The organism is Shewanella halifaxensis HAW-EB4 (genome assembly GCF_000019185.1).
Classification (GTDB): Bacteria; Pseudomonadota; Gammaproteobacteria; order Enterobacterales; family Shewanellaceae; genus Shewanella; species Shewanella halifaxensis.
Genome location: NC_010334.1, coordinates 1,557,128 through 1,613,709, shown reverse-complemented (window position 1 = coordinate 1,613,709; position 56,582 = coordinate 1,557,128). Strand labels below are relative to the sequence as shown.

Here is a 56,582-nt window from a genome sequence, read left to right as displayed (position 1 = left end):
GTTTCCTTATCTCTTACTAATGAGCTGTTTTTGAACGGTCATTTTGTTGGTAACCGTAAAATGTGATTCGTTATCCATTAGCGCTAATCCAAGCGCTGGGCGCATGTCATCGCTTAGGCTGGCAATTCCGGTTAAGCTGTCTAAAGAAAAGTCTGACGGTGGCGCCACAAGCGGCATGCTAGCAATGGTGTCAAACTGGTAACGTCTTGTTGTGCGGCCATACTGGCGACAAATGTTGTCAATTAAACCTGCTCTTTCTGCTAAGTCACTGTCGAGTAGCTGCAAACTCACCACATCCCAATCGGTATCACTCACTCGTTCATCAATGGTGATCCATGGCGTGCCCAGCTTTTCAAACATGTAATACCAGCCCTCTTTGCTCCCTGCGCCTTTGGCAAATTTAAGGGCGAACTTTACTCGCGTTCTATAAAGCTGCTCGGTTTCACCTGGTATTTGTTCAATGTCTCGTTCCCACGCTAACAAATGCACTAAGGCTAATTCGGCGGTCATGGGGTCGAGTTGCTTAGACGGGAACGCCAGCAAGTCGGCAAAGCGTTGCCAAAACAACACCGCACCTTGGCGTAGTTTGTCTATCTCGCTGGCTGGCCGCGCCAACCAGTACGGCATTTTGGTTAGGCTGTGCCAATTGATTTTGTCTAGTCGCATCATTTACGCATTACCGTTATCAATGGTTAACTCGCCAATACGAGGCACATCGTTACCGCTGGTAATATCCATTTGGTGCCAGTTCAATGACTCAAGCCCTGCAAATTCTTTATGCAATTCTTGGCCTAAGCGGCTAAAGCTAAAGCGGCTAGCGGGCTCGGTTCGCGTGGCGTTGTAGTTGCTGTTTTCACGAAATGCGCAGCGAATAAAGTCTTCAACACCTGCCAGCAATGCGCTAACTTCATCGGCTAGCAACGCTGATTGTGGGTACACGGTTACGCCAATGTTGGTGATCACCGCTGGCATGGCCATAACCTGCAGATCATCGCCATGGCCATGAAAGCCCTTTTGCATCACGTACTCGTTTAAGTCATTAATCAGTGCGCTTGATGGCTCGCTCGTATCAAGCAAAATAAAGGCATTCGCGGTACCTGGACCTCGCGGCGCATCATGTTCAAAAAACAAGTTGTCTGCGTTAAGGCCTGCGCGTTCGGTTAGCATGGCGCGGTAAACCGCATCGATATGCCAAGGCGCTGCTGCGGTAAAGGCGTTGCGGGTACGTAACTTTAAATCTTCGTTGCTTTCAGCATCGGCGCCGAGTACATCAATCCAATCAGCTTCATTGGTAACACTGCCAATGCCGGTGACTGACTCAGGCAAAATATGGTAATAGCCTGCGCCAAGGTTATAGGCCGCACCTGCATGTTCAGCCGTAACGAGTACCAACACACTGGCGGCGTTCTCGGCTAAGATCACATCGTCAATGGTTAACACGCGATACACCACGCCGTTAATGGCATCGGTTTGTATTACGGTACCAGCGCTAATCAATAGGCTTGGGCCACTACTGGCCGCACGTAGAAATTTGATTTTGCCCTTGGTAAATTCGGTCTGCTTACGGGTTAAATCATGCTCCCACGCTTTAGCCTCAATAAAGGCATCGTCGGTGGCGGTTTGTAAAAACAAGTTAGGTAAGATTTTTTCAACCAATACCTTGTTTACAATCCACGTGGCAGGCTTTGCCACTATGGCAGTGAGCAACCGCCAAAATGGCGAGAACGGCGCATCGTTAGCAACAATACAACCCGCCTCTTCAACGTCTTGCTTAAATAACGCTTTCCAGCCGTCTTCCGTGGTTGGAATGCCTGCATCTTCAACTATTTTTTTAAAGTTAATGTCAGACACTGTTTTTTCAGCCATGGTTATCTCCGTCTGTGCCAGTAGTAATCGCCGTACTTAACGGACCAAAATTAATCGTGTCGGCAAACACCCACCATTGACCGGCTTTTACTTGTTCCACTTTTACCGTGCCCGGCATAATGCGTAAGTCATCTTCAACCAATAACGTAATGCGGGTTTGGGTGTCGGCCGTTACGCCTGTGCCTCTGTCGCTCACTAATAAATTGGCAAGACCAGACTCAATAATCGCGTGCACAATGTCTTGGGCGATAACCGCACGTTCAGTTAAATAAGTTGGGTTTAATCCGGCATCTAACACCAGATCACCATGCTGAATATGCAAATCACGAAACAGGCAATCACTCATCCGTGCATCTCCACATAGTTCATAAAGTTCTCGTCGCCCTTAGCTGGGTACACGTTAACCGTGCCCACACTGGTTGATTTACTTTGGTTAGCCGTTGACAAGTTTTGAGTAATACCGCCGCGCTCAACACGGGCTTGAACGGGGGCCATTGCAGCCACGCTTGGCATGCTTGAACTCGACATTGATGCATCAATATCAACACCTGGTATTAAATTCAGCTTGTCGATAATCCAATCCATCGAGTCATTGAAGATGGATTTAACCCCGCCCCATACGGAGGCGAAAATGCCAGTAATAGCTTTAAGCCAGCCCCAATCACTAAAGGCTGATGTAAGATCATCCCAGTAATAAATCAGCGCACCCACGGCAACTATTGCCCCAGCGATTCCGGCAACAATCCATCCCAATGGCGTGGTCATCATCAACATGTTTACAGCAAACAAGGTTGTTCTAAGTGCCGTTAATCCAGATATCAACAGGGTATTAATACCAGCCCAAGCCATCGCGCTTACACCATAGGCCGTCATTGCCATTTTTGCGGCGCCCATCATCACAGTAAAGGCACCACCTGCAATCACTAATCCCGTAAAGGCGATAGCGGTATAGCCAATATATTTAGTTAAATTAGGGAATGTTTCGGTAAACCAGATCACGTCGTGGCCCATATCGGCAATCCAGCCAACAAAGCTATTAAATGCAGGCAGTACGGCGCTTCCTAGCGCTGCGCGGATAACGTACCAGCTCTGGCTTAAGCGTTCGCTTTGGTCGGTCATGGCTGCGGCCATCTCTTCGGCCTTGCCCATGCCTTTAACTTTGCCAAGGGTATTGATTGAGTCGCCAAGGCCGTTAATGTCGGCCATTAATAACTTAACTGTGGCAACCGCTTCTTGTGAGCCAAAGGCTTTGGCTAATGCATCTCCCTCGGCCACATCTAAGGTGTCGCCATACTTGCCTTTAATTTGGTTGAGAATATCGACCATCGGCAACATGGCGCCTTGGGAATCGGTAAAGCTTAGGTTTAGCGCATCTTGTGCTTTACCCACACCCGCTAAAAATGATTTATATTTGGTGCCCGCTTCACTGCCCGACATGGTTGATTGCAATGTGCCTAAAATCGCCATCTGCTCATGCATGCCAATGCCTGCACTGGTCGCTTCTGCGCCTATGCTGGTAAAGGCGCTCGACATCTCCGAACCTGTGGTTTTAAATGCCTGCACTGCTGTGGCGGTCATGCCTGTCACTTGGGCAACCCACTCGCTTTTGCCCATGTCATTGGCTTGATTTTTGAAGATACCAAACATGGTGCCCATGTAATTGGTAATGGTGGCGGCATCGGCTTTGGTGGCCGTTGCCAACACGTTACTTGATAACGTAAACGCAGACAGATCGGCATCACTTAGCCCTGCAATAGCTGACTGAATATCGTAGCTAGAGCTCACAAATTCGGTAGCAGATTTACCGTATTTAAGTGCGTATTCGTAAGAGGTATTCGAAAGCTGTTTAAGTGCAGAGTCTCGTACGCCAAGTGATTTAACCTCACCTAAAACGCGGTCCATTTCAATGGCTGGCATAAGGACACTTTGCAACGCCATACCTGCCGCCGCCATGCCACCCACGCCCGTAGCCATTTGCATGGTGCCAGCTTGGTAGTTAGCTGCTAGACCATTAAATTGCTGGCTAATCTTAGCGATCGGCTTAGTGATTTGGTCTATCAGTCCAACGGTGAACATTAACGGCTTAGGTAAGCTCATGCTGCCTCTTTTAAAGAACCGCTGATGGCTCTTTCTCTCTATTTCTACTTACCACCGAACGCCTTGCAAACGGCGTTGGTGACGATGGCTTCTAAATCTTCGCGCTGACGAGTTAACAACCAAGCCGCGCGGGCAATACTGATTTCGCTGTCATCTTCGTGCGGTAGCAAATGCCGCCGCACAATGAGCAATTGCTCAAGCTGGTTGTTGCCTATGGCGTCAACCAGCGCATTTATTTTTTTACGGCAATTTCAATCGCTGGTGCAAACTGCTGAGTGAGTAAACCCGCAATTTGCATCGATGCACCTGGCGAGTTATCCAGAACGCCACGCAGCTGCTCTTTGTGGTCAGTGTCGACGGTACGCATCACCAAGTTATGGGCTGGCGCGACTTTGTTATCTGGCATAATTTCATTCAGATAAGCGTTATAGTCGTCTGTGGTCACGGTAAAGCTAATGTCACTGCCTGCGATGGTTAATACGATTGGCTTTTTCATGCTGAATCCTTGTTTTTTCTGTTATTAAAAAAGTCTTTTAAGTTAGTGAAACCGTCTTTCATTTGGCGCTCGATACGGTCGCCCAAATCTTTTACGTCATCTTTGGTGGCATAGTTTTCGGCCACATGGGTTTTATGGTCGCTTAGCTCTTTGGCGGTATTCTTTTGGCTGTTAAATATGCTGGCTAACAGCGGCACTAAGATTGTGAGCACAATGCCGCAAATCGCTAAGAACACACGGATCCAATCTAGGCTGTCATTCACTTCGCTACTCCCTTAATCTTTTCGACCGTGCGTAGGCCTGCAAGACCTAGCATGGCGAGGGTTAACTCCATCATTACCTCTAGCGGCAACTCTGGTGTGCCGGCATCAGGCCAAATCCATTGCAAAATAGGGTTAATTAAAAATGCGAATAAAAAGCCAAAGCCACACACCCACATTAAAAATGGTCTTGCTCCTGCAACAAATACTGAGCGATGTTGCGCGGCCATAGTGTTAGCCAATGCCTGCATCAACATCGGCTTTTGTTTAATTTCGGTGAGGTCGTTATCTAACTGCTTGCGCTCTTCGTCAGAGGTAAACAGCGCATCACCCGCTTTCCCAATGGCTTCAATTGGGTTGGTACCTAAGATTGTTGAAAACCAGCTCATGATTAGCTCCTATAAATGCACTACACGTTGCAGCCAGCCAAACTGATATTTCTCTTGGCTTTCGTCTTTCACTGCAATGTTGATACAAAAACTAATTCGCATACCACGCACTGCTTCAATCAATACCTTTAAGCCGTTTTGCTTACGATGCTCTACATACTTATTTAGCGCGTATAACGAACGACTACCGACAATGCCATCGGCCACTAAGTCGGGGTAAAGTGTTTGGCGGTTATTCAGTACGTTAAGCACTTGCTGCAAACACTTGCCTGCGCGGTTCACGCCTGAGTTAACCCCAAAATCAAACAACTGCTCGGTAAGTGTTTCGCTAATGCGGCAAATGTCATCAAGCTTTAAGCGTGTCCAGTAGCGGCCTTGATAAATCTTGAACGCTAACTCATAAGGCAAGTCGCGCATTGCCCCCTGATAACCATTTTCACGAGCAACACTTAATGTGATGCCATACATGGTTTCACCACCGCGATCTGTTGGGTCGTTAACGTACCCGCCCTCGCGGTCGATCAACTCTTCAATCAATCTGTTTTTTAAGTTGTTCATTGCTTTCGCTCACTTAACGTTTGGCAGTCAATACACAACTGCACACCTTTTACCGCTTGGCGGCGTGGCTCGGGAATATCCTCGCCACACCGGGCACAATAGCTAGCACTGGCTTTTGCTACGAGAAGCTTCGTGGCGCGGCCTGCTAAGTATTGGTTTAGGGCTCGCGCTTGCACTCTTACTGACTCGTCGCCTTCGTCCATGCTAATTCACTGCCTATTGGTTAATGTTTTCGATTTCATCTGGGCGCAAATACGGCACGCCATCGATGTGCACAAAATCAGGGTCGGTGACATCAAATGGGATTTTAAACAAGGATGCTTGACCACCTTTTTTGTCGATATCCAAGATATCGCTGAGCTTGATACGGCATCCAAAGGCTTCGACTTTTGTCTCGTCTTTTGCCGTTTTGGCATAGAACATAATGTCGAATGGCTTCATACCACGCCACGAACCCGCACTTTTAGCAGCGTTCGATATCAACTTAAAGTTGCTAGCATTTACCGATAGTTCACCACTGGCCGACACGTCACCATCGACATAGCCATCGGGTACACCGCTGGTTTGGCTTACGCCGCTATTGTCGGTAATGGCAAGGCTTGCCGTGTCAACTTGGATCATGGTGTCGCCTAAGTTGACGTTAAAATTCATTCCAGATAAACGCATGTCTTTCTCCTGCTGCTCTGGTTATTAAAGGTTGCTTAGATCAAGCATGATGTTGACGGTGATCTCTTTTGGGCTGTTGTAAGGGCGCACGACCATGTAGATCACCACACTCTTGTTCGTTGGCCACTCGATAGTAATATCGCCATCTTTTGGCGGTTGAATATCACCTGGGAACTGAATGCCTAAAATGGTGTAGCTCTTACTCATGATGCGCAGTGGCTTGGTAAAGTAAGCCTTGTTCATTTCGATGCTGTTAGGTGTGGAGTTAAGTACCCGATCAGCAATGCGGCGAATCGCTAAAATACGCACTTCGCGACTGGCTTTGTGCACTACACGAAGTTGCTCAATGTATTGATAGTCACCGCCTGCAGCGTCAAGGGTTGAGCCATCGCCCCAATAAATGCCCTCAAAGTCTGGGTACCACTGCGGCACACTTAAGCGCGCATTGGCTAAGGTTTCTAACGTGGCAAGTTGCAGTGGCTCGGCGCTGCTATCCACTGGTGACTCACTCCCAAGCGTACCTAAGCCCATTACGCTACCCGTTGCCACACGCATTGGGCTGTCGGCAATACTCACGGCGGCATTACATAAGCGGCCAGCGAGTACACCCGCGTTATTGCCATGCAGCTGCGGCACTGGAATTACTAAGTGATTGGCAAGGCCTGTGACTAACGCCACGCTGGCGGCTTCAAATTCGGACCACGTTTGGCTAGCTGCATCGATACCCGCTAGCGCAACAATGCCCGATACAAAACGGCCTAGCTTGGCTTGCAAGCCAAATAGGTAATCGTGTTTGTCGCTGATCTCTTTTGCGGTTTTGCTTGGGTCACAGAACACCACGGTTTCAAAGCTTTGCACTTCGTTGGCGCGGTCAATGGCAGCAAATACGTCTTCGTCAACGGCAAGTGGATAAACGGCTGCTGTCCAGTTTTGGCCAGCGTTTAACTGCGCGGCGATCACTTGGGCGCGCAATGGACTATCAGCAAGAACGGTTTCAAGATCCGTTTGTGCACCAACGCTAAACAGCTGGCTTTCTTCATCAACATGACCTGAGCGACCAACAAAGAGAAAATGGCATTCGATGGCGTTAACGTCACCTTGTCCCAAATTCAAATTGTTGACTTGTACTTTACCTAGTGACATGGGGTATTCCTCTTTATCTTTGATTAACTTTATCTATGATGATGGCTAATTGGCGCTGTACGTTTTCAGTGCTATCGCCTAAGAATGACCTTGCTTTTACTGGAATAGACCAATTTTGCTTGGGCTTCTTATTTCTTAATGCTTCGAGCGCCATTTCTGCCTGACCGACAGTCATACTTGCTACCAATTCTTTAATGGTCGCCTTGCGATAACCTTTGCCTTTGGATTTTCTGGCCTTAGCGCCTAACTTTACTAACGCCTTGGCCTGCCCTCTGGTAATTGGTGCATCGTAATCAGGTTTGCCATGGATGCGCTTCATTCTGGCTGCACCCATTTTTTCGGTGGCGCCCTCTTGATGAAAAGCAGCAATTCGGCCGGTTAATTTGTTTTTGTGTTTAAGCTCCAGTCGGTTGCCACCCGTGACGTATGGCTTTAATCCTTTAGCAAGCCGTTTTAATGACTTAGATTCGCTATTTTTTTTGCGGGGAGCAAAGCTCTTCCCATCAATATCTTCTTGCTTGCGGATCCGTTCTCTAGCAAGCTTTCGCTCATACCTGCCTAACGTCCCCAATATAAGATTTCGCTTTTTTTCTGGCAGAGATATCAACAACAACTGTTGCTTAAGGCTCAGCGCCTGCTTTTTATTTGGCGTAATGACGAGGCTCATTCATCCCCCCTTTGCTGCAGATCAACGCTTTCGGCAATATTGATAGGCACTAGCGATACCCGATAGCGCCCACCGTTAAATTGCACAGGGCCGTTGTCGTCGGGAATAAGCTCTATGTCATCCATCAGCTGCAGTTCGATTAATATCGTGGCGTTGTCTTTGCTCACTACATCGATGTCGATTTCTGGATCATCTAAGCCGTAAACATCGCGTGGCCATTCGCTGTCAATGAGGTAAGCCGATACTATGGCAAGCAGGTTGTATGAGTTAATGCGGCGGTGCGGAAACTGCTCGAATGCAATAACAGCGTTGTACTTCCACTTGGCCACTTGGTAACCGTCAATGCCTTTATCTTCACCGCTTAAAATCAGGGTACCGCGTTCTTGCCAGGCATCGATGTTGTTGGCCTTGATCACCGGCTGCAAACTGGTAAGTAAGAACTCGCATAATTGCTGCAGTTGGGTTTTAGTCTGATATTGGGTATTGGCTTGGCTCATAGCGAATGCACTCCCGCACGGCCAAGGCCTAACAATAAGCGCACGCTGCGGTTAGATTGGCCAAGCAAGGCATTTTGCTGGTCTTCATCTTGGGCTTTATTGTTGCCCGCTTCTTTTTGGTCGACGGCAGAAAAATAGCCCAGCAAGTCGGCATGGGAACGGGCATAGACTGCCGCGCGGTAAATGCTGACCTGCTGCTCACTGAAATCAGGAACTAGACTGGCGTCTAAGGCGAATGGCACATCCGTGTTTTCTGTGTAATTCAGTATTTGTTGTTGCACTTCGGCAACGCTGCGATTGAGAGAGTCAGCAATGGCTTGCTCTTCAAAGGTTTCAGGTATGCGGCGATGGCGGCGAAACTCGCCCGTTGACAACGCAGGCCAGCCGCTAGCTTTGTCGATATCGATGCTTGCTTGTGCTGCTGCCTCAAATCCAAAACTACTCATAGCATGTTCTCATTCGCGTTTAATTAGGTTCAGTGCGGTTAGCGTCGACGTGGTTATTAACAGTCACCCGTTAAACACTCGGCTAGCGCACTGGAGGGTTGGGAGTCGGTCCTTTGCACTTTTAACTAGGCTCTTGCGAACCGCTCTCTTGTGAGCCATAGGCTTCAAGTGCACGTATTCTCATTTCAATCTTGTTGCGTATGGTTTTTACCTGGGCATGCTTATGCAGGCTGGCGGCTTTTTCCAATAACGCATCTGCTTGCTGTAAGCGGTCAATGTCGCCCACTTGCGTTGGCTTAACCTCGCCGTTCGTTGTGCGCAGTAACGCCAAACCAGCGAATTTGTAATACTTGGCGGTAACCACTTCCGGTAATTTCCAACTATTCGCAACATGCTTAAACACCTGGCTGAAATACGGCTCAATGCTGTGGCCGTTATCTGCTTGAATCTCACACCAGTCGAATACAGCATCGCTAATAAACCCTGCCCATTGGCGGCGAATAGTGCGCACCATAGGTTGGTTAAGCTCAATGGCTTTGAGGCCGAGTTCAATGCCTTGGCCGAGATCGTCAACGTCGAATAGCCAAACCACGCAATAAGCAAAAATAGGATTGTCAGAAATAGCATTTTTGTCGTTCTCCTTGACGCTTTGTAGCGTTGCTACTGTTTCTAAGTACTCGGTGACAATGGGTAACCACTTAGGCAGTAACACGTCACGTTTATGGGCAACTTTGTCTGCCCGCCTTACCAAGCCCTTGAGGCGTTTTAAGTCGTCCTCAAGTTCGATAAGTTGCAAGTGCAGGCTTGGCGCATATTGCGCGTCACCTGTCAGACCTACTTTTTCGAGCTGCTTTTGGCTTTGGCGTCTTTCTCGCCAGGCGAGGATGCTAGCTCCGCCGACGGCTTTTTTATTTCGCTTGCCGCCTCTTTAATGTCACTAGCAGCTTCACTAATGGTTTCTGCGTTGTAGGCCAGATCACTAGATGCTTCGCTTACGTCATTGGCAGCGGTTTCGACTTTTCCAGCGGCTTGTTCCACTGTGTGGGCGGCATCGGCGACAGTGTCGGCGCTGTGCTCTAATTCGGTTTGAATGTCAGTGGCTATGACCTGTGAAATACGGCCATCTTCATCGGTAGTCACTTCTGCAGTAACCGACTTGTCATCACCAGTTGCAGGGTCAACGTGAATTTGCATATCTACAAAGCGAGCTTTTTGGGCAACTGCTTCATGGGCTTTTTCGATGGCTTGCTCTTCTTCACAACCAAGCAAGTAAGCCAGTAGCGCTAACGCTTCATTTGCGGGTTTAGCTGTCACGGCTTTATGCTCGGCACAATCATGTGCTTGCTTGGCTTTTTCAGCGTCACAACGTTTTTTAAAATCGGCTATAGCACTCATGGCAATATCCTGTTTAGTCGTTCTAGTAATGAGTTAATAAGGGGTTGATTAGGCACTCGTTGAGTGCCTAATTGGTTTACTTAAGCCACTGGCGCTGGTGCAGGGCCAATATTCATATTGGCTTCATCGATAGCCGCATAGCCCTCGAACTCTTCAACTGCATAGCCTTCCATGCGCCAGTACTTATCTTCATGCTGTTTGCGGTCTTCAATATTTTCAGACTTACGCGAACGAGTGCCCACTTGGGTGTAAATATGCAGATTAGAAAGTAAGGTCACGACGATGCGTTTACCTGGGAAGAACGGCGGCGTATAAGCACGTAAACCACCAATGGATTTATCCATCTGCTGCGCAGCCACTTTCTCGCTTGGCTTGTCAGCTTGGTTCATCATCTTGGTTTGGGCTGTGGCGGTTAAGTCACTACCCACTAACACGACTAAGCGAGGATCATTACGCAGTGATGGATGGATAAGCGTGTTTTTCAGTTCGGTAACAATGGCGTCAAGCGTCTTGTATTCACCGGGTTTTAAATCTGCCGTTACCGCATCAGGATTGAAGTAGATTGGGTCGGTAACAATTTGGCCTGCGGCTTTTTCTTTAACGATTTGGTGCCAGCCTTTGTTAACGTCTTCGCCCATAGGGTTGTTAACAGGATCTGAGTTTTCGGCAACCGAGGTACCATTAAAACCAACACGGAGTAAATCCAGCGCAAAACGACGTGTAGCGTTTTGACTCATCAGCTTTACAAACTCGTTTTGCCTGCCAGCATTTGCCCATACTGCCAGTGTTGACCACTTAACCGATGCACATGAATCAGTTTCAGTCAGCTCGTAATTGTGACCACCGACGCCGTTGACAGTGTTGAATCGACCGTCTTTTTTACGGCCTGTGGCAATACCATAATCACCGACTTTAACCACTTGGCCTTTAATCTGGTCAACGTCCATCATTGAGATCAGTGATAGAAACTCAACCTGCTCAAGCAGCGCTGCTTTTAGTTTGGTTTCCATTGGGCCAGTAACGCTGAATTGATGTTGCACATCATCAACGCCGTAAGCCGTTGCCATGTTGCTGGTATATGCCAGCAAACAGGCTTTTGCGACTGGTGTTAAAAAATTCATTTTGCTCTCTCTTGTTTAGTGATGAATGTCAGCTATCAATTGCAGCGAGTTATACAACCGAGAATTGTTCACCAAGACCAGCAGGATCAGGCTCTTGGCCGCCCGTTTCTTGGCTTAGCGTTTTAAACTGAGTTTCCATACCATCAACTTTGGCGGTTAGGCTCGTTAGCGTTTCATTAAGCGTGCTGAACTGCTCTGCCGTGATACCATTTTGCGGCTCACCTGCAGGCGCTTGCTCTTCTTCGGTTTCTGGCGGCTTTACACTGAAAGCTTCTGTTTTTGCTTCAAGGCTTTCTAATCGAGTGCCGATAGATGCAAATTGGCCCATCAAGGCTTCATGCTGTTCTTTAGTCATGGGTTCTTCCTCAGAAGTGTTGCTTACATGCTCAGTGCTGTTTATCTGATGCGGCGTAAGGGATTTAAAAAACTTGCCTACAATGCTGAAAAACGCCTTTTGGTTTTCAGGGGTGATCAGCTCTTCACTGTCTACTGCTGGGTAGCTAATAACTAGCTGCTCTGGCGCGCCGTATTGGTGCGTTTCAAGACGCTCTTTAGCACCAAATTTAAGGCGGTCAGTGCCAAGGCTTGCAGGCTCATCGGTAACACCAAGGCCTGTTAGGTAGGCTTTGCCTGTGGCGGCAAAATTCGGGTCAAGCTCAATCGAGGTGTAGACCTTTTGGTCATTCTCGTTAGCCATAATAAATTGGGAGTTAGGGTTCAACTTACCAAACAGCACTAACTTGCCGTCATGCTCTTCGGTTTTCACTTCTATCACGTCACCCCACGCGCCATACCAACGGCGGTGATCAGGCCAAATGCGCGCACCATAAGTTTTAGGATCATAGGTTTCAGCAATATCGACTAGCCATTGACGTTCAATTGGGACATTACGAAACGTTGCGCCCTCAGTTGCGATGCGTACCCAGTCTGTTTTCAATTGGCTCATTACATAGTCCGGTTAGTGGTTTGAATGCGATAAGTTGAGATATTGCAGGCAGCATAGCCAGCTGCAACGGCGCTGGCACTCGGTTTGGTTCGGAGGAATTCGGATATAGGGCTATATCCGAAACAGGCCGAACATTAGTCCGTTATTGCCTTGTAACTTATGAATACACTGCAGGTCAGTTGGTTTATTTGTTCACTACTTACGGAGTCGAATCACTCACGCATGGCCTACTCTCCTGAAATTCGCGAAGCGGTAAAGCGGCTCTATTTAAGGCGCTGGACACCGGACGAGATCCGTCTCGAACTCGACCTGCCTAATACGCGGGTGATTTACTTTTGGGCTGACAAATACAGTTGGCGCGATCTGCTGCGCGAGGAAGAAGTCGACGAGGCCATTGCTCGGCGCATTGTGATGCTGACCGATATCGCTGATAAATCTGGCGGGCAACTTAAAGAGCTCGACATGCTGATTGAAAAGCATGTGAAGCTGAAAAAGCAGCGCTTAATCAGTGAAGGCCATTCGTTCGGTGCTAATGGCAGTACTAAGAACAGTGGCAAAAATAGCAAAGGCAGCGATCAGCAAAATAATGCAGCGCCAAGCAAGCGTAAAGGTCGTAAACGTAAGAATGACGTTAGCCATTTAACCGAGGAAGATTTTAAAGCCTGGTACGCTTCATTATTTGAATATCAAAAGGTGATGCATGAAAACCTGCATCGGCGTATTCGTAATATTCTTAAGTCGCGCCAGATTGGTGCCACCTATTACTTTGCCGGTGAAGCATTCGAGCAAGCGGTACTTACCGGGGATCCGCAAATATTCCTCTCGGCTTCACGTTCGCAGGCCGAAGTATTCCGCACCTATATTGTGCAAATTGCGCAGCAGTTCTTTGAAATAGAATTAACCGGTAACCCGATTGTATTGCACACCGCACACGGTGATGCCGAGCTAAGGTTTCTGTCGACGAATAGCAAAACCGCGCAGAGTTACCACGGCCATGTGTATGTGGATGAATACTTTTGGATAGGCAAGTTTGATGTACTCAACAAACTAGCCTCTGCTATGGCCACCCATAAAAACTGGCGCAAAACCTACTTTTCTACCCCATCAACCAAAGCGCACCCCGCTTACAGCTTTTGGACGGGGGATCACTGGCGCCGCGGTATGAGTGATCGCGAAGAGGTGGAGTTTCCCACCTTTGATGCCATGCGTGACCGTGGCCGGTTTTGCCCCGACAAGCAATGGCGCTATGTGGTCACCATTGAAGATGCCCTTGCTGGCGGTTGTGGACTGTTCGACATTGAGGAGCTGCGCGACGAATACAACGACGATGACTTTAAAAACCTGTTTATGTGCATTTTTGTTGATGATGCCGATAGCGTATTTAAGTTCAGCGACCTTGAAAAATGCATGGTCGAGTCGGCTCGCTGGCAAGATCACAAACCCAAAGAGCAACGGCCATTTGGCAATCGCGAGGTTTGGCTCGGTTATGACCCATCACGAACGCGCGACAATGCCACCTTAGTAGTGATTGCACCAGGTGAAAAGAAAGGCGAGAAATTCAGAGTACTTGAAAAACACTATTGGCGCGGCTTGAACTTTTCCCATCACGTAAGCGAAATACAAAAAGTCTATGCCCGTTATCGAGTCACTTACATTGGCGTTGATACCACAGGCATTGGCGCGGGCGTGTTCGACTCGATTAGCACCTTATTTCCGCGCGAGGCCACGGCGATTCATTACAGCGTTTCAAGCAAAACTCGCTTAGTACTGAAAATGATTGATGTGGTTGAAAGTGGCCGCATCGAGTGGGACGCCTCCCACAAAGACATTGCCATGAGCTGCTTATCAATACGCAAGACCACCACCGACACAGGCGGGGCTATCACTTTTAAAGCCAGCCGCGATAACGTAACCGGCCACGCCGATGTGTTTTTTGCCATCGCCCACGCCGTTATTAACGAACCACTGAACTTTGCACATAAGAGAACATCATCATGGACAATGCAGCATTAGCCGCCACCGAAGAGTTAGCAACCGAAACAGAAACGGCTAACGCGCCAGTGGTGTTTAGTTTACCCGAGCAAGTGATGCCTAACATGTGGCTCACCGATTATGATTCACTGTATTACAACGACGGTGAACAATATTGGGAACCGCCCGTTGATAGACATTTGCTGGCTAACTTAACCCGTCGCAATGCCCAACATGGCGGCATAGTGCAAAGCCGCGCCAATATGGCGACTAGTCGTTTTGTCTCTGGCAGCATGACTGCCCAGCATGTTGAGGCTACATTTTTAAACTTAGTGCAATTTGGTGATGTGGCACTGCTTAAAGTGCGCAATGGTTTTAGGCAGGTGGTGCGCCTGTTCCCATTACCTAGCTACCGAACCCGCGTGGGTAGTGATGGCGGCGCGGTAGTGCTTGAGCGTAATAACCAAGTAAAGCGCTATAAAGCCAAAGACATTATTTGGGTGCGCCAGTACGACCCAGTGCAGCAAGTCTATGGTTGCCCTGATTATCTCGGAGGGTTGCAAGCGGCACTGCTCAATGAAGATGCCACACTGTTTCGCCGTAAGTACTACATCAACGGCGCGCACATGGGCTTTATTATGTATGCCACCGACCCAAACTTAGATGCTGATGTCGAGAAAGACATTAAAGAGAAGATCCAAGATTCTAAAGGCGTGGGTAATTTTAAGTCGCTATTTGTCAATATTCCCAACGGTAAAGAGAAAGGTTTGCAGATCATCCCCGTGGGTAATTTTGAATCGAAAGACGAGTTTATGAACGTGAAGAACGTCAGCTCCCAAGACGTACTAAACGCCCATCGTTTCCCTCCTGGCTTAGCGGGCATTATCCCATCTAACACCGCAGGCCTTGGCGACCCGTCAAAGTATGATGAGGTTTACTATAAAAATGAGACTAAGCCACTGATCAGAAAATTAGTCGATGCTGTGGCGCAAGATAGCGAAGTCGGGGGCAGGCTGTCACTAGTGTTTGATTTGGGATAAAGGCTGTAGTGTAGCTACACAGCTACACTACTCGGTGCGTTTGCGTTACACCCGCTTAACAGGCAAATAGTGGTTAGCTATGATTGCGAAGTGATGGCCAACTATTAATTTCCGTTTAAGCAACTTGCTATGTAACTACTTAGGTGATGGGTAAAGGGTTTCATAACGAATAGAAATACAGTTACCACCAAGTTCTTCTAATACAGCTTTTGTTGTGCCGCTTTCATAAACAGATTTACCAGCAAGTTCAGAGTTGTATTTATAATCTTTATATATAGTTTCTCTGACTTCGTTGCATGATTTTCCAGGGAAAGTTACCATTTGCATTAAGGTGCTGTCACAATTACCGTCTACTCCTGGAGCGATAGACAAAGTAGCATACCCCCATGTGCCATCGTTATATTTCCTAATATTTAGCGATGAGAATATTCTATCTGATGGACTGTTTTTTGGGGCTGAAGACCATGCTCCACTAGCCCCACCTTTACCATTTAAAAAACTATCCATTTTTTGAATTTCTTGAATGCATTGGTTAACACCCCATTCTTCAGCATGTTTTGTAATAACACCATCAAACTTTTCCGTTGCATAAGCTTGGCTAGAAAATAAAACCAAGAATGACCCAATTAATATTTTTTTCATTTTATAATCCATTTTTATTTATATATTCTAATTATATAACGCCGTATTAAGGGGTGAGCGATGCTAAATACCACTGCTTCGACAAACAACTTAAAACGCAAAAGCTGAATTAAAACTAAAACTGCCAAGCGTTGCGAATCCAGCTTAAATGCCTCGTTATGTACGTTTTACCGTGTGCACTGGTACCCACCCGATTTCATCCGTTGACCTTGATACTCGATACCAAGAATTTAGTTCGAAAAGCACTGATAGTTTTTCACCTATAACTGTATTGAACTCCAAATTATCGTAATCTTGAAGCAAGATGCCCGTAGAACTCCCCACGACATTATCGATGTATTGGATTGGAGCCCAAGCTTGATCACCCGCGTCATTGGTTATAAAAATCCAATTGTGAAACTCATCATCCATTTCACCAAGGGTGACTATATCGCCTCGCTTCAAATAAACCGGATTTGGGTATTCTGATAGATGCCCCTCAATTACAACTACTTTCACACACCCCCCAAAAAGCACGTAACATCCTTTATACGACCTAGCAAGAAAATAACCTACTATAACCAGTGAAATGGCTAAGGATGTTGATCTATATCGATTTTATAAAAAAAATATCTCACATGACAAACATTACCATTACTGACTTACAATACTGTTCAAAAACACAGTATAGTGACGTAAACTAAGCTGATTAAATCAATTGGGAGATTGTGATGCGAGTGCTTTGTACTAGCTGTGGTGAAACAGCCATTATCGGTAAAACAAATCGGCTGAGTTTGGCCCATGCCGATTTGTATTGTTCTTGTTCTAACCCAGAGTGTGGCCACACTTTTGTAGCAAACCTAAGTTTTAGCCACACTCTGAGCCCAAGCGCTCAAGCAGCGAGTGCTATTGTGTCGGAACTTGCTCGAGCCCTCTCCCCAACTCAGCGTCAACAGCTGCAGCAGGAACTAAACCTTCTGTGATATGGTCACGTTCATATATTGCTAAAACATCGGAGATTATCGCATTACAGACATCTTTTTCATCCTCTGTATCTAAGTTAGAAAATAGGCCATTTAGCATGTCCACTTTCTGGTACAACATAGATTCAATAGTCATTTTATGTAATTCCATCATTGGCACACCAACTGCGGTGCCTCACCTATTATTCACATTTTTCGTAAATTCTATGATTGCCAAATTTGAATTCTAGTTTTCATTGAAAACTTGACTAAAGAAACAATCCTTAACCTCTACTACCAGGCCCTTTGCGAGTAGGCCCTTTTCTTACAGGTGATTGGGGTTCTGGTTCTGGTTCTGGTTCCACCTCAAGTGCTTGACTCAATTGTTCCAGCTGTATTGCTAACTCAAAGCTCTTCCGCAACGCCTCATACTCAGCTTTAGCCCATTGAACAGCGTCACCTAATGATTTAAACCCCTTTTTAACAACTTTTCCTGAGCCATCAATTACGATATAGCCCTTAATGACTTTCTCACCATCGATTATTTCATAGACATAACCAGCGCTAAACCCACCAAATTTACTTTCACATTTAAATTTTGTCATTTCAGTTTCTTCTACATAGAGTTTAATTTGTACGACTAGAGTTTCACACCAACTGCGGTGCCTCACCTATTATTCATATAGATAAAATCGTGCAACCACCTACTGCGCTATTTGAAAAAATGCCACAAACACACTTTGAAAAACGCGCAACTAACAGCTTTCATTGAAAACGACCCAGAGCAAGATTAATACGAATATAAACGCTGACAATGCTGCCCGTCAACAAAAATTAAAACAAAATCGTTGTAAATCAGCAATTTGCACTAACTTGGATACAAGTATTTTGTATCCTATCAGCTATCAGAAATACTCAAACTCGCTACTCTCTTCATCAAGCAAGCGCTCGAACTGCAACTGGCCGTTGCTCACCCACCAAATTCGTCCCGAATCAGTAAAAACCCTTAAACTTTTGGCAAGCTGCTCAAGCGAATAAGGATCGACTACACCATGAGAAGCAAGATAACGGCGCGACTCCTCTGAAAATCCAGCTGTTTGCTGCAACAAAACCGACTCTGTACAGTTATTCCCACAAGTCCGAGTATCGCCGCTGCCGCGACTCTTAGAGCAAGAGCAACTGCCAAGAGCAACAGCTTTAGGCTGCTTCCACTTTGGCATAGGCAGTTTGTCTTCTTTGTTCTCAATACTGGTGTTGGTTTTAAAAATGGCAGCACGCTCGGCTTTGAGCTTCTTATAACTACCCTTCTCGTTTTCATCCATGGTTCTAAGCGTCCACTTTTCACCACGGGTAATGAGTGACCTCACTTTGGTAATGCCATCATTGGTGGCCAAGGCGCAAAGCCCAAGCACGCGCTTGGTCATTTCGCCAAACTCGTTGCCGCACTCGGTTTCTTCATATTCGAGTTTGATAGGGTTAACCGCTAAAGCCTGTTCAAAGGCTTTCCAGTTTGAGCTTTCAGCTGCAGCCCTGGCATGTTCGATTTCGGCAGGTTGCGGGCACTCTTTTAAGCGCCTAAGTTCACGCCATACTTGAACTGATGAAGAGCCGAAAAATTGAAACTGTCGCAAACGATAACGGCTAGCCCAAGCCGCCGCATTTGCTGCACCGTCATTTGCCGACAAGCCAGATTCAAAATCTAACTCGCCTTGCATGTGCTCACCTTTAATGTTCTTTGAAAGGTACTTAACGATGTAGCCCACTGCCGAACCTTTGGCTTTATCTATAGGTTCAATCTCTAACCGGTGTTCTGCGGCGCCCTCTTCATCGCCATCAACCTCAAAGGCATACTTTTCGAGTAAGTCTTTGAGTACATCGCTATGGTCTGGATGGACGAAGATCAGCATATGCCAATGCGGTGTGCCGTCTTTATGAGGCTCGCTAACACGTAAGCCTTGAATCTTGATTTTGCGGTATGACAAAGCAGAGCGTATTTTGCTCCATTGGCCTGACAGGTAGGCTTGAGTAAATTGGGCGTTTTCGCAGTTCCACTTATCTGAATTGAAGTGATATTTACTCGGGGCCGTTAAGGTCACCATAAAGCCCACTTTGCCGCTTTCTTCTGCCACCTCTTCTAAGCCACGCGCTCTAACAATGAGTTCGACAAATCGATTCGATGGATTAGCAGTGCCTGCCATAGCCGCATCAATCAGTGGCAAAATCACCCCTGATTCAGATTCAATCATGGTGTTCTCTAACCACTCACGACCACTTCTTTGCTGCTCGCACCACTCGTTAAAACTCTCACGGCTTAAATAAGGGCTGTCTTCACCCACTAGGCCTGCTGCTACATTCAAGTGCTCACAGCATAAATCACGTAATGAGCGCAGTTGATTAAGCCACCATTTAGGGCTCGTCATGCGCAAAATGGCGCACTCTGCCGCCTCAATAATCTGGTTTCGTTTTACGTCTGAGTAATAAGGCGGCTTAACTTGCCATTGCTTACATACTGCAGCTGCAGCGTCATAAGCCTTTAAAAAAGCCACATCACCGCTGTAATGGTTGGCGGTGTCTTTCACTTCATCTAAAACAATCAGAGCCAGCCGATTAGCAACATCTTTGAGGCGCTTGCTTTTGCGGTATTTAATTAAATCAAACCCACCTAAATGCGTGGTTCTTCTGCCGTTGCTTTCGTTAACGTGCTTTGAAGTGGTACTTAAAAAGCTGCCCACGTTATGGAATGGGTACTTGAGCCACACCTTATTAATAAAGTCGGTAGTCTTGCGCAGATAGATATTGGCACTGCGTAATCGCTTACCTGAGTTACCACCCGTTAAGCTAAGGCGGCGCTGATACTCTGTACTGATTTTAAGACGGATGTTATTAGGCAGGTGGCTCAAACGCGCATTGGCAAAACTGCGATTACTATTTAGCACCGTATGGTTTGGCGAAACCTGCTCGAGTAGTTCGTTAACCTCTTTCAGTGCCTGGCGAGCATTGCTGTTCTTTGGCAATTCAGCGGTTTTATAGCCATCAAGAAAGGTTAGCTGTTGGTATTGCTCAAGCGTTTTGGGCTCAACTTTTTCAATATGTTGATAGTTAGCCGCAAACAAACACGTGCGCCCTTGCGGCGGTGTTTTAACTAATCCACAAAAAACAGCCGAGGGCAATGCCTCGGACTGTGGTGATAATGTAGGCCTATACATTACAAGCCCTCAAACCCATGATGTACCCGCGCTTTTGCCAACGTGCGCCGAATGCCTTTGGCTAGGTTGGTAAGCTCATTACCCAGCGCTTGCCAATACAGGCAATCAAGTGCACCTGAATATTTAGCGATGGCAATCAAGTTGCTGTTATCAATTAAACCGTCGTTATCGATAAGTGTTTGGATCTCTCTAACGAGTGACTGCTTATTGCTACGAAAGTGTTTTAGTAAGTGCTGGAATGCTGCGTTGCTCATACTAACCGCTCCGCTTCATCTTGCTTTGCATTGGCGATGCACTTAGGGCAGGCCGTTGAACAGACCTCATCGATAGTTTCGTAACCGTGCCAACCTACAGCGGCCGCTTTATCTACTGCCTCCTCGACGGTGCTAGCTGTGGTCACGTAAAATTTCTCATCACACATAAAGCAGGTGATGGCAAACAGGGTTAACTTCTCAACTTCGCTTATCTCAACATTAAGGAGTCTCATACCGCCTCCAACTCATTCAAACTCACGCCTAACTCACGTGCCATTTGGAAATCCTCAATGCGACGGCGACACGCTTTGGCACGTCGGTCTTCTGCGGTCACTTTTGGTGGACGGCTGGCATTGCCTAAGGTGCGATTTAAAAATGCAGTGCGAATATTGAAGTTTTGGTTATTGATAGATTCAGTTAATGCGCTCATGCTGCAGCCCTCGCTTGAATTTGATTAAGTTCTTCAAACGCTTCTAGCGCGGATTCCAACTCAAAGCACAACCAAAATAGCGACTCGTCATGCAACACGTACAACGCGACCTTTTTTAGCCCGATTACCATTCCGCGATACTTCGCAGCAGTAGTTAACAAATTCTCAGCCAATGCCTGCACATGATGGATATGAATATCCGCCATCAATTTGCGCATGGCTAAATGCTGTGGATTGCTAAGATCAAAAGCGGGGGTGTTGGCTGCTGGCACTGAATGAGCCACGTTATTTGAATGAGTCATATCAAGCCGCCTGTTGAATTTGGTTAACGTGAATATTGTTGCGAATGGCAACCAAACGAACGCGGAGTGTTTTGGCGATAGCGAGGTCAAGCTTTTCGGCGATGGCCACCAAAGATTCGATCACTGACTCGGCCACTATCGGCTCAATGGGGTAGTTGGAATGGTTTAAAGCGGTAATGACTCTATTTGCTTCATTGCGAATAGCATCATCTGTTGTTAAACTCTGTTTTGTCGGTTTCATAATGTAAATCCTTGAAAATCTATTGATTGAGTCGACACGGCCACATCCGCTGTAACGGAAGTGGCTTTTTTTGTGCCTGTTAATAGCTAACTTGAGCCATTGCGGCCTGATTACTTGCCAGCTCACCTGCCAGATCTGAAAAACTGTCTTCTGTTGGAGTCTCAACTTTTGCGGTAATGAATTTCTCTCGTCCCAGCCCAACCGAGCTGATCTCTTTTACTAATTCACGAATGGCTAGCATCGACATTCGCACCGCCTCTTGTTCATCAAACGTCATGTTTTCAAGCGGAATATGAATGTGGGTACTAGGTTTTAGGCGGGCGCCAAATAAAATGATGGCTTTTTTTTGCTTTGAAAGGCCGCTGTATAGACTGGCCGCGCGGTTGCGCCCAAGCATTGAACGCACAGCGGCAATACTCTGCTGACTAGACGGGGATGCAATATCGTTAGCGGCAGATTTTTCAATATGTAAGTCGGCTTCTATTCTGGGCACAGATTCATGCGCTGTTTGCTTTAGAGCATTCATATAATTCCCCTTCTACATCAGCCCTGGCATGGGCATGGCTTGCATTGCATCGCTCGCAACAGTGAGTACCGGAATGGCTTGAAACTTCTGCTCTACGTCATGCACAAAAATAGCAAGTTCGGCCATCACGTAAGATGCACGCCTTACTGTTTCATGGCGCATCCGTTCGGTTACGCGCTTAGTCGCTTTAACATCTAAAGCCAGCGCACCTAACTGTGCGGTGTTGGCATTAATGTCCAGCGCTCTATCGGTTAACGTGGTTTTGCTTGCATTGGCTAAGTCACCCAGCGATACCGATGTAACGCAGTTAAGCTCCAACAACACCCCATCAACAATGCAACGATTGCCGCTGGCCTTGGTGATTTTCACCAACTCACTCACGGTCAACTGATGCGGTTGCTCGGGTAGCAACTTATTGCGCAGCATCTGTGGGCGTTTCATTCCAGCAGACTTGGCGACATCACTAACTACTTCGTCATTTGCAAACTGACGCAGTGCACCGATTAGGTGAGCTTGCTCATTTGAATACTGTGTGTTGCTCGAATTGGCATACATAGACGCAAAACTCCATTTTGCTAATCTTCAATTGAAGATAAAAACACTCAAATGACGACGTTAATGTTTTAGCTCACTAAGCAAAGCTCAGAGGCTTCTTTCATTAACGCCAACATATTGATATATGGGCGTTCTTGGGGTCTGCATTTAGGGCGAATAGGTAGGCGTCCTTCACGGACGAGATAGCGGACGTTATCAACTGTCGTCCCGGTGCGGCGGGCATACTCTTCAAATGACAAGAAAGGTGCGTCAATGTGTAGTGATAGATTGCTCATTTGATGATATCCTCGAATTTATGTGTCTTTCTGTAATGTGGAGTTACAGAGCGTTAAACTTCATCTGCGAGGATTATTGATCATATGCAAACATTTAGCAAGGTCAACAATGCGAAATTTCGAATTCCTTTGTCTACAATTCCGACTTATGACGGTGGCCGAACCCTTGTAGATCGATTGGTCAGACTTTTCGGGGTAAAAAACCGACTTGAATTGGCCACCCTACTAGGTATTACTTCTGGAACAATTGCGACATGGCAAACCCGTAACTCAACCCCATATGAGTTATTGATTCGCATACATTTAGCTACAGGCGTACCAATGGAATACTTATGCTTTAGCAGTGAAGATGATATTCCAGACGTTATGAAATTTGCGAAAAGCAAAGTGCCAGAATATAAAGATGGGTCAGTAACTGTTGCCGCCGAAAATCATTTACTTCCGGCAGTAAAAATATTCGCAATTGAAAATGGTGTTCTTGCATTTGAAAGTAAATTTTCAGTCGACAATTCATTTATAAAATACTTTGGTATCTCACTAGAGAACGATTTTGCTGTTCGTGATAGTGGCCACATTAAGTTCATTAACTCTAATGAGAAAGTAGTAACAAAAGGAAGCTATCTGTTCAGCGTTAATAATAACTACCAGATAGGTGAACTTCGCCAGCTGCCGGACGGCCAAACCTACTTCTATGATGAAGGTGAGAAATACCAGATCAACGAAGAAACGACCAAAATCCACGGCAAGGTGGTATCAATTTTAGAAAGCATTTAAGTAATTAAAGGGATTGGTTATGAAAGCATTTGAGATTTGTTTTACTGGTTTTAACGCTGTTGAACGAAATGAGTTAGAAACACAAGCTGAATTGGTAGGTCTATCGGTCAAAAAAAACGTAACCAAGAACCTTCATATTCTTTGTATTGGTGAGAACGCTGGCCCCAGTAAAGTAGATAAAGCTCGCGAAGGCGGTTCAGTCGTTATCGATAAATCTCAATTTGTACATTTTGCAGATACAGGTGAACTCCCGCAAGCTACAGTCGAACAAATACTAACTCTAATCGAATCCCGAACCCCTATAAAACCTAAGCAACAAAAACCAAATGATACCCTTTTAAACAAGGATGCCCAGCCGTATGGCCGCTTTAATCAAGCTGCTAATATCGAAAAAGCAATTGCTTCACTACATGGCATTTTGTTAGGGATCACTGCCGATAGCAAACTTAAGCCAGCCGAACATGCCTTCCTCGATTTGTGGTTAAGAACTCATGGCGAAGTTTCAGATGATCCAGATATGGTTGATATCGTCGATGTGTTAAATGATGTGTTAGAGGATGGAATTATTGATGAAGATGAACATGATGATTTGTTCTGCTTAATAAATGATGTGAATGATGTACGCGGATTCAATGAACCTGGTAGCCATAACCAGATAAACCAACTACTTGGTCTACTTCAGGGAATTTCAGCTGATAACGAAATCAACGAAAAAGAAATTGATACGCTAGCCGTTTGGTTAGATGAAAACCATCAAATCCTAGATAAGTGGCCTGCTAGTGTCATTACATCAAAACTATGTGAAATTTTTGAAGATGGCATTATCACCGAAGACGAAAAGAAAGACCTGTTGCTAACAGTGCAGAAAGTTACAGGTAATCGTTTCTGCGAAACCGGTGACGTAACAGACAACACTACCGAATGCTTTGACGATATAAGCGAAATCCCACACGACAATATTGGTTTCTGTTTCACTGGTAAGTTTAAATCTGGTAGCCGTAAAACTGTAGAGTCTAAAGCTCAAAGTCTTGGTGCTATTACAAGTAAAGGTGTGTTGCTCTCTACTCAGTTTGTAGTCATTGGTACTCTAGCGAGCCGAGATTGGAAATATCTAAGCCATGGCCGAAAAATTGAAACAGCTATGTCACTTAAAGAGAAAGGACATGAGATTTATGTCATATCTGAAGAACAGTGGTTGAAATTTATTTAAATGACCATCCGTAACCTAAAAGACAGCAGCGATAAACCTTGGTTATGCGAATGCTATCCCAATGGCCGCGAGGGTAAACGCATTCGAAAGAAGTTTGCCACTCGTGGTGAAGCCACTGCATTTGAGCTGTTCACCATGAAAAAGGTCGATGACAAACCTTGGTTAGGTGAAAAGGTTGATAACCGCCGTTTATCTGAGTTAATCAAACGCTGGCATGATCTTCACGGCCAGCAACTAACTAAGCCAGAGCTGCGGTTACGAAAGCTGGATTTGATTTGCAATGGCATGGGCGACCCGATTGCCAGCAAGATCACCGTGAATGACTTTGCCAATTATCGCCAGATGCGCCTCGATGGTGAAATTGAAGATGCTCAAGGTAAGATGAACAAGGTTAAACCCAACACCATTAACCATGAGCATGCTTATCTCAATGCGGTTTTCTCAGAGCTGAAAAAGTTAGGCGAGTGGAAGCTACCCAACCCACTCGATGGCATATCTCAATTTAAAATTGAAGACACCGAGCTGGCGTTCCTCTACCCAGAAGAGATCCCCATTGTTCTAACCGAATGTGCTAACGCCGAATACGAACACCTCACCACGATTGTGCTGATCTGTTTAGCAACAGGTTGCCGCTGGTCAGAGGCCGAAGGTTTACGCGGCAGTCAAATAGCCCACAACCGCATCACCTTTGTTAAAACCAAAGGTAAGAAGAATCGAACCGTGCCAATAGCGAAAGAATTAGCCGACAAGATACCACGTGCAAGAGGCCCATTATTCAGACCTTGCCGCAAGTCATTTGAACGTGCAATTAAACGCACTAAGTTGAATTTCCCAGACAGACAGATGACCCACATTTTACGCCACACATTTGCCAGCCACTTTATGATGAACGGCGGCAACATTCTGGTACTAAAACAGATACTCGGCCACTCCGATATCAAAGACACCATGCGTTACGCCCACTTCGCACCCGATCACCTGGACGACGCAATCACAAAAAACCCAATAGCAGGACTACTGAAGTGATACAAAACAACGAGCTCTATTTAGAAATAGGAAAACTGTTATTATTAATAACAATGATAATAATAGGGGTGAGCATTCTCTACTGGTACCTTAAAAGAAGATTCCCTGCGGATGACACACTTGATACTTCTTTCCCTTTTTATTTTACTCATTTCGAACCCAAAGATGGGCTTGAACTTCAGACTCCATTTTGGGCTAGTATCTTCATCCCCATAATTTTATTTATATGCACTGGTATTTTTGCCTGGTCCGGATCAACTCCTGATTTATCAGCCCAAGGTTTTATAACATTCTTATTAATATCTCAACTTCCCATAGGGTTACTAGCTCTAGCAATTCCTTTAGCTGTGTTAACAGGCAGAATTCACGGTACTAAACAGACCGCATTACAAATTGAAAAAGCTAACGTTCAAATAGAGAACACAGAGAAACAAATTTTAGAGACGCAACAGAAAAATAAAACTGACTTGTACCTCGCCCACTATAAGCACTTTAGTGAGCACCTAGTTGCTCTAGAGGCAAAATGGAAAAACACCGTAAATGGCTCAAAGTAGAAAGAAGAGGGTGTATCCATAGATACCAGAATTATTTACAAAACTATATATCCAGATGCTTCTTTAAAAGATGGTCCAGGAACTATCTGTACTGATACCATAAATATAGTTGTTGAAAGATTAATTGAAAATATAAACACTTCTATGGAAATAATTGAATGCGAAAAATTAGACTCCAAGGCATTAGAGACTAATTTATTACGCGTACGTGCACATTTAGAAAGTACCTTTAGAGAATTACACTGCACAAAAGAACTAAGTAAATTACTTGTTTCACGTACTATATACGGTTCCCAAAAGACAAATACGTTTATATCATGTTACTCACATCAATATCAGGTCGTAAACTTAATTTATGAAATAGTCAATGATATTTATGAGTTTGACTCAGAACATAAACCCTTGCATTCATATCAACTAAATAGAGCCTTAGAAAATCTGAGTGAAGCATGCAAAGGAAATTATTCTATCAGAGAAGGCCTAAACCAATTAAATACAGTTCCTCATTCGAATGTGCGTAGGCGTACCTCGCCAGAACACGTAAATACAGATTTTTACAGAAGAAATAAAGCTTTGGTGCCGACCACTTTATGATGAACGGCGGCAATATTCTTCTTTTCGATAAAGTGAAGAAACAGATACTCGGCCACTCCGATATCAAAGACACCATGCGTTACGCCCACTTCGCCCCCGATCACCTGGACGACGCCATCACCAAAAACCCAATAGCAACGCTATTGGGTAAAAGTGAGATGACGGAGTAGGGTGAGTACGCCTTGGTCGCTGAAAAAATAATGGTTGGCTATTTTTACTAGCGATAGCCAACAGTTATTTTCCGTATAAGCAATTCGTTATGTCTTTTCTATACCGCATGTGCACTGATTAATGCTTTAACAAAAAAAGAATATTCTTTTTTTGTTTCTGCTTCTCTCCTTAATTCTGCTAGTGCAAAGTCTCTTAAACTAACATTACCTGTACGATAACATGCTGTGATTGCTTTTTGTATTTCTGTTATTTTTTCAAGACGCTTCTCTAGTAGCTCTGGTCTGTTTAAACCAATATCACGTATTGAAAGATCTGCTCTTTCACAACCATTTTTAACAAATAGCCACGTGCCTGCAGCATAAAAGTAATTGGCAGGTTCATCATGATAAGGATCTATGTATGGGGTATCATTATGAAATTTGTTAGACTTTTGGTTATTACATTTCTGGCAAGAGTAGCCTAAATTTTCCCAGACGAATTCTAAATGAGGGAATTTGTCATTATCTTTTGGCTTGAAGTGCTCAATTTCAGCAAAACTAATTTGAGATATTTTGCTTTCACAATACATACATTTATCAGAGTTAGCAGCCTTAAGTGCCTCTTTATTCGCCGGGTGTTTATAGTTTCCTCTAGCTAATGCATCAGGGTGCGGGCACACAGGTCTATTTAGCTTAATCATCTTGTCCCTCCATGATTCCTTGTATTGCCATAGGAACCATTTTCTCTAAGCCTAACTCTGCCAACTGGCTCCTTAACAAAGAGAAATCTCTTTCAGTTAATTTTTTATTACTGTATTCATCAATTATTTGATTTAACCTTTCTTCAACCCATATAGGCATTGTAAATGAGACCCCTAAAACCTCATCTAGAATTTCACTAGCACTTTTAGCTTCATTCAAAAAATCCAATTTTTTAGACTCAACTTTATTTTCTTCATTATAAGTTAAAGCATATATATTTGAGTTTTTTACTGAGCCTACAACTAATGGGCTATGTGTTGATACAATAAACTTCGCAGTGGGGAATGCTTGTAAAAGATCTGGTAATATCCTTCTCTGCATTATTGGGTGAAGATGATTTTCAACCTCATCAATTATAACGGTATAATCAGGATTATCTTTTGTTGCATACATATATATTTGCCAAGCAATATCGATAAGAGCACTAATGCCGCCAGAAGCCGTTTCTAATAGGAATTCATCAGAACCATCATTACAAATAAAAACAATTTCCATATTTCTAATTTCAAACTCTTTGAAACCTAAGGTTTTTGGAAGTATTTTTCTAAGCACTTCCTGAAATCCCTCATAAAATTTAATTTGTTCATTGTCCTGAGGCATTATTGTTTTATTATTATTCGTTACTCCATAACCATTTATAGCCCAACCAATAAGCGTAGTTTTCATTAAAAAACTAGCAGACTGATTACTTGAACTACCGTTATACCTTTGCTTGTTTGCATTTGAAACCTCATCAAATGCATTCTGTTTATTTTTTTTAGCAGTAGGTATATGGTTAAGAGCTTGGTACCTAAATATTGTACGATGAGAAGGTATAAAGAAACTTTTTAATGGCTGTTGATTCTGAATTTGTACATGATACTGAGCAACATCAGAATCTTTTACTAGTAGAAGGGCTTCTACATTATTTGAATAGTGTATTTTACCGACGGTATTGTTTGATTCACTAGTATTCCCCTTAAACAATCTAGAAAAATATTTAACAACACCTGTACTTGAATCTTTTTTTGGCGTAGATAACGAAATATTTTGCCAACCTGAATGCTTTGAAAATAAATTCAAAATAGTCGTTTTACCACAACCATTAGATCCTGTAATAATCGTTAATCGATCATGTATTGCTAGGTCGACAGTTTCAAATTGCTGCCAATGATTTATTTCCAATTTTTTAAAGTGCACATTTATTCCTTAAAGTGACTTGGTGACTATCGTTAGTCATAAAAGTAGATACTGTTTGTGTGTAGTACTAAAATATAACTGTTTTTATACAGATCTAATAAGGTAGTCTACCTTATTAGATAGAAGGCTACTATGTACAAGCGCACAAAAAAGTATCAATAGAAACTTGAGCAATTCACCCTGTTTCGCATGCAAAAAGAATACGTTAAGCTTCAAGGCGACGTTCTTAAAGCCCCTCACGCACTACCACATTTACGTCGAACGATTGTGATTACTGATTATGATTTTGGTGAACCGATAGTTCAGAAGATTGAGCAGATACGATGTGATCGCATAGATTGTTATGGCGCCTATGTCGATGGTAATAATGGCTGAAAACATTACCAGCCACTTTATGATGAACGGCGGCAATATTCTGGTAAAACAGATACTCGGCCACTCAGATATCAAAGACACCATGCGTTACGCCTACTTCGCTCCTGTTCGCCTGGACGACGCAATCACCAAAAAACCAATAGCAGCTCTATTGGGTAAGAATGAGATGATTAATTAGAGTGGTTACCAACGCCCTATTAACGGGCAAAATATTGTTGTGGAACGAAACACAGACAACTGCATTTTGTCTTATTAAACAAATTGTTAGCCTTAGTTCATAAATAATAACTCTTGGGCTAATTCTTTTAAAGGAGCTTGTAGCAAAGGCAGTACTTCACCATGCGCCCACACCACAAGAATCATAAAAAGAATAGGTTGACCGATTATAAATGCTATAACTCCGCATGCTTCAAAAAAGAATTTAACATTTTCACCTTTTTCTAACTTTATTTCCATGTGGGCAACTACATCAAAACCCAACTTCTTTAGAAAAAGTAATTCAACAATTGTTAAAACTACACAAATTATTATAAATAAACATAAGACTATCAGTATCTCCATTTGCATTATCCTTAAAAACTAACAGCTTATTATACAGTTCTTACAAGGTAGTCTACCTTGTACAAACATACAAAATATCCGCTAAAAAATTGACTAATCTTTCCAATGTCACATGATCAAAAATGGCGGCAAAGTGGCGGCAACCATTTAGAAAGGCTAACACTCTCTAACAGATGCTTAAACGTAACTATCTGAAAGTATTAAAATCTCGCGGTATAACGGGCTAAAAGATAGGATGTAGGCTTTTTGGACGCGGGTTCGAGCCCCGCCGCCTCCACCAATACTAGGTTAGCAATAACCTTCAAAGGCCGCTAAATCCCTACCAGACGGATTTAGCGGCTTTTTTGTATCTGCAGCTAAGCAAACATTATCCCTTCTTTAAAAAAACACTTCGCCCTCACCTAGATGACGAAAATAAAATCGATTTTTTCATCAGATATGACCTTATCAATAACACAAGTGCAATACTTCGCAGCACTGAAAGTTGTGAAGGTTCATTATGGAAATGGAGCCAATATTCGCAATGTGTAGAGCTTGCTGACTTACATTAGTTAAGTGATGACAAAGTGGCGACTAGCATTTAGATCGGCTAACACGATCTTACAGACACTAACCAGTAACATACTGTTTATGTTGTAATCATGCGTCATTACGGACTATTAGATAAAATATTAGCTTTTTGCACACAGGTTCGGGCGCCACCACCAAATATTGAGAAGCTCCAATATGAAAATATTGGCCATTTTTAATTTATGCCAGTGCGGGCGACTCTCTTAGTAACATTAATGCACTAGGGTGTCTGGAACAAACTTGAACGTCACATGCGATAGCCAAGAAGCGGGAGGCACATGGGAGTGCCGAATAAACCCGCCGCCATACATATGGCTGCACTCCTAACCGTTAGCAGTTAAGCTACACGACCATTTAGTGAAGTTTCACCAATCTCACCTAAAGCTCTTCATAAAACCAAGTATTCACTACCAAATAAAACTAGATAATACTTTTTAATTCTCAGTAACTAAAGATTGTACAAAATCAAAGAAAAGTGATATTCCTTATTGACTTACTAATTTGTTATGGATAGCAATACTTACCTTAAATACAGTAATAGAAACTCCTTAACCGCTGAGGAGTCGTCAGGCTTCACTATTCGTCGTATAAATGTTAAAGACTTCTAAACAGATACGAACTTAAGTGTATATACCACATCAAGCGTTGAAAAAATTGGGAGACTAATTATGAAAGCTTTTGAGATTTGTTTTACTGGTTTTAATGCTGTTGAGCGAAACGAACTAGAAACATTAGGTGAATTAGTCGGTCTATCGGTCAAGAAAAACGTAACCAATAGCCTCCATATTTTATGTGTTGGTGACAACGCTGGCCCCAGCAAAATAGATAAATCCCTCGAGGGTGGCTCGGTCATTATCGACAAACCTCAATTTGTGCACTTTGCTTATACTGGTGAACTTCCACAAACTACAGTCGAACAAATACTAACTCTCGTTGAATCCAGAACTCCCATTAAACCTAAGCAACAAAAAACTAATGATCTCCTTTTAAACAAGGATGCCCAGCCATACGGCCACTTTAATCAAGCTGCTAATATCGAAAAAGCAATTTCTTCACTACAAGGCATTTTGTTAGGGATCACTGCCGATAGCAAACTTAAGCCTGCCGAGTATGCTTTCCTCGATTTGTGGTTACGAACTCATTGGGAAGTTTCAGATGATCCAGATATAGTTGATATTATCGATGTGCTAAATGATGTGTTAGAGGACGGCGTTATTGATGAAGATGAATATGAAGATTTGCTCTCTTTAATAAATGACGTAAATGATATTCGCGGATTCATTGAACCAAATAGTCATAACCAAATTAACCAATTACTTGGCATGCTTCAAGGCGTATCTGCAGCAGATGACGTCAACGAAAAAGATATTGATGCGCTAGCCGTTTGGCTAGATGAAAACCATCAAATCTTAAATAAGTGGCCTGCGAGTGTCGTTACATCGAAGCTTTGTGATATTTTTGAAGATGGCATTATCACCGAAGATGAAAAGAAAGACTTGTTGCTAACAGTGCAAAAAATCACGGGTCGTCGTTTCTGTGAAACTGGTGATGTAACAGACAATACTACCGAGTGCTTTGACGATATAACAGAAATTCCACACGATAATATTGGTTTTTGTTTCACTGGAAAGTTTAAAACTGGTAGCCGTAAAACAGTTGAATCTAAAGCTCAAAGCCTTGGAGCCATAACAAGTAAAGATGTCCTGCTCTCCACCCAGTTTTTAGTGATAGGAACCCTCGCGAGCCGCGATTGGAAATATCTAAGCCATGGCAGAAAAATAGAAAAGGCTATGTTACTTAAAGAAAAAGGACATGAGATTTATGTCATTTCTGAAGAACAGTGGTTAGCGGCTGTCTGAATGGTAAAAAAGTTAACTGGGAATAAAGCATTTCAACGGAAATATCTGTTGCAGCTATTGGCGCAATAGCTGCAATTACAGTTGCGAACATTGGTTTATTTGTGGCCATTGCAATAGCTAAAGAGCAGAAAGTTTCTGAGTTTAGGCAGATTTGGATAAAAAGTTTATGGGTGATCCCCGCTGAGCGCATGAAAATGAAGCGCGAACACATCATACCGCTAACACCACAAGTTCTTGCGCTTGGTAAGCCCCTAGAACTCCTGGTCAGTTCCAAGCACTTTTTCTTCATGTAATCAGGACCATCAAACACCTTAATAAACTTCTCGCCAAGAAATAATCCTGTCATGGCCACGATAAGTGCCAAAATGAGCAGTGCCACGAGGATCTTGTAAATCACCAACGGCATTATAATTCCAATAAAACTTTAGCCATTTACTCACATGTTGCTGTAAGATTACCTCACCACCCGTATTAGGCGCAGGGAAATAGATTAAACTCTTGCCTAGCCCGATGTAACCAAATTGACCTCCCTCTACTGGCTGAGTGAACCCCTGTACAGCTTCCAAACCTGGCTCAGGTTTAAGGTATAAACCTGCATCAGCAGACTCTGTCGCACTGGTAGTATCGAACACAGAACAGTTATCTTCTGAATTGGTGAGCCACTCGCCGCTAGCCCCAACATATTGGGTTCCGACCTCCAGACGCAGCTCTTCCGACGATGGGCCATAAGCATTTTGCATCACAAACCGCCCGTAACGCAGCGCAAAAACATCGCCTTTAGCGATATCGTCAAAGGTAAAGCCAATACAGGCTGCATCGGCGCTGTCTTGATAACAAATACCATCCTTATCTGTCACATCAGCCTTTGATAGTTCTAAGTCAAACTGACCATTAAAGGGAGTCGCCAGCGATGCAGTGCGGCCGTAATGCAGCTGTGCACCGCTTAGGTAAGCCCGTTGCACACTATTAGTCCCATTAACCAGATAGTATTCCACAGTGCCGGAAATTGGGGACTCATCCACAATCAGCAAGGCTGCGCCATCCGCTGAGGTTGCGCCAGAAGTATCACTATAGCTGCGTTCTAGCCACTGCTTGCCATGATAACGCCACCAATCACCAACTTGGTAGTTGTTGGTGATTGCCCCGCTCTTGCTCTTACCTATGATAGACAGGGTTGGTTCTTCACCGGTAGAGAAACCGAACGGCTGATCCATATAGGTAAAGCTGCCACACTGCGCCGCAGGATGAGAAGTGTTAGCCGTCACGGTTAAGTAATATGGAGAAAAGCGCCCAAAGATCTCGCTACTTGAGTGGGTTTCAGGGATCGAGGCTCCTAGGTAATTCAGCTCACCATCGAGTGCAACACTCATAGCCCCCACTTCAAAGTATGTCTGATCCGTCAGTCTTAGCGGTGCACTGTTAGCCTTAGTGAAGCTCAAACTGGTTAGCCCTAGCCCACCAAGACTGCCATCTTTAATATCTCCATTCGAGACTAATGGCGCTTGTAGTACAGGTTTAATTTTTAAATCTGTTAATTGGAAGTTTTTAAGTGGCACTCGATCTTTATAAGCCGTGCCGTCATCGACACCACAAACCGCCTTTACGTTCATCTTAAAATCAGCGCCTGCCTTGGCAAACAGCTCGCAACTTGCCCCCGTACAGCCATCACGCCCAGAATCATTAAAGAAATGGAAGCCATCGGCTTTAGCCACAAATTGATCACTATGTTCGAGTATCAAGGTTTCACTGGTGCTACCATCGGTAGAGCTAATCGTTTCAGTCAAGATTGCCGCAAGCTCCACCTTACCCGCTTCAGGGTAGTTCACATTGAGCAGCGCTTTACCATTGGCATCGAAGTGAACTTGAAGCACCTCACTTGAGCCGCCATCGATCACTTTACTGGCATTAGGTGTATTGAGACTATTGATGGTTAACTTGGCAGCCTCGTTGATCCCCGCGGCATCTGGCGTAATATAGTTAAACACCATCGAAATAGGCTTAGTTTTATTAGCAAATAACGGTACACATTGCTGGGTAACTTGATCTTTCTTAACCGCAAATAACTCAAAGTTGTTGGAGTTTTTACAAGCCGTTGAATCATCAATATCAAAATAGATGCCGCTATCTTCAAAGTTGAGCTGACATTGAGCATTGGTGACGAGTCTACCATCGATATAACAACTGTAGTCTGCACTAGGTACGGTCACCCCCAAGCCTAGGGTAACCAGGCCACCTTGTGGGTGCCAAACCTCAGTACTAGTACTACCCGTAAACGTCTCTTCGCTGTAATTTGCACCGTTTTTCGTCAGGGTAACAAAGGCTGATTCTGTTAGCTGTGAGCTACAATTATCATTTGCACAAGCCTGCACAGAAATAAATTTCGAAGTACAGCTTAATGCTCCAGAATTAAAACTGATTCTAAAGTGACTTTTTTGTATTTGTTTTTTTTGATTAATAACACTATTACCATTCATTCTTAAGTAACGACTAGTTACACGTCCTTCTATGAAGCTTGAACCATTGAGGTAAACATGTTTATCACTATAAAGCTTACCCTTTACGTAAGAATCACCATTAACATTAATATCATCATATCCGAGCAATATAAAATTATCGATTTCAGATTCATTGACTTTAGCATCTGTAATATTTACTTTAGACTTAACAAAAATACGCACATCACCAAGAGCTACAATATTAGCTCCTCTATTTAAAGTAAGACTCTCAAAATAGTAGTCTCCAGAAGACAAAACAATTTTCGCCCCGCCACCCATTTCAACATCTTTGACTCTATACTCGCTATGATTTGATGAAAAAGTAACTACACATGGACTATAAAGTGTAACTCTACTAAACTCGGTCTGTTCATTTAAACCTAAGATAACATTTTGCCCACTCGAACATGAGTGAATTTGACCATCACTTACCGAACTGTATTTAAATTCATTTTCACCAGTTAAATCGATACCTTTAATATCAACTCCAGTTACAGAACAGGTTCTATAACCTTCTAAAGAGGTATCACAGCCATTACTTGGCAATCCGTGGCCTATATTGTTACTGCAAAACATTAGATCTTTATCCAAAGTTCCGTAAATCTTTGAAGAACCATTTTGTTCAAATTGAAATGAATCAATACCATCGCATGAATACTTACTATTGCCATGATGCCCTTGGACTACAGATGGAAAATACGTTACATCATTAACAAGTTCAAACGCAATCACTTTATCGGTAAGTATCAATAACAATAGTAAATAGTAACGCATTACCTTAACCACAGAATGACCTCATGATAAATAAAGTAGAAAACAATAAGACTTCAAAACTTCAGAATTAAACAGTTAACATTAAACAATAACTTTATAGTACACTGTCGACAGTTGTGAATTAACCTCTAGCTATTTCAATACTAACAGCGTTATCAGCAATTAAACTTTTCAACATTCTTTTTAATAACTTCTATTAACCCAGACAGTTCTAATGTTATAGCACTACTTTTCTCTGCTCCTACTGAAGTTTCATTTGATATATCATTTATTCTATTTACATTGATATCAATTTCACGAGTAACAACTGTTTGTTCCTCAGTTGCAGAGGCAATCTGAATATTCATCGCATTAATTTGCTCTACACTTTCACTAATTCTTTCCAATGCTATACCAGCCATTCTTGCTTTATCTGCTGTTTCTTTTGCTAGATTAAAACTTGTAGTCATATTGCTAACTGAATCGTTACTAAAGTCATGCAACTCTGTTACTACGGCCTTAATTACTTCTGTGGATTGCTGAGTTCGGTTTGCTAATGTCCTGACCTCGTCAGCCACTACAGCAAAGCCCCTACCTGCTTCTCCCGCCCTTGCAGCTTCAATAGCTGCATTTAAAGCAAGTAAATTTGTTTGTTCCGAAATACTACCAATAACTTCTAATACTGACCCGATTTTATCTATTCTAATCGAAAGTTCAGTAATAAGTTCACTTGTCTTTGTAATTCCAATATTTAAATCACAAATCATTGATATAGTATCTTCAACAACAACCTTTCCTTCAGTCACTGATAATCCAGCAATAATTGAAGAATCAGCAGCTTGAGCTGTACTATTAGCAACCTCTTGTACTGTACAAGTAAATTCATGCATAGCCGTTGCAAGCATTTGAATTTGATCTTGCTGAGTAATTACATTTTGTTTTGTTGTCATAGTTACTAAAGAACTCTCTTCAGCGGTTTCATTAAGATGAATAGCATTCCTATTGATGTCCAAAATTATTTTTTGAAAAGATTCAACTACCATATTTATATTATTTGAAATCTCTGTAAACTCATCTTCTCCCTTAAGTATCACTCTTTGAGTCAAATCTCCTTTAGTAACATTATTTGTTACTACATAGATCCCTTCCAATGCACTGTTTACTCGCCCAGTAATTAATCTTGATAGGCTATAGATCAATACAATCCCAATAAAAAAACTGAACAAAACAACATAGACACTATTCCAAATACGTTGTTCAGTCATATTGTACAAATACTCTGAATCTTTTAAAATTGATGAGTGGAATGACTTTGCTATTCCCGTAACAATTTCAGACTCCATATTAATATATTTGATTAACAACTCATTTGCAGCATAATAATCACCTCCAATAATTTCATTCACAGCTAGTTTAAATCCACTTTCATTCAACTTATGAAGATTAGTCATTAGATCATTAATCATTCCAGACTGCACATCACTTAGGTTGTTATTTTTCAAGAGCTCAACCAAATCATCGATTCGATTCAAAGAATCTGAAATTAAATCTAAATGGCTTGATATTGGGTGGTCATGTAATGATGAGAACACATTTGCTGGATCATGTTGAAATGATAACAACAATGAACTTCTAGCAACACCAATTAACTCTATGACTTCACTAGATATGTTGATACTTTTTATATTCACATCATACAGGAGCTGAATACTTTCAGCTGATTTTTTCATACTGTACACTGAAAAAATACCTACTGTAGTTAAAGTGAATAATGACAAAAAAACCATTAACCTCAATTTAAACTTGACACTCTGCATTAAATTTACCTTTAATAAACATTGACCATGTAAAACTCATAAAAAACGAATTAGAATAAACTTTTAACAAACGTCATATATAAGTATATTAGTTAACTGTACCAAGCTTATTTTCAAGTTCAGACCATTCCTTTGGATTAATAACCGGTTCTCCGGGATGCCAATTTGCTGGGCATAAAACCCCTTTCTTATCAATGATAGTTATCGCGTTTAAACTTCTAATGATTTCGCTAAACATAAATGATAAACTTTTATCATAATATGATAAATGCTGAACAACCCTTTTCGAATTAGTAATACATACATAATTAAAATCTGTCGGTTTCTCCTGATTAAAAATAGCAAAGGGATGCGTAAGCAAGTGTTTATACTTGGTTAAAATGATAACGTTGGCATCCATATACTTAAAATGCTCTAATGAGGAATAAATTTCTTCTATTATAATATTCATATCAATCGGATTAAGTCTGTCAATATTCATTACAATTAAATAATTTTCTGAAATATGTTCAAAGTAGACCTTAGATAAGACATTCATTTTGTTTTCTTCTCCTTTTCATTTTCTGCATTACTCCTGACGCTAAAGATATTGTATTTAATAAACTTGTATTTACTATGCTCGTTCCAAATGAAAATTGAATGCTACCTTTCAAAAAAACATTTATCATATGCAACCTTTTAGTTATAGCATTAACATCTTCTGTATCATGGAAGATTATGAATTCGTCTCCACCATATCGAACAATCAAATCACTTGACCTTACATGTTCTTTTAATGCAGCAGAAAATCTCAAAATCATCTCATCAGCATAGTCATACCCATGTTTATCATTTAACCGCTTTAAATTATCTAAATCTATAAACGTAACACTTTTTGCCCATGTATACTTACTGAAATCATGCCGAGTAAAAAAACCAGTTAAATAATCAATATTAATTGGTTCTACACCCTTAGTTATGATAGATATCATCTGCGAGTTATCATCTGAAATATTGATTCTATAAACATCAAAATGTTCGCCATCAAATACTTCGCTAACTTGAGACTGTATCTTTTTAGAGTTTAAAAAATATTTATCTGAATCAACACAGTTTGCATAATTTGAATTCAAATTCAAAACTTCCCGCTGACTAAGTTCAAATTTATCGGTACCAAGCATCACTCTATTCGATTTATTATGATATAAGATATCACCACAACTATTTTTCAATAAAAACAATGCATCCATTGAATCAATTTTCATTAATACTTCAGAAAACGCACCTTTTTCAGCATGTGACAATAGATTTATTATCTCATGATCACTATCATCACTATCATCACTATCATCACTATCATCACTATCATCACTAATTATATCGAGATATAGATTACGCCAAAAAAATGCCTTTTTACTTTGATTTCCTATTTGGAGTAATTGTAATGAAATTTCTTTAACCGACATACCAATATCTCTTTCAGGATAACCATAATAATATCCTTGTCTTAGTAAAGTTTTCTTTAAATAAATTTCAATAGCATTTACTACCTGATGCTGTTTCTTTGTCTCAATACCCTCAATAACAATATTTGAATCTGGAAAACTATTCGTTATTGAGTTTAAAACTCCAATTAAGATAGAAAAAGAGAAGTAGCTATGACTTATATTTCGAATAAAGCAAGCATCAACTTTAACAAATTCAAATTCAAAATTTATTAACCGTTCTATATTGGAAAAATTTGCTCCGAAGTCATCAAGAGCAAATTTTGCACCTTGATGACGGAGAACATACATGTTTTCCTTGATAGTTTCTACATCACAACTTTTTATTTCAGACTCAATTAGTTCAAAATATACCCAAGAAAAAACATCTTTCATTTTAAGCAAGTGTTCTACAAAAAGACTATTAAGTAACGACTCAGGGTGAATATTAACAAACAACAATACCTCTTTATCTTTATTTTCCAAAACAGTTCTAACGATACATTCGTAATCAAATAATGATTTATTTACAATTGTTGTTATGTGCTCAGAAATGTTCTCCACTCCATTCTTTCTTAGCAGAACTTCATATGAGAAGATTTCATCTTTATAATAAACTGGTTGATAAACATTATAATACATCTAGAACACACCTTCCTATTTAATCTATAAACTGCCTATATCTATTCAAAATAAGAATGATTTTTATTGTTTCAGGAAAATAAACTTACCATCAGGAATGTATTTACTCTTAAACACGATAAAGTAACAAAGCCCTATGACAACTATGACATTGCATTTGAACACACAGGACTAACAATCTTCGATTTCCAATACAACTTCACTTCTGTTAGTTGAATTATGTGTATGCCCATATGGCCTATAATGTATCTTGCATTTGTATCCGTCTATATCTGTATAACCACCGTCAATCGAGGGGAAGATCCAAAAACCATTTGTCGTAGCGACTCCATCATAATCATCTTCATAATTTAACTTTCCGTTATATGGCCCACCCACGTCATTATTTACATCAATATTCATAATAGTCCACAACTGATTTATCGAATCTCTATACGGATTAAATACTGGGTATTTATCACTTTTTGTATAAGCTATTTCAATCCCATTAATCACAATACAATTTAAAGTGTTTTGCAAATTTGCTGAACATCGTGTTAAATTAGACCTAGGCAAATCAACTTTAACGGAGAACATATCAAATGCACTTTCTATAGAACCTTTAGTCGCTTTTAACGTAGCAATCTTCGCATCACGATGTAAATTAATAAACCTTGGTATGACTATAACCGATAGCACTCCTAAAATAACTAAAACTACTACTAATTCAATTAAGCTAAACCCAAACGTTTTTTTAGTCATTTTTTAATATCCACTTTCAAAATAGCTATGTTATATACCTTATCAACTCAACAGATGGATAAATTTCATTTCTATAAATATCCACATTAGATATTTTATATCTAGGCCTCATAGCTTAAAAGAAACTCTTTCCTTAGTTTAGCAAAAAATCTCAATGTCCTACTGATGAACAAAACACTATTAGCTACAACTGAGAATGTTTATCTCTGTTTCTGCTCATCCATCTTTGTTCCTATGTCTTAGTTAATTCAATACCATCTCCAGCATTGCCTTAGGCTCTCCAAGTAGGAGAGTTCAGTATTATGCAACTAGTCTGCCCCCTCTCTAGCTCTAACCAATATAATAAATAGTGGTACAACTATAAATCGAAGCCCTGAGTTCTGTGCCTTTACGGTAGCACCTGCAATTTAACCACTCTTCGCCAAACTACCTTTAATAGTTTATTTTCTGTTTCTACTTTCATATCTAATGAACCTGAATTGTCTTGTAGAACTCGAAGCTAGTTGCGGTATGTCCACCTTCACTTCTTGCAGCAGAAAAGTCCCCTCCTAATACCAGCTAACTCCATCTGCACTATCTTCTGCCAGATTTTAACTAAACATAGGCTCATTGACATTGTGGCCTCTTTCATCATTTCTAACAATACTGTCCTACACACCCAATTATTTCATCAATAAATTAAAACAAGAAAATAGAATAATCAAATATAATCAGTCTCGCAGCACTTACTACTTTAGTAGTATTTATTTTTGGAATATAATAAATGAAAACCAAGTTAATAATGAGATCTAAACAACACTTATTACATTTAAACAAATAATTATCACACATGAAATCAAATAAAGTAAACTGACAAACGAAAGATTTAGATTAAGTGTGTTGTTAGTTTAGTTATTTTAATCGTATAAAAATAACTAAACCGGCAGAGCAATTACATTGACTAATAAATGTAAACTGACAACTTAGTTTAACTAGACTGAAAGTTTGTATATTTAAAAGGAACAAATAAATGAGAATACTTCCACCAATAAAATCCATTATTTACTTTGAATCAGTTGCACGTTTTCAAAGTTTTAAATTGGCTGCTGCTGAACAAAATGTGACACCGGGAGCTGTAAGCCATCAAATAAACAAACTAGAAGAGTTTATTGGAAAACCTCTATTCATTAGAGGAAATAGACAAATACAATTATCGAGCTATGGTATTAGATATTACTCTCGGATCTCTATAATCCTCAAGAATATCGAGGAGGCAACCATTGATCTTGGAATTGAAGGGAAAAGACCACAGATTAGAATCGCTGTACCACCATCTTTACTTAAGAACTGGTTGTTACCAGTATTAATGAATGACGCTAAATCGAACATCAATAGTAACATCGAATTTATTGACACGTTAGACTTTTTAGAGTTATCTAAATCAGACTTAGATCTGGCGATTAGATACGGTTATGATACATGGGAAAATATGTACTCGGTTCATTTGTTTGATGAGACCATGATCCCTGTTTGTCATCCTGACTATCTCAAAGACAAAGGCCAACACTTTGATCAAGAAACTATCGATAAAAGTACACTTATCTATACCAATAATCGGCTAGTGCAATGGGATATTGTATTGCAAAGACTAAATTTATTAAGTAACAATTTCACACAACAAAAAATTACCTTTCAGAACTCAATCCAATCTATTGAAGCTGCAAAGCAAGGTGGCGGGATTGCCTATGTTAATAGCATATTAGTACAGAAAGAGTTGAATAATGGACGGTTAATTCAACCTTTCGATATAGAGATCCCAGAACATAAACCTCCCTCTTATTACTTAGTTACAACTTATGAAAAGATGCAGCAAGAATTTACTGCTAAAATGTACTATACCATATTGAAACACTGTAAACAGAGCGTTTAAACTAGTTCTGTTACAATGTACTTACGTTAAAAGAATAATAAAACCAACTAGTTAATCATAGTTATATGTGTAGTAGCTCAGACTTTATCTGACAGTTACCCGTTTTTTGAAGGTATCTGTCAGCTTAGATTTGAGCTAAGTTTTTATCCGCCCAAACCTGTTTCCCATCGAGTAATGTTTCAAGTGGTGTTCGACCACAGCATATTTTCCCTTGATGGGTTCGATCATTGTTGTAGTAATTCATCCATTCGTTCAGATCTTTCTGCAAGCCTTCTAGACTGTCATACAGCTTTTTACGGAAGGTCACCTGATAAAACTCATTCAAGATTGTTTTATGGAACCGTTCGCAAATACCGTTAGTTTGCGGTGACATTGCCTTATTTTTTGTATGATCGATATCATTTATTACTAGGTACAACTGATAATCATGCTGCTCACTCGGCCACAGTATTCCGTCCCCCTATCTGTCAGTATTCGTAGCATAGGAAGCTCGTGTTGTTCGAAATAAGGTAGAACTTTATCGTTGAGCATATCTGCCGCGGTGATCGGTGTTTTCGTCGTATAGAGCTTAGCAAACGCCACCTTGCTATAGCTATCTACGAAGGTCTATTGGTAACAACAGACCCACTCCTTTTAGGTTACCAACATAAAAAGTATCTTGAGACCCAAGATAGTCTGGGTGGTGGGTTTCTATCTCACCGCAGGCTTCATCATCATGCTTCTTATTTTCAAGAGCGGCAACTTGAGCACCAGACAAAATTATCCTTTCGCGAGTGACTTTTTCTTCTAACGCTTTAAGTCGCTTTTTAAAGTTCTCTAAATTGTAACGAAGCCAGATTTAACGAACGCCACTGCCTGAAACAAAAACACCTAACTTGCGTAGCTCATTACTGGTTCGGTGTTGGCCGTGTGCGGGGAAGTCTATAGCGTATTGAATCACCGATTGTTCAGTTGCTTCGTCGACTCTATTTTTAAGGTTTGGTGTTCTTCGGGTCTTTTCGATTAACGCATCTATCCCACCGTCCTCAACAAGCTCCTGATAACGGTAAAATGTATCTCTTGATACGCCCATAACTTTACAAGCTCTAGAAACATTACCGAGCTCTTCGGCTAGATTAAGCAAACCAGCTTTGTGTTTAATGATTGGATTGTTAGTATGCAACATGAGAGTTACCTTTTTTGTTTTGATTAAAGATTAGACACCTTCTATCAAAACGGGTAACTCTCAACTAATCAAGTTGATATGTCAGATCTAGTCGGGATCTAATACATTATATGGTTAACTAGATAGCAAAATAACTTAGTTAACGCAAACACGGTTCGCCCACTCTGTTTAGCTATTTATAATGCTTTATCAGCTAGAGTAAGTGTATTTTTGATGTCTTTCGTATGTTTAAATGAGGGGGTAACCGATTCTGTGCTACTACTATTTAGTTACCGTCTCGTTAATATGTTTCACAAGTCTGTCTTCAAACTAAACCTTAATTCTTCACATGAATTCTTAGCTTCCTCATTTCCGGTTGAAGCCTTTAAAATATAAATTCTCCCCCCCCCCCCCCCGATTCTCGATAAAATGAACTCATCTAAGACTTTGTAGTGGTGCAGTGAATTTGGCCACCTGATTAGAGGTGATATCATCACTTCTATAATTAACAGTCAACATATTCTCATGTAAGAAAACGCTCACTAATGTGAGCGCTTCTACAAATAATCTTCCTAATAGCTCTAAGGTTTACTAGCTTGAATTAAGTGCCTACTCCTCTCGACACTAAGCCAAGCAACGCCTAAAAAGACAACATCTTTAAATATAAAAAACTCAGTAACAGGGACACCATCAACTATTTTCCAAACTCCTGATAAAGTAAAAAGAAAGCTCAGTGTAGTAATGAAGATAACTATTGCAGCTAGGCCGCTCCAATAACCCACTTTTGGTTTCCAGATACCAACAACCATTCCTATAGCAACTATAATCTCAGTAATACCAATTAGATTTGATACACTTTGTACGCTAAAAATACTGAACATCCAATTCATTAACGGATGACTTTCAACCAACGGTCTAATTGCTTCTGCTTCAGTTGGAGTAAACTTAAATACGCCAATCCATAATAACGTCAATACAACACCTACTAGACTTACCAAGTAACCTTTTTCTTGCTGCATAAATAACTCCTTTCAATATCAAACAGTAAGACTAACTAACGGGAAATCAATATCTGTTTGCGCTAAGTGGTTTGCATAATTGGTAAATATATTAGCCGTCACTAGGGCTAGCACTTCAAAGATCAACTCGCTATCAACTCCATTTTTATTAGCTATATCTAATTGTTCTGTAGTGAGTTCACCGCGCTGCTCAACCAAATCTACGGCTAAGGTAATCAGTGCTTGATCCAGCGCATTATCAGCCTTACCTTCTCTTGCTTCCTTAATATTTTTCTCACCTAACCCTGTACTACCAGCAATAAGGCTATGAGCAGATAAGCAGTACTGACACTGGTTTACCTGAGCTATAGCCAAAGCTATTAACTCTCGTTGTTTCGTACTTAAACGTCCTTTGGATAAAGCATCACTAAATGTAAGATACGCATTAAGCACCGTTGGTGAGTGACCAACTGTCGCGTAAAGGTTAGGTACCATTCCTAACTTACTTTTAATTGCAGATAGCGTCGTCGCAACATCACCTTGTGGGTTTGAAACTGGAAGAATACGGCTCATGCTGAGCTCCTTTGATTAAGTGAATTTACGTTATTGATATTGACACTCTCAACAATACGATTTATCACTATTAATCTAGATATACATACTCAGAGTCTCAAATGGATACCTTATCCGCATTAATATCTCACGCAGAACCAAAAGCGAACTTATTCTTCTCAGGTAATTTATGTGGAAGTTCTTCAAGTGCAGAGCACCCTACTGGTGGAGTACTACACTTAGTTCGCACAGGTGAAATGGCTCTATTCGAAGAGCATGGCTTAACATATAAAATCAACGAGCCAACACTCATCATTTATCCCAAAGGAAAAGCTCATCGTCTTCAGCCCCAAACTCTAGAAGGTTGCGATGTAGTATGTGCTAACTTAAGCTTTAAAGATTCGCCACTATACCGAGCTCTACCCGATGCTATCGTTCTCCCTCTTTCCGAGTTAGATAGTCTATCCAATACAATAAATATGTTATTTGACGAAGCTTTTACCTCACGTTTTGCTCAAGCAGCTATCATCTCAACACTACTTGATCTGCTGTTGTTACTGGTGCTCCGTCATTTAGTTGAAAACAAAATATGTCAAGAGGGAGTCTTATCAGCGTTATCTGAACCTAAACTTTCCAAAGCTATTGAACTGATCCATAAACAGCTAGATTATCCATGGACGATTGAGGAGTTAGCTAACCAAGTTGGTATGTCACGTGCTAGATTTGCGGCGCTATTTCATCACGTAATAGGACAGCCACCACTTAACTACGTCACCGAGTCACGGCTACTGTTAGCCAAAAAGTTACTGCTGAAGGGAGCTCCCATCAAATCGGTATGCTTAGAGGTGGGGTATAGCGGGAGTGTTGCATTTTCGCGTGCATTTCAACGTCAATTCGGTATAACTCCGCGAAGCTGGCATAAGGAACACAGCTAAGCAGCCACAAAAAAACCTGCACTAGGCAGGTTTTCTTTTACATCAAAACGCTTCTAACTGCTTGGCAGTTCGATTAGTTCTGTTTTCTTACAAACTTAGACTTAAGCATCATCTGGCCGTGACCATCAACTTTGCAATCGATATCGTGGTCAGCATCTACGAAACGCTTGATAACTGCTTTAGTACCCACTTTAAGAACTAGTGATGAACCTTTTACCTTAAGGTCTTTGATTAGCGTCACTTTGTCTTCTTCAGCTAATAGGTTACCCACTGCATCTTTTAAGATGATTGCATCTGGATCAACGATAACTTCGTTCGGATTCCATTCATGAGCACATTCTGGGCAAACTAGATTTGAGCCGTCTTCGTATACATATTCAGACTCACATTTTGGGCATGGTGGAATTGCGCTCATGGTATATTCTCTTTAATAAGTAATCTACTGAGCCATACTTGATACGCCACTTGTAAAAATGACTATCAATATGACTCGCATTTCAAAGACATATTATAATCAATATTTTGAATATCAGCTAGGTTCAAACCGCCATCCTGTGAGCACACTTCAATTTGCAATTTATCCGATATGATCAAGGTATCAGTTTCATCCACCTCGGATTGGCTTAAGCACACAAGTTAATTACAAATGATACGCTTAGTTTAAGTTCAGCTACCCTCAGTTTGCTCATTTAACAAATGTGCACAAAAATAGCTGCGAGGCTTTATCGCAACGCTCGAGTTAAAAAGCACATCAGATCGTGCCTAATACCAATCGTATAAACGATAGGAAAGTATTTAAGTGAGAGAGAAACCTTTTCAAGGCTGCGTCACTATCTACCTAGATGGGGCAATAAAAAAGCTCGCTAAAAAGCGAGCCTCAGAGATGAGTGAAAAGCGCGTCGGGGTAGCTAACTGTCACACAGGGTTATGCTATATCCCTCGTTGACCGCGCTGTAAGCCCAGAAACTTACGCGGTTGCTGCTCTTAGAGCCATGACCTTTTGCCTACACAGCCGCTAGCTTATACCTACTAACACTTACACATCCACTAGCCGACTTTTCTACTTACTACTTACAAAGGCTGTCACTGTCTAAAATACGCTTTTCATTATTCAGTATAGTCGATATTCATACTAGCACTAGAGTTGTGAGCTATATTTATGGCTAAATAAAGCCCATTTTGAATGGGGTGAAATTAGGTCATTGTTTTAATGGATTTTCAGCCAGTGATCGTTTTCATATATTGTTTCAATGAAATTCCAAACTGACTTTTGAAACGTTGGCTAAATCGAGCTTCAGATTGATAACCACAGCGGATTGCTAACTCTAATTGTGAGAGTGGCACACCATTACGAGCGCTTAAGGACTGCACGATACCGATAGCATGCAGCATCCTCACCCCTGCGAGGATCACTCTAAATGAGCTTCCTTCTTTGTTTAACCGCCGTATTAAGGTTGCTTGGCTCATGGCGAAGTGAGAGCAAGTCAGCTCAATCGTATGGCTGGCGGATGGGTCAGCCGACAAGTAACGGCTCACCTTTTCCCTTAGTGTAAGTACATCACTCTCAAAAAGTTTTGATAACACTCCTAACTCATTGAGATGCAGATAGAAGGCATCTAGATAGCATTGCTGCACTGCTGGGCTTAATCTTTGTTCTGACATAGCGACAAGTTGTGTAAACGCAAAGTTAAGACTATCACTCACGGTTAGAGTCGGTGGCGAAAGCAGCGGTGTTGAGGTGGTTTCAGGTTTAGCCATCTGCTTTAAAACCCTTTCAGATGGCTGCGATAAAAATGAGAGCTGAACTGACTGAAACCTGTTCTGATAAGGCTCATTAACAAAGGTAAGCTCCTGAGCGGAAGAGGCAAGTAGCCAATGGTTACGGTCGAATGTTAGCGTTTCCCCCTGCCAAAGCAGAGTTTTCACTCCAGATGTCACCGCAATAATACTCGGCGTATACACAGGTACATTCCGTAAAGGCTGTGATTTCTGACCATAGAAACGGTCAATCTGAACCAATGATGCCAATCTTACTCTCCTCTAACGATCATATTTAGCTAAATACTTTAATGACTAACGTACATAAGTGGCAGTCAATACCGCCTTATCTAGTGCCATTTTATTGAGGGTGAATCCCACTACTGCTGGAGAAATATCCGTTGGCAGATCAATTTTAGCCTCAGGAAGTGCCCAAATAGTAAATTGGTAGCGATGCATTCCATCCCCCTCTGGCGGACAGACTCCACCATAACCCGGCTTACCGTAATCGGTTCTGGTTTCGTGTCCCACTTTTAACTTTCCTGAAGCGCCTTGAGCTAACGATGTGGTTGTTGCAGGAATATTGAGTACGGTCCAATGCCACCAGCCACTTCCAGTTGGTGCATCGGGGTCAAATGCGGTAATCGCAAAACTTTCAGTCCCTTTAGGCACATCACTCCAACTCAACTGAGGCGAAAGGTTACCACCGCTGCAGCCCATACCATTGTACTCAAACTTTGACGACATCAACTGCCCCTCATTGATATCTGTACTCGTTAACTCTAAAGCGTAACTATGAGCAGAGAAGGCAATTAAGGCGATAGATAAAGTAAGACGTTTCATTTTGTTATCCTAGATTCCATAGTGAATATGCATCTAGTTTAGCCAAAATACAGGCCAAAAATTCACACCAGCAATCATTAACCGCTAAAAGACAAGTTTATATAATAGTTTCTGTAACAAAACTATTCAGTCTCACCAAAGTAGCACAACCTAATATTAATGTGCTTATCAAAGCCTAATCCTTTGACTCCTGTAAGTGACTTACTTAAGGCTGAACCCTTGTCCCTCAATATAACCTTGCATAAAGGGTCTAGATTCCTTATTTAAGGTCGCCGTAATTTGCTCTGACCAAGATGTCTGCCTGTTGTTACGGCTTCTGCTGGCATAATACATTTTTATATGCTGATCGTACTGCTCAAGTTCTTGCTTATCGAGGTTTTGATAGCGTTCTTGATGCACCACGATACTCAATGGCAAACGAGGTTTAACTTCGGGGAGTTTGGCACTATAACCTAAGCACATACCAAATAACGGTAGTACATGCTTTGGTAAGCCAAGCAGCTCGGTAACTTGCTGCGGGTTATTACGGATCCCGCCAATATAGACGCCGCCTAAACCAAGAGATTCTGCGGCGAGCAACGCATTTTGCCCCATGATCCCAGTATCAATCGCCCCAATCAGGGTCTGTTCGGTAAATCCGAGTTGAGCATCAGGGTGGATCTGTTGATGGCGATTAAAGTCAGCACAAAACACCAGAAACTCAGAAGCAGACTCCACATAGGTTTGCCCTCCAGCAAGCTCCGCTAGCTTGGCCCTTACATCTGGCAAGCTGACTCTAATAATACTGCAACATTGCATGAAACTTGAGCTTGATGCGGCATTGGCACAACGCAGAATCAACTCTAATTTTTCATCTTCAATTTTTTGCTCGGTAAAATGCCTGATCGAACGGTGCTGTAAAATAGCCTCTATAGTTGAATTCATACTCTATTCACTTCCTTTTGCAAAAAAATTTAACTTAATGCTCAAACTTTACACAAACAATAGACAAGCTAAAACTAGTTAAAATTCAAAAACAAATAGAAAAAGTCGACACAGGAGTGTGAAACCCGAGACAAAAACAATCAGAGCAAGCATCTAAATTATAATAAATCGCTCAAAAGCTTAACTAAAATTAAATGTAATTCATACTTATTGACCTGCCTACGCATCAGGACTAGCTTATAAATATGGAACCAAGATCACATTCTGTCATCTCGTTCAGCCATTACATTCATGGGGTATTCTAATGAGAAATCTTGAATTATTTAGCACAGCTTCTATCGACCATCTTATGTGGTCAACCAGCGGATATGCCGCCAAGCTAGACTCGTCTGCCCTATCCATCTTTACTGATTTTGATCACTCTCAGCCTATGGCGGTGGATTCATCGACTGGCGCAGTAGATACTGCCGACATCATGGAAAAAACTCATGCTTTTATGCGCCTTGTTGTCGATAAAGGTAATCGATTTCTTGGGGTTGTAACTAAGTACGAGCTATCCGATAGCAAAATGATAAAGTTAGCGAACCAACGTTCAAGCAATATCAAAGACTTACAAGTCACCGATGTGATGGTTCCGCGTGAAGCTTTAATGGCGTTAGACTACCATCAAGTCTCGACAGCTAAAGTCAGTGATATTGTCCGCGCCCTGCAAGAAAATGGCCTACACCATATCCTGGTTATCGACCATGAGTTGCACCATATCCGCGGGCTAATCTCGGCCAACGACGTAGCAAGAAAGCTCAATGTTCCCATTGATATCCAGCAGCCACCATCATTTATGCAAATTTTCAAGGCAACAAAGTGATCCTGCACCATCTTCAAAAACTGACACTTTCTTATCTTTAGCCACGCTACGATGCAGGAATAAAAAACAAATGCCTTAGCACGATTGTACTAAGGTTTTTTGTATAGAGGGGAGATAAATCACTTTAGGTAAGCACTAAGCTCCTTAACTGGTAATGCCCTTGAATAAAGCCAGCCCTGATGTAAGTTAACCCCGAGTGTTCTCAATATCTCTGCCTGCTCTTGGGTTTCTACGCCCTCTGCGATGACCTTAATATTCAACTCTTTCGCAATCGCAATATATGACTCGATTAGAGAAAGCTTGCTTTGTGGAGTCCCTAAGTGGCCAACAAATTGTTGATCGATTTTAAGGTAGTCAAAGTCCAAGTTTTGTAGACATAAGCTCCCGCCATAACCAGTACCGACATCATCGAGCTTAATCTTACAACCTAATTCTTGGCAGAGTTGAATGAACTGTTTAAGCTGCTGCCAATTACTAATCGGAACCCGCTCGGTTAACTCAAAACTCAAGTACTCAACGGGGTAGCCTTGTTCCACTAGATCATTTAAAAACAGTAGCATCTGCCCCTGCTCTATTTCCATTGCACTGACATTAATACTGCACCAGCGAATAACATTCGCATCCAGCAACTCTCTAAGCTCTGTTAGCGCTGTTTTAACAACCCAACGAGTAACCTCTGGCATAATAGGATCTCGTTCTAGTGACCCAATGAAGTCGCAGGTACTCCGAGTGGTTCCATCTCGACACGACCACCTTAATAGTGCCTCAACACCGAAGCAGTCTAAGTTTTCAGTATCGACAACAGGTTGATAAGATAAATAAAAATCCTTTTTATTCAGTGCAGTAGTAAACAATCTATGCCAGTAATATTGCCTTATTACTCCTTTTAACAGCTGCCATCCAACAAAGAGCATACTAAAAAAAGCAATGACAGCGATAAAGTAGCCAAACCACAGTAACGCCTTTGTATATAAATTAAGAGAGAATCGATATGTTAGCCCGGTAATTTCAGAGCTGTATTTCAAAGTCCCCCAATATAGATCACTGCTTTTAATTTCGAATAGTTCATATTGATTATCAAGCTGGATACTAAACATACCGCAATCTGAGCAATTATCTAACTTATCCTCGATATAAGGTAAGAGATCTATTGCGATAAACAACTGATACTGCTCAGTGTGTCGTCCCACATAGATAGGTTTCTTTGCATTAAGGTTACGACTATCCACCTCTTGATAAATGTGTAGTCCATTTTCCATAGAACCAATCACATTATAATATTGTGGCTGTGGTAACTGAGAAATGCCAAGCGCCGAACAGACAAGCTGCCCACCAGTAAACCTAACCCAAACAATAACTTGGTTATCCGAAGTTAACAGCTGACCTTTAAGTACATCAACAACCTCTTGCGAACAGGTATCAACAGTTAAGCCTTGTAGCTCCTGCTCGATAGCCACTAAGCTCCGATTAGCACTCTCTAGGCGCTGACTGTAAAAGCTATCAAAGTCATTAACCCTAGTTTCGAGCCTTGTGTAGATCTCATACAGAGTAAAAATGTAAGAGATCACGGCACACAACATTAAGGCAGCAGCAACCAGCCAAGGGAGATTCTTTGTATTCAACACACGGTTGAGCATCCCTTACGCCTTCACCGATTGAAAGCTACTGAACGGTAATGCGAGCCCCACACTGTAGGCTGCGGCATCAGCAATCCCAGTTAGTATAAGAGTGAACCCTCTCTCTCTCATGGTAAACAGAGAGTCAACGATCTCATTATCTTGTTGTTTCTCTATTGCGACTTCGAGGCTTTTACTGTCGAACATCAAAAAATCAAACGGATAGACGGTCTTTAAATTGTCATCAAATTTACAGACCAAGCAAAACTTAACTCCAGCGTCTCTCAGTAGATACTTAATATGAGAGGTATATTGGCTCAACTCTTCACCATCATTATTGAGTATTATCACCAGCGTCATTTCGAGGCGGCGTAACGCCGTGGCCAATCCCAGCAAGGCCTTAATGACCTCTGAGTCTAATAAAAATATTCGCTCAACGGCTAAGAACAGCTGTTTATTATGCTGACTAATGTTGCTGTCTTGCTCTAATCGAACGCTAAGCGTGGCTAGCATTCTCTTATATTCATTGATATGAGCGAGGTAATGTTGCGGTAATGGACGAGACGTTAATTGTAACTCTAGCCAACTAGACTTAATCTCTACGCCACAAAGTGTTCCCTTTCGCTCAACGATATTGCTAACACTGAAATGGTATAAGCATGTTTGACTAACATCATTTTTTCTATCTAAAGAACAGCTCTGTTTTAACATTTCATTTTGCTGCATGCAGCAGTGCTTAAAAAAACAATTCATCTAAAAAGCTTCTGATTTCATATACAAATATAGAGCGACTAGCTCAAAGGGAGCGCGAATTTACGCCTATTCAAGCAAGATTTCAACAACTATTTTGTATATAAACCAGACAAACCCACAAAATCTTTCAATAGAAAAACTAATGCATTTCAAATTTCCTATATCTTACGGGAGCTGCAGGCTTGTGACCCTATCTTGCTATTAAATCAAGCTGGCCAATATCATCAGCAAACTGAAACCTTAAAATAAAGGGAGTAAATCTAGTGGGCGAGTCGCTAGGTCGTTACGCCTAGGGGGGATTCGACACAACAGGGTTGTCACCAAGGGCTTATCCAAACTAGTACTAATAGATTTGCACCTTAAGGCCGTTTAGGGCTATGCTGGACTCGTTGGTGTTATGTAGATCTTAGCCTGAAATCATACATTCCTGACCTTTGAGGAGTCGCCCATTGACCTTCTTATCGAATCCCCTATCGCTCAGCAGAGCAAGCTTGGCGAGCCTGCTTATCTGTACCTCCTTCCCAACCTTGGCCGATCAGTGGCACTTTAGCTTTGATAACGATGTGGTAATTGGCCAAGATGGCGACTATTCCAATGGTTTCGTCTTCGGTTGGCAGGCGCTTCCTCGAGCTGATTTTACGCTAGCACCTTGGCCATTTAGCTGGCAAAAAGGGTTGCGCTTTTCAGACCCTAACAAGACAGTGCAATGGGGGGCAAAGGTTTATCAAAGAATGTGGACCCCGAGTGAGATTGAACATGATTATACCCAGCCCTATGATCGCCCCTACGCTGGTATTCTCGAACTGGAAAGCTTCACCGGCAGCTATAGCGCTAACTTGGCACAAAAGAATTGGTTTAGCATCGGCGTGATAGGCCCTGCATCTGGCGCTCAAGCCATGCAGGAGTTGGTGCATAAAATCACCCCTTCCACCCCTCCAAAAGGCTGGCAATATCAAGTTGAAAATCAACTGACTCTGCAGCTCGCTTATGAGGTGGATGCATTGGCGTTTCGTCGAGAGGTAACCTATGACAGTCAATGGGAGCTAAGTGGTTACGGTCATACCATGCTGGGAAACTTTCGTTCTGAAGCGAATCTAGGCTTTACCCTTCGCTGGGGAGATGATTTGGCAGATTCATTTGGCCAGTTAAGCAGCCATGCAGGACATTTCGGTCAATATAGTGCTGTGGCACGTAAAAATGGTAGTTGGAGTGTATATGCTCGCGCCCAGGCTGGGTATCGTTTTAATGATCTCACCATTGACGGAGACGTTCCCTATGACTCCTATGTGCAGATAAAGCACCAACAAGCGAAGGCGAGTGCTGGGGTTATTTGGGCATTTCCCACTTGGTCAGTGAGCTGGAGCTTTGAAATTTACACGCCAGAATATGAGCCTGATCCGAATAAGTGGCATGGCTATGGTGTGCTCAGCTACAGCTTTGTGTTGTAGCTAATCGTTAAGCCCAATCTTGTTAATGTTAAAAGCTGAAGGCCCACCCTATCTGCGGGCCTTTCTCGATAAAGTCCATCTCATACTTAACTCCATCGACCTCGCTATCATTACCGATTTGCAGATAACGATAACCTATCCATACGTTATGCAGATCGCCAAAACGGTATAACGCCGCAGCATTAAAGCCGTAGTCTCTGTCATTATCACCATAGATTTTTGTATCGGCGCCCACCGAAAGCCCCCAGGACTCTGAAACCCAATATCGGTAGGTCACGCCAACTAGCCAATCGAAAAGGTGCTCATCGGCAATGGGAACATTAGCGTTAATATGAATCAGCCCATCATCGCTCAGTGGCTTAATATTCAGATCAATTTTACTAAAAACATGACGTACGCCGGTAAATAAGCGTAGACCCGGCGTAACCTCATAACCCGCGAGAAAGTCATTAACCGCGAGATGCATATCGGTTTCGATATTGTGTCCCGGAGAGATAATACCGCCTGTAATAGGTCCTGTTAGTCCCTCCGTTTGAGTGTCACTTTTAATCCTTAAGTAATTAACCCTAAGGCTATAGAGCCAATCGCCTTTTTGGGCGTAAAGCTCCCCAATAACACCAAAGTTAAGGTTATCGATGATATTTTTAAACGGCACATCAATATCTACTCGTTCTGAGTCTGCTGAAATTGAACCTGAGATATCTGGTGCCCAAACCATCGGAAAGGCAATTAAATAGCTCCACTCGTCGTTACTCTCATCATAAGAGTCAGGTCCAATCTCATACTCTTCACTCGCAAAGGCCGCAGACTGAGCGACCAACATGAGCAGTACCACAGTAAGCTTCTTCACCAACAGTGCTCCTTGTCGCGTACGACTATACTTTTGTTATTGTTATTTTCACTCAACCCAATGTAACACATCCTTAATGACTGACCAGCGAGGCTTTTTCGGCTTAGCATTTTCACCTAAAATCCAATAGCCATAGAGCTTATCAACATAACCAGATGACTTTTGTAGTTCTAACCAACTGTTTAAAAAAGTTTGTAATGACGCATTGTCACGAGCCACCGCATAAGATGCCGGAAATGATTTAATCTCTTCACGATTATAAAGCGTGGTGTATTCAGGGTATAAGATTGTCCAAGTTTTTCCAGCCTCTAGGCTTATCATTAGTCCGTCCCAAGTTTGACCATCATCCTCAAAAAATAGGCGGTCAGACTGAATGGTCTCAAACTCCATATTGGGAAATGTCTCTTCTAAATGAGGAATAATCGTATATTGACCAACTGAAGCGATGCGGATCTTGTCAGCCTCGAGGATCTGCTTATCCGTTTGAAACTCATCTGCGCGGTGATCTTTCACCACAAAAGCGTAGTGCAGATCCAACACCGGGGTAGTAAAGCCAACGAGTTCTAATCGCTTCGTTGTCATCTGTAAGCCTGATATCGCAATATCAAACTGGCCTTGATTTATCCCGTCTAATACATTGGCAAAGGTATAAGGAACGAATGCAACTTTAAGCTCCATCTCCGACGCCAGCTTCTTCATTAATTCGACATCGAAACCAACTAATTGATTATCAGCATTATAGAAAGAGAAAGGCACCTGGATAGGGTTATAACCTACTCTCAATACGCCACTTTCCCTTATCTGTTGTATATTGCGTGGGCCTTTAGCTTCGGCAAGCTCACCCCAACTATAGGCGGTTACTTGATCCGGTATTTTTTCGGCAGCGCTCATCTGCGCTACGACATCATCCATCTCATAGTCGGTATCTACAATCGAACTCAGTAGCCAGCTTGAGCCTAACAAACAGCTACCGATAAACACCGGCGTTAACGCACTATAGATCACTAAACGTTTCATACTGACTTTAGCGACCCCCACTAGCATGGCCGTGCCGCCAACCGCTAAAATAAAGATATTCATCGCCGCTAATAGTGAAGTGAATCGGCTGGTGAACAAACTTGACACCATATACAGCTGAAACAGATCGGAAGAAAGCTCTAACGAGTCGAGCAACATTGGAATCGTTAGATAAACACTACCAAACAGGCTCACCAAGCCATTTAATGACATAGGCAAGTAAGTTAAAAAATCTAGCTCCTTACCTGAGAACCAAGCCGCAAATAACACGAAGACGATAGTGAGTAACTTGCCAAGATTAGGAAAGCTGAACACCACGGGAATAATAATATTGGCATAATCGTCACTCTGTTGACTGCCAAGATTGTATTTATGAAACAGCTCTTTGGTGCGCTCAATTAAAATAGGGATAACGATAAAAATATTACCCGCTGCAAACGCGGTGATCATCGCGTCTTTGGCAATGCCAGTAATGTCACGATAGGAGAACGGCGTGATCACCGCTAAAATCGCCGG

64 protein-coding genes and 2 pseudogenes (1 of these 66 cut by a window edge) are annotated in these 56,582 nt (G+C 42.2%); 15 read left to right on the top strand and 51 right to left on the bottom strand.

Annotated features, from left to right (window positions below; translation table 11 throughout):
- Positions 1-6 precede the first annotated feature (6 nt).
- The 19 genes from SHAL_RS06880 to SHAL_RS06795 form a co-directional block, all read right to left on the bottom strand.
- Positions 7-669, bottom strand: a complete 663-nt coding sequence (locus SHAL_RS06880; protein ID WP_012276447.1) for a hypothetical protein — start codon at positions 667-669, stop codon at positions 7-9.
- On the bottom strand, positions 670-1,866 hold the full coding sequence (locus SHAL_RS06875) for a baseplate J/gp47 family protein (RefSeq protein ID WP_012276446.1): 1,197 nt from the start codon (positions 1,864-1,866) through the stop codon (positions 670-672).
- Positions 1,859-2,212 (bottom strand): DUF2590 family protein, encoded by a 354-nt coding sequence (locus tag SHAL_RS06870; protein ID WP_012276445.1) that lies wholly within the window; start codon positions 2,210-2,212, stop codon positions 1,859-1,861. Before SHAL_RS06870 ends, SHAL_RS06875 begins: the two co-directional genes overlap by 8 nt.
- Positions 2,209-3,963: a phage tail tape measure protein gene (locus tag SHAL_RS06865; protein ID WP_012276444.1), complete on the bottom strand. Its 1,755-nt coding sequence runs from the start codon at positions 3,961-3,963 to the stop codon at positions 2,209-2,211. The genes SHAL_RS06870 and SHAL_RS06865 overlap by 4 nt, the downstream gene beginning before the upstream one ends.
- Before the next feature lie 44 nt (positions 3,964-4,007).
- Positions 4,008-4,145, bottom strand: coding sequence for a DUF6890 family protein (locus SHAL_RS23220; protein WP_190273657.1), 138 nt, complete (start codon positions 4,143-4,145; stop codon positions 4,008-4,010).
- Positions 4,146-4,195: 50 nt separating this feature from the next.
- Positions 4,196-4,459: a putative phage tail assembly chaperone gene (locus SHAL_RS06860; RefSeq protein ID WP_012276443.1), complete on the bottom strand. Its 264-nt coding sequence runs from the start codon at positions 4,457-4,459 to the stop codon at positions 4,196-4,198.
- Positions 4,456-4,722 (bottom strand): hypothetical protein, encoded by a 267-nt coding sequence (locus SHAL_RS06855; protein WP_012276442.1) that lies wholly within the window; start codon positions 4,720-4,722, stop codon positions 4,456-4,458. Before SHAL_RS06855 ends, SHAL_RS06860 begins: the two co-directional genes overlap by 4 nt.
- Complete coding sequence (locus SHAL_RS06850; protein ID WP_012276441.1) at positions 4,719-5,108, bottom strand: 3TM-type holin; 390 nt, start codon at positions 5,106-5,108, stop codon at positions 4,719-4,721. Before SHAL_RS06850 ends, SHAL_RS06855 begins: the two co-directional genes overlap by 4 nt.
- A 9-nt stretch (positions 5,109-5,117) precedes the next feature.
- Positions 5,118-5,666, bottom strand: coding sequence for a glycoside hydrolase family 108 protein (locus tag SHAL_RS06845; RefSeq protein ID WP_012276440.1), 549 nt, complete (start codon positions 5,664-5,666; stop codon positions 5,118-5,120).
- Positions 5,663-5,869 carry a TraR/DksA C4-type zinc finger protein gene (locus SHAL_RS06840; protein WP_012276439.1) on the bottom strand — a complete coding sequence of 69 codons (207 nt, stop codon included), beginning with the start codon at positions 5,867-5,869 and terminating at the stop codon, positions 5,663-5,665. The genes SHAL_RS06845 and SHAL_RS06840 overlap by 4 nt, the downstream gene beginning before the upstream one ends.
- A gap of 13 nt (positions 5,870-5,882) precedes the next feature.
- On the bottom strand, positions 5,883-6,332 hold the full coding sequence (locus tag SHAL_RS06835; RefSeq protein ID WP_012276438.1) for a phage protein: 450 nt from the start codon (positions 6,330-6,332) through the stop codon (positions 5,883-5,885).
- A 24-nt stretch (positions 6,333-6,356) separates the two neighbouring features.
- Positions 6,357-7,475, bottom strand: a complete 1,119-nt coding sequence (locus SHAL_RS06830) for a DUF2586 domain-containing protein (RefSeq protein ID WP_012276437.1) — start codon at positions 7,473-7,475, stop codon at positions 6,357-6,359.
- A gap of 13 nt (positions 7,476-7,488) precedes the next feature.
- Entirely contained in the window at positions 7,489-8,142 is a 654-nt protein-coding gene (locus tag SHAL_RS06825) for a phage virion morphogenesis protein (RefSeq protein ID WP_012276436.1), read from the bottom strand.
- Complete coding sequence (locus tag SHAL_RS06820) at positions 8,139-8,639, bottom strand: phage tail protein (protein WP_012276435.1); 501 nt, start codon at positions 8,637-8,639, stop codon at positions 8,139-8,141. Before SHAL_RS06820 ends, SHAL_RS06825 begins: the two co-directional genes overlap by 4 nt.
- Positions 8,636-9,085, bottom strand: coding sequence for a head completion/stabilization protein (locus SHAL_RS06815; protein WP_012276434.1), 450 nt, complete (start codon positions 9,083-9,085; stop codon positions 8,636-8,638). Before SHAL_RS06815 ends, SHAL_RS06820 begins: the two co-directional genes overlap by 4 nt.
- A 121-nt stretch (positions 9,086-9,206) precedes the next feature.
- Positions 9,207-9,881, bottom strand: a complete 675-nt coding sequence (gene gpM, locus SHAL_RS22545) for a phage terminase small subunit (protein WP_012276433.1) — start codon at positions 9,879-9,881, stop codon at positions 9,207-9,209.
- A gap of 38 nt (positions 9,882-9,919) precedes the next feature.
- Positions 9,920-10,480: a hypothetical protein gene (locus tag SHAL_RS06805; RefSeq protein WP_012276432.1), complete on the bottom strand. Its 561-nt coding sequence runs from the start codon at positions 10,478-10,480 to the stop codon at positions 9,920-9,922.
- Between the two features lie 80 nt (positions 10,481-10,560).
- On the bottom strand, positions 10,561-11,601 hold the full coding sequence (locus SHAL_RS06800; RefSeq protein WP_012276431.1) for a phage major capsid protein, P2 family: 1,041 nt from the start codon (positions 11,599-11,601) through the stop codon (positions 10,561-10,563).
- A gap of 49 nt (positions 11,602-11,650) precedes the next feature.
- Positions 11,651-12,547 (bottom strand): GPO family capsid scaffolding protein, encoded by an 897-nt coding sequence (locus SHAL_RS06795; RefSeq protein WP_012276430.1) that lies wholly within the window; start codon positions 12,545-12,547, stop codon positions 11,651-11,653.
- Positions 12,548-12,769: 222 nt separating this feature from the next.
- Between SHAL_RS06795 and SHAL_RS06790 the strand changes: the two genes are divergently transcribed.
- Together SHAL_RS06790 and SHAL_RS06785 are read left to right on the top strand one after the other, a co-directional pair.
- Positions 12,770-14,560, top strand: a complete 1,791-nt coding sequence (locus SHAL_RS06790; protein ID WP_041415888.1) for a terminase large subunit domain-containing protein — start codon at positions 12,770-12,772, stop codon at positions 14,558-14,560.
- Entirely contained in the window at positions 14,542-15,558 is a 1,017-nt protein-coding gene (locus SHAL_RS06785; RefSeq protein WP_012276428.1) for a phage portal protein, read from the top strand. Before SHAL_RS06790 ends, SHAL_RS06785 begins: the two co-directional genes overlap by 19 nt.
- Before the next feature lie 135 nt (positions 15,559-15,693).
- Here the strand turns inward: SHAL_RS06785 and SHAL_RS06780 are convergent, their stop codons facing one another.
- The gene (locus SHAL_RS06780) at positions 15,694-16,200 is read right to left on the bottom strand and encodes a hypothetical protein (RefSeq protein WP_150102070.1); all 507 of its coding nucleotides are present in this window, start codon (positions 16,198-16,200) and stop codon (positions 15,694-15,696) included.
- Positions 16,201-16,356: 156 nt separating this feature from the next.
- Positions 16,357-16,698, bottom strand: a complete 342-nt coding sequence (locus SHAL_RS06775; RefSeq protein ID WP_041416290.1) for an SH3 domain-containing protein — start codon at positions 16,696-16,698, stop codon at positions 16,357-16,359.
- Between the two features lie 212 nt (positions 16,699-16,910).
- On the opposite strand from SHAL_RS06775, the gene SHAL_RS22540 reads away from it, so the two are divergent.
- Positions 16,911-17,162, top strand: a complete 252-nt coding sequence (locus tag SHAL_RS22540) for an Ogr/Delta-like zinc finger protein (RefSeq protein WP_012276425.1) — start codon at positions 16,911-16,913, stop codon at positions 17,160-17,162.
- Here the strand turns inward: SHAL_RS22540 and SHAL_RS23215 are convergent.
- From SHAL_RS23215 to SHAL_RS22535, 11 genes are all read right to left on the bottom strand, one after another.
- The gene (locus SHAL_RS23215; RefSeq protein ID WP_190273656.1) at positions 17,086-17,298 is read right to left on the bottom strand and encodes a hypothetical protein; all 213 of its coding nucleotides are present in this window, start codon (positions 17,296-17,298) and stop codon (positions 17,086-17,088) included. The two genes, SHAL_RS22540 and SHAL_RS23215, sit on opposite strands and share 77 nt — an antisense overlap.
- Before the next feature lie 127 nt (positions 17,299-17,425).
- Positions 17,426-17,746, bottom strand: coding sequence for a hypothetical protein (locus tag SHAL_RS06765; protein ID WP_150102069.1), 321 nt, complete (start codon positions 17,744-17,746; stop codon positions 17,426-17,428).
- Between the two features lie 300 nt (positions 17,747-18,046).
- Positions 18,047-20,347: a replication endonuclease gene (locus SHAL_RS06760; protein WP_012276423.1), complete on the bottom strand. Its 2,301-nt coding sequence runs from the start codon at positions 20,345-20,347 to the stop codon at positions 18,047-18,049.
- Complete coding sequence (locus SHAL_RS06755) at positions 20,347-20,601, bottom strand: hypothetical protein (protein ID WP_012276422.1); 255 nt, start codon at positions 20,599-20,601, stop codon at positions 20,347-20,349. The genes SHAL_RS06760 and SHAL_RS06755 overlap by 1 nt, the downstream gene beginning before the upstream one ends.
- Positions 20,598-20,834: a hypothetical protein gene (locus tag SHAL_RS06750; RefSeq protein WP_012276421.1), complete on the bottom strand. Its 237-nt coding sequence runs from the start codon at positions 20,832-20,834 to the stop codon at positions 20,598-20,600. Before SHAL_RS06750 ends, SHAL_RS06755 begins: the two co-directional genes overlap by 4 nt.
- A complete protein-coding gene (locus SHAL_RS06745) occupies positions 20,831-21,031 on the bottom strand; it encodes a hypothetical protein (RefSeq protein WP_041415884.1) in 201 nt (66 codons plus the stop codon). The genes SHAL_RS06750 and SHAL_RS06745 overlap by 4 nt, the downstream gene beginning before the upstream one ends.
- On the bottom strand, positions 21,028-21,333 hold the full coding sequence (locus tag SHAL_RS06740) for a hypothetical protein (protein WP_012276420.1): 306 nt from the start codon (positions 21,331-21,333) through the stop codon (positions 21,028-21,030). Before SHAL_RS06740 ends, SHAL_RS06745 begins: the two co-directional genes overlap by 4 nt.
- A 1-nt stretch (position 21,334) precedes the next feature.
- Entirely contained in the window at positions 21,335-21,574 is a 240-nt protein-coding gene (locus tag SHAL_RS06735) for a hypothetical protein (protein ID WP_012276419.1), read from the bottom strand.
- 79 nt (positions 21,575-21,653) lie between these two features.
- Positions 21,654-22,100, bottom strand: coding sequence for a hypothetical protein (locus tag SHAL_RS06730; RefSeq protein ID WP_012276418.1), 447 nt, complete (start codon positions 22,098-22,100; stop codon positions 21,654-21,656).
- A 12-nt stretch (positions 22,101-22,112) separates the two neighbouring features.
- On the bottom strand, positions 22,113-22,655 hold the full coding sequence (locus SHAL_RS06725; protein WP_012276417.1) for a phage regulatory CII family protein: 543 nt from the start codon (positions 22,653-22,655) through the stop codon (positions 22,113-22,115).
- A 68-nt stretch (positions 22,656-22,723) separates the two neighbouring features.
- Positions 22,724-22,930, bottom strand: coding sequence for a hypothetical protein (locus SHAL_RS22535; RefSeq protein ID WP_012276416.1), 207 nt, complete (start codon positions 22,928-22,930; stop codon positions 22,724-22,726).
- Positions 22,931-23,014: 84 nt separating this feature from the next.
- Here SHAL_RS22535 and SHAL_RS06720 point away from each other — a divergent pair, with 84 nt between their 5' ends.
- The 5 genes and pseudogenes from SHAL_RS06720 to SHAL_RS06700 form a co-directional block, all read left to right on the top strand.
- Positions 23,015-23,704 carry a helix-turn-helix transcriptional regulator gene (locus tag SHAL_RS06720; protein WP_012276415.1) on the top strand — a complete coding sequence of 230 codons (690 nt, stop codon included), beginning with the start codon at positions 23,015-23,017 and terminating at the stop codon, positions 23,702-23,704.
- A 19-nt stretch (positions 23,705-23,723) separates the two neighbouring features.
- Positions 23,724-24,914 carry a BRCT domain-containing protein gene (locus SHAL_RS06715; RefSeq protein ID WP_012276414.1) on the top strand — a complete coding sequence of 397 codons (1,191 nt, stop codon included), beginning with the start codon at positions 23,724-23,726 and terminating at the stop codon, positions 24,912-24,914.
- Complete coding sequence (locus SHAL_RS06710) at positions 24,915-25,940, top strand: phage integrase (protein WP_012276413.1); 1,026 nt, start codon at positions 24,915-24,917, stop codon at positions 25,938-25,940.
- Positions 25,937-26,494 carry a hypothetical protein gene (locus tag SHAL_RS06705; RefSeq protein WP_041415883.1) on the top strand — a complete coding sequence of 186 codons (558 nt, stop codon included), beginning with the start codon at positions 25,937-25,939 and terminating at the stop codon, positions 26,492-26,494. Before SHAL_RS06710 ends, SHAL_RS06705 begins: the two co-directional genes overlap by 4 nt.
- A gap of 578 nt (positions 26,495-27,072) precedes the next feature.
- Positions 27,073-27,258: pseudogene (locus tag SHAL_RS06700) on the top strand (hypothetical protein); the annotation flags it as partial.
- A gap of 98 nt (positions 27,259-27,356) precedes the next feature.
- On the opposite strand, the gene SHAL_RS06695 reads toward SHAL_RS06700, so the two are convergent.
- Positions 27,357-27,938: an HNH endonuclease gene (locus tag SHAL_RS06695; protein WP_012276410.1), complete on the bottom strand. Its 582-nt coding sequence runs from the start codon at positions 27,936-27,938 to the stop codon at positions 27,357-27,359.
- A complete protein-coding gene (locus SHAL_RS06690) occupies positions 27,931-29,178 on the bottom strand; it encodes an AAA family ATPase (protein ID WP_012276409.1) in 1,248 nt (415 codons plus the stop codon). Before SHAL_RS06690 ends, SHAL_RS06695 begins: the two co-directional genes overlap by 8 nt.
- A 352-nt stretch (positions 29,179-29,530) precedes the next feature.
- On the opposite strand from SHAL_RS06690, the gene SHAL_RS06680 reads away from it, so the two are divergent.
- Complete coding sequence (locus SHAL_RS06680) at positions 29,531-29,731, top strand: integrase (RefSeq protein ID WP_223296249.1); 201 nt, start codon at positions 29,531-29,533, stop codon at positions 29,729-29,731.
- A gap of 92 nt (positions 29,732-29,823) precedes the next feature.
- On the opposite strand, the gene SHAL_RS06675 is transcribed toward SHAL_RS06680, so the two are convergent.
- Complete coding sequence (locus SHAL_RS06675; RefSeq protein WP_041415880.1) at positions 29,824-30,114, bottom strand: hypothetical protein; 291 nt, start codon at positions 30,112-30,114, stop codon at positions 29,824-29,826.
- 1,238 nt (positions 30,115-31,352) lie between these two features.
- On the opposite strand from SHAL_RS06675, the gene SHAL_RS06670 reads away from it, so the two are divergent.
- Together SHAL_RS06670 and SHAL_RS06665 are read left to right on the top strand one after the other, a co-directional pair.
- A complete protein-coding gene (locus tag SHAL_RS06670) occupies positions 31,353-32,543 on the top strand; it encodes a BRCT domain-containing protein (protein ID WP_012276407.1) in 1,191 nt (396 codons plus the stop codon).
- 101 nt (positions 32,544-32,644) lie between these two features.
- Positions 32,645-32,836, top strand: a complete 192-nt coding sequence (locus tag SHAL_RS06665) for a hypothetical protein (protein WP_012276406.1) — start codon at positions 32,645-32,647, stop codon at positions 32,834-32,836.
- An 18-nt stretch (positions 32,837-32,854) separates the two neighbouring features.
- On the opposite strand, the gene SHAL_RS06660 is transcribed toward SHAL_RS06665, so the two are convergent.
- The 5 genes from SHAL_RS06660 to SHAL_RS23605 form a co-directional block, all read right to left on the bottom strand.
- Complete coding sequence (locus SHAL_RS06660) at positions 32,855-35,812, bottom strand: DUF6701 domain-containing protein (RefSeq protein ID WP_223296248.1); 2,958 nt, start codon at positions 35,810-35,812, stop codon at positions 32,855-32,857.
- A 155-nt stretch (positions 35,813-35,967) separates the two neighbouring features.
- Positions 35,968-37,521, bottom strand: coding sequence for a methyl-accepting chemotaxis protein (locus tag SHAL_RS06655; RefSeq protein WP_190273625.1), 1,554 nt, complete (start codon positions 37,519-37,521; stop codon positions 35,968-35,970).
- Positions 37,522-37,696: 175 nt separating this feature from the next.
- Positions 37,697-38,146, bottom strand: a complete 450-nt coding sequence (locus SHAL_RS06650) for a hypothetical protein (protein ID WP_041415879.1) — start codon at positions 38,144-38,146, stop codon at positions 37,697-37,699.
- Positions 38,130-39,713 carry a GGDEF domain-containing protein gene (locus SHAL_RS06645; protein ID WP_012276402.1) on the bottom strand — a complete coding sequence of 528 codons (1,584 nt, stop codon included), beginning with the start codon at positions 39,711-39,713 and terminating at the stop codon, positions 38,130-38,132. Before SHAL_RS06645 ends, SHAL_RS06650 begins: the two co-directional genes overlap by 17 nt.
- 171 nt (positions 39,714-39,884) lie before the next feature.
- Entirely contained in the window at positions 39,885-40,454 is a 570-nt protein-coding gene (locus tag SHAL_RS23605) for a prepilin-type N-terminal cleavage/methylation domain-containing protein (RefSeq protein ID WP_012276401.1), read from the bottom strand.
- A gap of 1,009 nt (positions 40,455-41,463) precedes the next feature.
- Here SHAL_RS23605 and SHAL_RS06635 point away from each other — a divergent pair.
- On the top strand, positions 41,464-42,363 hold the full coding sequence (locus SHAL_RS06635; RefSeq protein WP_012276400.1) for a LysR substrate-binding domain-containing protein: 900 nt from the start codon (positions 41,464-41,466) through the stop codon (positions 42,361-42,363).
- A 124-nt stretch (positions 42,364-42,487) separates the two neighbouring features.
- Here SHAL_RS06635 and SHAL_RS22530 read toward each other — a convergent pair.
- The 3 genes and pseudogenes from SHAL_RS22530 to SHAL_RS06610 form a co-directional block, all read right to left on the bottom strand.
- A pseudogene (locus tag SHAL_RS22530) lies at positions 42,488-43,528 on the bottom strand (IS481 family transposase).
- Positions 43,529-44,088: 560 nt separating this feature from the next.
- Positions 44,089-44,526: a DUF417 family protein gene (locus SHAL_RS06615; RefSeq protein WP_012276398.1), complete on the bottom strand. Its 438-nt coding sequence runs from the start codon at positions 44,524-44,526 to the stop codon at positions 44,089-44,091.
- A gap of 18 nt (positions 44,527-44,544) precedes the next feature.
- On the bottom strand, positions 44,545-45,078 hold the full coding sequence (locus tag SHAL_RS06610) for a carboxymuconolactone decarboxylase family protein (RefSeq protein WP_012276397.1): 534 nt from the start codon (positions 45,076-45,078) through the stop codon (positions 44,545-44,547).
- A 101-nt stretch (positions 45,079-45,179) separates the two neighbouring features.
- Between SHAL_RS06610 and SHAL_RS06605 the strand changes: the two genes are divergently transcribed.
- Positions 45,180-45,992, top strand: coding sequence for an AraC family transcriptional regulator (locus SHAL_RS06605; RefSeq protein WP_012276396.1), 813 nt, complete (start codon positions 45,180-45,182; stop codon positions 45,990-45,992).
- Positions 45,993-46,065: 73 nt separating this feature from the next.
- Here SHAL_RS06605 and SHAL_RS06600 read toward each other — a convergent pair whose 3' ends face one another.
- The 4 genes from SHAL_RS06600 to nfsA all read right to left on the bottom strand — a co-directional run bounded on the left by SHAL_RS06600 (position 46,066) and on the right by nfsA (position 49,517).
- Positions 46,066-46,407 (bottom strand): zinc ribbon domain-containing protein YjdM, encoded by a 342-nt coding sequence (locus SHAL_RS06600; RefSeq protein WP_012276395.1) that lies wholly within the window; start codon positions 46,405-46,407, stop codon positions 46,066-46,068.
- 803 nt (positions 46,408-47,210) lie between these two features.
- Complete coding sequence (locus SHAL_RS06595; RefSeq protein WP_012276394.1) at positions 47,211-48,020, bottom strand: helix-turn-helix domain-containing protein; 810 nt, start codon at positions 48,018-48,020, stop codon at positions 47,211-47,213.
- 45 nt (positions 48,021-48,065) lie between these two features.
- Positions 48,066-48,593, bottom strand: coding sequence for a YbhB/YbcL family Raf kinase inhibitor-like protein (locus tag SHAL_RS06590; RefSeq protein WP_012276393.1), 528 nt, complete (start codon positions 48,591-48,593; stop codon positions 48,066-48,068).
- 201 nt (positions 48,594-48,794) lie between these two features.
- Entirely contained in the window at positions 48,795-49,517 is a 723-nt protein-coding gene (nfsA, locus tag SHAL_RS06585) for an oxygen-insensitive NADPH nitroreductase (protein WP_012276392.1), read from the bottom strand.
- A gap of 304 nt (positions 49,518-49,821) precedes the next feature.
- Between nfsA and SHAL_RS06580 the strand changes: the two genes are divergently transcribed.
- On the top strand, positions 49,822-50,382 hold the full coding sequence (locus tag SHAL_RS06580) for a CBS domain-containing protein (RefSeq protein WP_012276391.1): 561 nt from the start codon (positions 49,822-49,824) through the stop codon (positions 50,380-50,382).
- 119 nt (positions 50,383-50,501) lie between these two features.
- Here SHAL_RS06580 and SHAL_RS06575 read toward each other — a convergent pair whose 3' ends face one another.
- Both SHAL_RS06575 and SHAL_RS06570 read right to left on the bottom strand, forming a co-directional pair.
- Positions 50,502-52,007, bottom strand: coding sequence for an EAL domain-containing protein (locus SHAL_RS06575; protein WP_223296247.1), 1,506 nt, complete (start codon positions 52,005-52,007; stop codon positions 50,502-50,504).
- Positions 52,008-52,022: 15 nt separating this feature from the next.
- Positions 52,023-52,724 carry a hypothetical protein gene (locus tag SHAL_RS06570; protein ID WP_223296246.1) on the bottom strand — a complete coding sequence of 234 codons (702 nt, stop codon included), beginning with the start codon at positions 52,722-52,724 and terminating at the stop codon, positions 52,023-52,025.
- Between the two features lie 476 nt (positions 52,725-53,200).
- Here SHAL_RS06570 and SHAL_RS06565 point away from each other — a divergent pair, with 476 nt between their 5' ends.
- Complete coding sequence (locus SHAL_RS06565) at positions 53,201-54,199, top strand: lipid A deacylase LpxR family protein (protein WP_012276388.1); 999 nt, start codon at positions 53,201-53,203, stop codon at positions 54,197-54,199.
- A gap of 28 nt (positions 54,200-54,227) precedes the next feature.
- Here the strand turns inward: SHAL_RS06565 and SHAL_RS06560 are convergent, their stop codons facing one another.
- Complete coding sequence (locus tag SHAL_RS06560; protein WP_012276387.1) at positions 54,228-55,049, bottom strand: hypothetical protein; 822 nt, start codon at positions 55,047-55,049, stop codon at positions 54,228-54,230.
- 48 nt (positions 55,050-55,097) lie between these two features.
- Positions 55,098-56,582: the 3' portion of a cation:dicarboxylate symporter family transporter gene (locus SHAL_RS06555; protein ID WP_012276386.1), read on the bottom strand. 726 nt of this gene lie beyond the right edge of the window; 1,485 of the gene's 2,211 nt are visible here — the last part of the coding sequence; its start codon lies beyond the right edge, outside the window — the gene reads right to left on this strand; the stop codon is at positions 55,098-55,100.

What these genes read in the sequence shown, in the direction of transcription:
- SHAL_RS06880 (WP_012276447.1), bottom strand. Translation starts at nt 669, where the DNA reads ATGATGCGACTAGACAAAATCAATTGGCACAGCCTAACCAAAATGCCG.
- SHAL_RS06840 (WP_012276439.1), bottom strand. Translation starts at nt 5,869, where the DNA reads ATGGACGAAGGCGACGAGTCAGTAAGAGTGCAAGCGCGAGCCCTAAAC.
- SHAL_RS06655 (WP_190273625.1), bottom strand. Translation starts at nt 37,521, where the DNA reads ATGAAAAAATCAGCTGAAAGTATTCAGCTCCTGTATGATGTGAATATA.
- SHAL_RS06875 (WP_012276446.1), bottom strand. Translation starts at nt 1,866, where the DNA reads ATGGCTGAAAAAACAGTGTCTGACATTAACTTTAAAAAAATAGTTGAA.
- SHAL_RS06695 (WP_012276410.1), bottom strand. Translation starts at nt 27,938, where the DNA reads ATGATTAAGCTAAATAGACCTGTGTGCCCGCACCCTGATGCATTAGCT.
- SHAL_RS06860 (WP_012276443.1), bottom strand. Translation starts at nt 4,459, where the DNA reads ATGAAAAAGCCAATCGTATTAACCATCGCAGGCAGTGACATTAGCTTT.
- SHAL_RS06800 (WP_012276431.1), bottom strand. Translation starts at nt 11,601, where the DNA reads ATGAATTTTTTAACACCAGTCGCAAAAGCCTGTTTGCTGGCATATACC.
- SHAL_RS06735 (WP_012276419.1), bottom strand. Translation starts at nt 21,574, where the DNA reads ATGAAACCGACAAAACAGAGTTTAACAACAGATGATGCTATTCGCAAT.
- SHAL_RS06820 (WP_012276435.1), bottom strand. Translation starts at nt 8,639, where the DNA reads ATGAGCCAAGCCAATACCCAATATCAGACTAAAACCCAACTGCAGCAA.
- SHAL_RS06680 (WP_223296249.1), top strand. Translation starts at nt 29,531, where the DNA reads ATGTCGATGGTAATAATGGCTGAAAACATTACCAGCCACTTTATGATG.
- SHAL_RS06805 (WP_012276432.1), bottom strand. Translation starts at nt 10,480, where the DNA reads ATGAGTGCTATAGCCGATTTTAAAAAACGTTGTGACGCTGAAAAAGCC.
- SHAL_RS06850 (WP_012276441.1), bottom strand. Translation starts at nt 5,108, where the DNA reads ATGAGCTGGTTTTCAACAATCTTAGGTACCAACCCAATTGAAGCCATT.
- SHAL_RS06755 (WP_012276422.1), bottom strand. Translation starts at nt 20,601, where the DNA reads ATGAGCAACGCAGCATTCCAGCACTTACTAAAACACTTTCGTAGCAAT.
- SHAL_RS06740 (WP_012276420.1), bottom strand. Translation starts at nt 21,333, where the DNA reads ATGACTCATTCAAATAACGTGGCTCATTCAGTGCCAGCAGCCAACACC.
- SHAL_RS06590 (WP_012276393.1), bottom strand. Translation starts at nt 48,593, where the DNA reads ATGAAACGTCTTACTTTATCTATCGCCTTAATTGCCTTCTCTGCTCAT.
- SHAL_RS06870 (WP_012276445.1), bottom strand. Translation starts at nt 2,212, where the DNA reads ATGAGTGATTGCCTGTTTCGTGATTTGCATATTCAGCATGGTGATCTG.
- SHAL_RS06825 (WP_012276436.1), bottom strand. Translation starts at nt 8,142, where the DNA reads ATGAGCCTCGTCATTACGCCAAATAAAAAGCAGGCGCTGAGCCTTAAG.
- SHAL_RS22535 (WP_012276416.1), bottom strand. Translation starts at nt 22,930, where the DNA reads ATGAGCAATCTATCACTACACATTGACGCACCTTTCTTGTCATTTGAA.
- SHAL_RS06635 (WP_012276400.1), top strand. Translation starts at nt 41,464, where the DNA reads ATGAGAATACTTCCACCAATAAAATCCATTATTTACTTTGAATCAGTT.
- SHAL_RS06865 (WP_012276444.1), bottom strand. Translation starts at nt 3,963, where the DNA reads ATGAGCTTACCTAAGCCGTTAATGTTCACCGTTGGACTGATAGACCAA.
- SHAL_RS06720 (WP_012276415.1), top strand. Translation starts at nt 23,015, where the DNA reads ATGCAAACATTTAGCAAGGTCAACAATGCGAAATTTCGAATTCCTTTG.
- nfsA (WP_012276392.1), bottom strand. Translation starts at nt 49,517, where the DNA reads ATGAATTCAACTATAGAGGCTATTTTACAGCACCGTTCGATCAGGCAT.
- SHAL_RS23215 (WP_190273656.1), bottom strand. Translation starts at nt 17,298, where the DNA reads ATGACTATTGAATCTATGTTGTACCAGAAAGTGGACATGCTAAATGGC.
- SHAL_RS23605 (WP_012276401.1), bottom strand. Translation starts at nt 40,454, where the DNA reads ATGACTAAAAAAACGTTTGGGTTTAGCTTAATTGAATTAGTAGTAGTT.
- SHAL_RS06815 (WP_012276434.1), bottom strand. Translation starts at nt 9,085, where the DNA reads ATGAGTAGTTTTGGATTTGAGGCAGCAGCACAAGCAAGCATCGATATC.
- SHAL_RS06795 (WP_012276430.1), bottom strand. Translation starts at nt 12,547, where the DNA reads ATGAGCCAATTGAAAACAGACTGGGTACGCATCGCAACTGAGGGCGCA.
- SHAL_RS06675 (WP_041415880.1), bottom strand. Translation starts at nt 30,114, where the DNA reads ATGGAGATACTGATAGTCTTATGTTTATTTATAATAATTTGTGTAGTT.
- SHAL_RS06780 (WP_150102070.1), bottom strand. Translation starts at nt 16,200, where the DNA reads ATGAAAAAAATATTAATTGGGTCATTCTTGGTTTTATTTTCTAGCCAA.
- SHAL_RS06660 (WP_223296248.1), bottom strand. Translation starts at nt 35,812, where the DNA reads ATGCGTTACTATTTACTATTGTTATTGATACTTACCGATAAAGTGATT.
- SHAL_RS06610 (WP_012276397.1), bottom strand. Translation starts at nt 45,078, where the DNA reads ATGAGCCGTATTCTTCCAGTTTCAAACCCACAAGGTGATGTTGCGACG.
- SHAL_RS06605 (WP_012276396.1), top strand. Translation starts at nt 45,180, where the DNA reads ATGGATACCTTATCCGCATTAATATCTCACGCAGAACCAAAAGCGAAC.
- SHAL_RS06785 (WP_012276428.1), top strand. Translation starts at nt 14,542, where the DNA reads ATGGACAATGCAGCATTAGCCGCCACCGAAGAGTTAGCAACCGAAACA.
- SHAL_RS06710 (WP_012276413.1), top strand. Translation starts at nt 24,915, where the DNA reads ATGACCATCCGTAACCTAAAAGACAGCAGCGATAAACCTTGGTTATGC.
- SHAL_RS06650 (WP_041415879.1), bottom strand. Translation starts at nt 38,146, where the DNA reads ATGAATGTCTTATCTAAGGTCTACTTTGAACATATTTCAGAAAATTAT.
- SHAL_RS06715 (WP_012276414.1), top strand. Translation starts at nt 23,724, where the DNA reads ATGAAAGCATTTGAGATTTGTTTTACTGGTTTTAACGCTGTTGAACGA.
- SHAL_RS06670 (WP_012276407.1), top strand. Translation starts at nt 31,353, where the DNA reads ATGAAAGCTTTTGAGATTTGTTTTACTGGTTTTAATGCTGTTGAGCGA.
- SHAL_RS06600 (WP_012276395.1), bottom strand. Translation starts at nt 46,407, where the DNA reads ATGAGCGCAATTCCACCATGCCCAAAATGTGAGTCTGAATATGTATAC.
- SHAL_RS06830 (WP_012276437.1), bottom strand. Translation starts at nt 7,475, where the DNA reads ATGTCACTAGGTAAAGTACAAGTCAACAATTTGAATTTGGGACAAGGT.
- SHAL_RS06730 (WP_012276418.1), bottom strand. Translation starts at nt 22,100, where the DNA reads ATGAATGCTCTAAAGCAAACAGCGCATGAATCTGTGCCCAGAATAGAA.
- SHAL_RS06725 (WP_012276417.1), bottom strand. Translation starts at nt 22,655, where the DNA reads ATGTATGCCAATTCGAGCAACACACAGTATTCAAATGAGCAAGCTCAC.
- SHAL_RS06760 (WP_012276423.1), bottom strand. Translation starts at nt 20,347, where the DNA reads ATGTATAGGCCTACATTATCACCACAGTCCGAGGCATTGCCCTCGGCT.
- SHAL_RS22540 (WP_012276425.1), top strand. Translation starts at nt 16,911, where the DNA reads ATGCGAGTGCTTTGTACTAGCTGTGGTGAAACAGCCATTATCGGTAAA.
- SHAL_RS06845 (WP_012276440.1), bottom strand. Translation starts at nt 5,666, where the DNA reads ATGAACAACTTAAAAAACAGATTGATTGAAGAGTTGATCGACCGCGAG.
- SHAL_RS06750 (WP_012276421.1), bottom strand. Translation starts at nt 20,834, where the DNA reads ATGAGACTCCTTAATGTTGAGATAAGCGAAGTTGAGAAGTTAACCCTG.
- SHAL_RS06615 (WP_012276398.1), bottom strand. Translation starts at nt 44,526, where the DNA reads ATGCAGCAAGAAAAAGGTTACTTGGTAAGTCTAGTAGGTGTTGTATTG.
- SHAL_RS06765 (WP_150102069.1), bottom strand. Translation starts at nt 17,746, where the DNA reads ATGACAAAATTTAAATGTGAAAGTAAATTTGGTGGGTTTAGCGCTGGT.
- SHAL_RS06745 (WP_041415884.1), bottom strand. Translation starts at nt 21,031, where the DNA reads ATGAGCGCATTAACTGAATCTATCAATAACCAAAACTTCAATATTCGC.
- SHAL_RS06790 (WP_041415888.1), top strand. Translation starts at nt 12,770, where the DNA reads ATGGCCTACTCTCCTGAAATTCGCGAAGCGGTAAAGCGGCTCTATTTA.
- SHAL_RS06645 (WP_012276402.1), bottom strand. Translation starts at nt 39,713, where the DNA reads ATGTATTATAATGTTTATCAACCAGTTTATTATAAAGATGAAATCTTC.
- SHAL_RS06580 (WP_012276391.1), top strand. Translation starts at nt 49,822, where the DNA reads ATGAGAAATCTTGAATTATTTAGCACAGCTTCTATCGACCATCTTATG.
- SHAL_RS06570 (WP_223296246.1), bottom strand. Translation starts at nt 52,724, where the DNA reads ATGCAGCAAAATGAAATGTTAAAACAGAGCTGTTCTTTAGATAGAAAA.
- SHAL_RS06835 (WP_012276438.1), bottom strand. Translation starts at nt 6,332, where the DNA reads ATGCGTTTATCTGGAATGAATTTTAACGTCAACTTAGGCGACACCATG.